Genomic DNA, 42,282 nt, shown 5'->3' on the forward strand with positions numbered 1-42,282 from the left:
ACTGAGCTATTTCCGCAAATGGAGCGGAAAACGAGGCTCGAACTCGCGACCCCCACCTTGGCAAGGTGGTGCTCTACCACTGAGCTATTTCCGCATCTCATCTTTTGTTTTCATTCAGCCTCAGGAGAACTTGTGTCTCGCTGACTGACAAAAACTATTTTACTCAGTCCTGCCCTATTTGTCAACACCTTTTTTGAAAAAAGATAAAAAAATATCGCCTCAGCTTGAGGCGATATCCAGGAAGTCATGCTTTCGGCGGTTTCCTGCGGCGGAAGATGCGGCTGCTCGGCCTTGGATGGTAGAGCTGCCATCCGTAATGGATCGCAAAGCCGCGCAACAGCAGCACAAAGAAGAAGCAGAGCCAGGATGCCGTATCCGCTCCCCAGCGCGGCCAGCTCCAGCACATGAGCCAGGCTCCGGCCAAAGAGGCCACGGCGTAGACGTCCATGCGCAGGACGACGGGCACGCGCTGCGCCATGAGATCGCGCAGCATGCCGCCGCCGACAGCCGTGATGACGCCGAGCATCATCGGGAAAACATAGGGATCGCCCGTGCCGAGCGTCAGTCCGCGCAGCGTTCCCGTGACGGTGAACGACGCAAGGCCGATGGTGTCCGACAGCTCGTAGAGCAGCGTCATCGTGTGGCGCTGCTTGCGGTCAATCGAGAGCGCCGCATAGCCGCCCGAGACGAGGACGGCCATCACCACTGACAGCAGCAGGTCAGTCGGTTCCGTCAGAGCCACAGGCGGCGTGATACCGGCCAGGACGTCGCGGACCATGCCGCCGCCGACAGCCGTCAGCAGGGCCAGCACCGTGACGCCGAAGATGTCCATGCGGCGCGACAGTCCGACCATCGCGCCGGACACAGCAAAGGCCAGCGTCCCAGCCCAGTCAAACAACATCCAAGTCATACGTTTCCCTTTCTCTGCGCATCAAAGCCCTCTCAGCGCATCTCAGCGGCCTCCATGACGATGGCAAGTGCCCAGGCCGCCGCGCGATAGAGGTCTTCTTCCTCGATGTACTCATCCTTCGTGTGGCAGTTCGTCATGCCGACGCCCAGCACGACAGTCGGCACACCGTACGTGTTGAAGTGATTGGCATCCGAGCCGCCGCCCGACTCCTCGAGCTCGACGGGGAAGCCGAGCTTCTCTGCCGCGCGCGCCGCCGCCTTGATGGCAGGCGCATCCTTCGCAATCTCATAGGGGCCATAGTCGGGGCTGACCTCTGCCGTGATCTTGCAGCCCGTGCTCTCCTCACCGAGCCTGAAGTGGTCGATGATGCGCTGCGTGATGCGCTCGAGCTTTTCCTTGTCGCGGCTGCGCGACTCGTAGTAGATATCGCAAGAGTCGGCTACGACATTCGTCGCACTGCCGCCCGCGATGCGGCCGATGTTGCACGTCGTCTCCACGTCGATGCGGCCCTGCGGTGCATCGGCGAGCAGTACGCCGGCCGCCTGTATCGCGTTGATGCCGTTCTCCGGTTCGACACCGGCATGAGCGGCCTTGCCCGCGATATGGATGTGGATCTGGTTCTTGCCCGGCGCCTTGTAACTCATGACGCCCGGATGACCGTGCGTGTCGAGCGTGAAACCCATGTCCGCGTGCAGCAAGCTGCTGTCGAGATGCTGCGAGCCATGCACGCCGTTCTCCTCGGCCACTGTGAATACGACCTGCAGCGGGCCGTGCGGAATCGCGTGCTCGCGCAGCTGGCGCAGCGCCTCCAGGATGGCCGTGACGCCCGCCTTGTCATCTGCGCCGAGGATCGTCGTGCCATCCGAGCGGATAATGCCATCCTCGATGACCGGGTGGATGCCCGCACAGGGCTCCACGCAGTCCATATGCGCCGTCAGCATGACCGTCGGCAAGGCTTCAAGCCCATCTGTAGCCGGGAAGTCCGCGACGAGATTGCCACAGTTGCCGCCGATTACCTCACCGGCCTTGTCCTCGCGCACCGTGCCGCCGAGCTCCTGCAGGCGCTTCGTCAACAGGTCACCAATCTGCCGCTCGTCATGCGTCGAACACGGAATGGCAATGAGCTCCAAAAACTCCGCGAGCACGCGCTTTTTATCAATCATATCTTCATATCCCATCGAAAAAATCTCCTTTATAAAACCTACACGTCCATTATAACAGAAGCATCAGCACAATGGCAGAGGCCAGGCATGGCAGGGCATTGCGCTTCGACACCTCGATCGGGTTGACCTTGGCGAGGCCAGCACAGATGATAGCGGCACCGGCAATCGGCGACATCGAGCGGCCCATCGCACCAGCGATCTGCGCGAGCGAGCCGAGGTCCATGATGGAGAGGCCGAACTGCTCCGCAAACGGCGTGATTGCTCCGTTGAAGGCAAAGGCCGCCGCATCGCCGGAGCCTGAGATGACGGCGATGAAGAACGGGCCGAACGTGCCAGCAGCCGCGGCGGCCGCCTGCGAGCCCTCCATGAGATCCGTCAGTGCGCCCGTCAGACCGATGGCCGTCATGCCCGTCGTGAAGACGCTGGCGCAGACGATGAGGCCGATGACATCCGCATAGGCATTCCCCATGCCCTCAAAGAACTTGCGGCAGATTGCCTGCGCATCCTTCAATGTGACGAGGAAGCCGAGCGCGACGCCGATGAGCATCGAGAGCGGCACGCTGATCTCCGGCAGCAGGCCGACCTGCTTCGAGCCGAGGATCAAGAGGAAGAGCGGCACAAGCGGCACGATGGCAAGCAGCGGGCGCACGTGGAACGCCTCTTCCTTCGCCCCTTCCTCCCCGAGTGCCTCAAGATACGCAAGGCGGCGTTCTTCCGTCGCGCCTTCCCGGCGAAGGACAGCATAGACCGTCATGACAGCGACGCAGGCAATCGAGGCAATGACAGACGCCGGCGTCTCATTGATGATGACCGTCATCATGTCCGTACCCGCAAGGTCGGCTACAAACGGGTTGTGAGCATTGCCCGGGCTGATGGCGCTGCCCCAAGTGCCCGCGAGCACCGTCGCCGCTGCCATCGCCGGATGGACACCAGCTGCGATGAGTGTCGGGATGAGGATACTGCCGACAGCAGCCGAGCAGCCCGACGCCGACGGGATGGCCAGGCTGATCCACCAGGTCAGGAAGAACGAAATCGGCACGAGCAGAGCCCGGCCGCGCTTCAGGACGCCCGAGATGGACTGTACGAGGTGCTGGTCACACGTCGTCAGGCGCATGACGTACGAGAAGCCCATGACGGTGCAGATCGTCGGCACAAGCGAATTGTTGACCATCGCCTTCGTGAACGCCTTCATGACATCCCCCGGCAATCCCCCAATCAGGCACATCAAGAGACCGGCCAGGAACAGCACGAGTCTCGCTTCGTACTTCTTGACGATCAGCACGAACGTCAAGATGACAATAAGACCTCCAGCAAATAACATAGTGAAAACCTCCGTTCAAATTTATTTGACTTTTCAGTTCTTTGCTATGTATATATTCTATATATTTTCTATTTATCTTTCAATAACTATAAATAATTTTATTGTCCATCATGAGTGTACCAGAAAAGGATGCATCCTGTAATCGTGTATCATCTTTGCCATTTCCCCACGGAAAATCACATGCTATAATGAATCAGACAAGCAAACGAAAGGATCATGCCATGAAGAAACAGAAATTACTCTTTGTCTGCCACGGCAACATCTGCCGCTCGACGATGGCGGAATTCGTCATGAAGGACCTCGTGCAGAAAGCGGGGCTTGCGGATGTTTTCACGATCGACTCTGCGGCCTGCCGGCGCGATGAGATTGGCTCCGATACCCATTGGGGCACGAAGCAGAAACTCCGCGAGATGGGCGTTCCCTTCACGCCGCGCCATGCGCGCCAGATCACGAGCGCAGACTACGCGAAGTACGACTGGATCATCGCCATGGACGGCGAGAACATGCGCGACCTCCAGCGCCTGACGCACGGCGACCCTGCGCACAAGACGGCCCTGCTGCTCGACTTCGCCGGCGAGCACCGCGAAGTCGCCGACCCCTGGTACACCGGCAATTTCGACGCGACATACGACGACGTCCTCAAGGGATGTCGGGCCCTGCTGTCTTCCCTTACGAAACCAGCGCGATAAGACAAAAAGGCCTTCCCGAGAGGAACCCCTCTCGGGAAGGCTTTTTGCAAGATGCGATTGGCCCGCTGGCCAGCTGTGCATCAATAATTCTCGGCGTGAATCTCGAAGAAGCTCTGTGGATGAGCGCAGGTCGGGCAGATCTCCGGCGCTTTCGTGCCGATGACGATGTGACCGCAGTTGCGGCACTCCCAGACCTTGACTTCGCTCTTCTCGAAGACCTGAGCCGTCTCGACATTCTTCAAGAGGGCGCGATAGCGCTCCTCATGATGTTTCTCGATCTCTGCGACGAGGCGGAACTTCGCTGCCAGTGCCTTGAAGCCCTCTTTCTCGGCCGTCTCAGCAAAGCCCTTGTACATGTCCGTCCACTCGTAGTTCTCGCCTTCAGCGGCGCTCAGCAGGTTCTCTGCCGTCGTGCCGATGCCGAAGAGCTCCTTGAACCAGAGCTTTGCGTGCTCGCGCTCGTTGCTCGCCGTCTTGAGGAACAGAGCGGCAATCTGCTCATAGCCGTCTTTCTTGGCGCGAGAAGCGAAGTACGTGTATTTATTCGTCGCTTCACTCTCACCTGCCAGTGCTGCTAAAAGATTTTTCTCAGTCTGCGTGCCTGCATACGGATTTTTCTTCTCTGCCATTTCGTTTCCTCCTAATCAATAATTGTTATTTTTTATTTTAATTCATTATAACATAATCGATTTGATAAATCCAGCCACTTTGAGATTTTCTTGATACTCAGTCAAGGCTGATGACATCGCTGACGGCCGGGATGCGGCAGAGACGCTCCGTACCCGGATCGTGATGGTGGAATTCCTTCAAATACTGGCTCTCGATGCGGTAGACATCGATGTCGAGGCAGGCTGCTGCCATAGCCGCGGCCGGCGCGGCGAGCGACGAGCCGCCCGTGATATCGATGGCCGTGCGCCCGACCGAATCCCAGATATCGTGCTGCTTCTTCATGACACGGTAGAGCGACGGGATGTCCTCGCCCTGGATGTAGGTGCAGCATAGGCTGCCGTCATCGAGGCCGAGGTTCTGCTGCAGGAGCTTGACCTGCAGTGCCTGCTCCTTCCGGCAGAAAATATGCACGTTCTGCGGCTCGAACAGCGCGACCGTGAAGGTCGAGAGCTCCCAGAGCGGCCCCATGAGCAGGAAGAGGCCGTAGTAATCGCGCTTCTCCGCTGCATAATGGCCACGGAAGCGCTCCTGTGCCATGGGCATGAGCTCCGCATCGTAGTAATTGTCTGCCCAAAGCTGCTGTTCCGGCGTTTCCTGAGGCATGCCGCGCCATATCTCTTTCTTGTCTGACAAACTCATCATGCCACATCACCCCTGAATCACTTTACTCTATAGGAGTATTCGACCCAGCCCCCGCTCTTCCCTGCTTGTCTGAAAAAAACTCTGCCACCCCGGCAAATTCTCGCAGCTCGCGGCAGAAAGCGGCGTATACATCTGTGTAGATGCTGCCCTTCTCCCAGATGAAGTCGAAATCGTGCTGCATGGAGAAACCCGCGAGCGGGATCTCGCGCAAGAGGCCTGCCTGCAGCTCTTGCTCGACGGCAATCCGGTAGAGAAAGGAGATGCCGGCATCGCGCATCAGCAGGCCGATGATCGTGTGCATGTTGCCGACCTCCGTATAATGCACGAAGTCGCTGACCTTCATGCCGCAGAGCGCGAGGTTGCGCTCGAGGATGTTGCGCGTGCCAGAGCCCGGCTCGCGTATGAGCAGGCGCTCTGCCAGCAGGTCGTGGAAGTGCCTGGGCTCCGGCATGGCGAACGCGTGATGCGCGGCGCAGACGCCGATGTATGTTTCCGTACTATAACGGACGTGCTCGTACTCATCCTGCGGGTAGTAGCCCTCGACGAGTGCGAGCTGTATGCTGCCGTCTGCAAGCATCTGCAGCAGCTGTTTCGTATTGCCGAAGACGAGACGGACATTGCGCTGCGGATGGGCGCGCAGCATCCGCGCAAGCGGCTCCATGATGGCGTACTCGCCGACCGTCATCGTCACGCCGAGCGAGATCTCCTCGATGCCAGACACCTGGTTCCGGAGTTCTGCGAGCAGTTCCTCCTCGTCGTTCTTCATCGCGACGAAGCGCTTGCGCAGGATCTTGCCGGCCGCTGTCAGCGAGAGCTTCTTGTTCTCGTAGCGGAAGAGCGCCATGCCGTAGGCCTCCTCCAGGAAGTGGATGTGCTGCGAGACAGCCGGCTGCGTAATGTTCAGGATGCGGGCCGCCCGCGTGAAATTCATCGTCTGGCAGACGCAGAGAAAGGTGGCAACGCGAAAGTCCAGCATTGTATTCCCCCCTTATCGATAAGATTATCTTATCGATATATTATAATACATCATTTTACATATTCAATCCCTTCTCCTATAATTCGGATTGTCGCAATCACATTGCACGGAAATCTGCAACCACCACGAAGATAAGGAGTTATACTATGCAATCCATTCATCTCTACTGGCGCCGCGCGAGCATCGGGCTCATCGTGACGCTCGTCTGCTCGATTGCCGGCCAGGCTCTCGCCAAACTGCCAGGCTTCTCGCTGATTGGCCACCTCGTGCTCGCCCTCGTGCTCGGCATGTGTCTGCAGTTCGCGCGCTCTCTGACGACCGCCGCTCAGCAGAGCACGCCGTTCATCGCCAATAAATTCCTGCGCGCGGGCATCATCCTCCTGGGCTTCAAGCTCAACCTCGTCATCCTCATGAGCGCCGGCCTCAAGAGCCTCGAGGCTGCCATCGTCATCGTCGCCGTCATGATCCCGCTCAACTATTTCGTCGCCCGCTTCTTCAAAGTCGAGCACACGCTCGCCATCTTGACGGCCTGCGGCTGCAGCATTTGCGGCGCAGCGGCCGTCATGGGTGTCTCGAGCGCCGTCAAGGCCAAGACTGACCAGTCGGTCCTCGCCGTCGCCATCGTCGCCATTCTCGGCACGCTCTTCACGCTCATTGAGGTCGGCCTGCAGCCATTCCTCGTCTTCACGGACGCGCAGTTCGGCGTCATGGCCGGCCTGAGCCTGCACGAGATCGCGCATGCCGTCGCCGCCGGCGGTGCGGCCGGTGCCGTCGGCACGGACAGCGCCATCATCGCCAAGCTCTCACGCGTCCTGCTGCTCGCGCCTGTCGCCATCATCATCGGCATCCTCGAGGCGCGCCGCTTCCGCAAGCAGGACGGCGCGAGCGAGGGCAAGATGACGGTGCCGATCCCGTGGTTCATGGGCGGCTTCATCCTGGCCAGCGCCGTCGGTTCTTACCTGCCTTTTGTCAACGATTTCGTTCCGTCGCTCGTCCAGCTCGCCTATTTGCTGCTCGGTATGGCCATGGCCGCGCTCGGCCTCAACGTCAACTTCGGCGTCATCCTCGAGAAGGGCGTCCGCCCGATGCTCGGTGCCATCCTCTGCTCCTTCGTCATCATGGGGCTCGCCATCAGCATCGTTCACATGTTCTTCTAATAATAAACTAATCTGATGCTGAGCCAAAATTCACACCGTTTTGCTATCATAGAGGCAGGTAAAGAAAGGAGGAACCATCATGAAGAAAATCATCATGGCCATCACCACGGCTCTTGTCGTGGCTGTCTCTGTACCTGTCCTGGCGGCTTCGTCCGAGGACAACACCTGCCCGGTCGAGAGCTGCTGGCAGAACAATGCCTCCTGCGACAACGGAGCGTATTGCCGGAACGGCCGGTCCTATTGCCAGGATGACTCGTACGGTTGCGCACCGGCTCGCGGCTGCGGCGGCTCGCGCTACGCCTACTGCCGCTGAGCGGCAAAAAAAGAGAGATGCCTCATGGCATCTCTTTTTTATTGCACATCTTTCTTGCTGGACTTCTCCGCATTCACCGCCTTGCCGGCGCTGTCTTTCGCATCGGCCTTAGCGGCCTGCTTCTCTTTCTGCTTCTTCTTCCAGGCCTCCTCGCGCGCCTTGTCCTTCGCGGCCTTCTCCTTCTGGTACGTCTTGTAGTCCTTCGCCGAGATCTTCTCGAGATATTCCGGCGGGATGCGGCGGAAGGCAGTGGGGCGCAGGCGATGGAACTCCTTGTAGTCGGCCAGCGCTGCCTCTTTTCTCTCCATCTCATCCTCGATCTGCGCGCTCATGAGATAGCTGTAGGGATTGTCGGCATCGACCTCCTTGGCCGCGGCGCAGTCGGCGAGTGCCGCCTCACGGTTGCCAATCATGCGGTAGATGTCGGCACGGTTCAGGAAATTGTAGACGTTCTTGCTGTCCTGCGCGACGCCGCGGTTGGCGTAGTCGAGAGCGCCTGCATAGTCGCCCTCGACGGCCTTGGCGCGGCCGCACATGACGAGGCTCGCCGCCTCATCATCCAGGTTCTTGGCCGAAAGCACGCGCGCAAATTCCCAGAGCGCCTGCTTGCCCATGGCGTAGTCGCTGTAGGCGTCGCCGTTCTCGCGCATCTTCTTGACGTCTTTTGCATCGGCCGCCCAGACGCTCTGAAGCGCCTCAGAATGTTCCTGACGGCGCGCCGCTTCCGCTGCCTTCATCTTTGTCCGCGCACCAGAAGCGGCTTCCTTGGCATACGCCTCCTCCACGAGCTGCTGCAGGCGGCCGCCGAGATTGCCTGCGGCCACGAAATGGCGCAGCGGCCCGTAGACGCGGTCATCCGTCAGGAAGGTGACACCGCCCTCGCCGTCCGGGCGGAAGTCCCAGCCTGCAAGCGAGTCATAGTCATGGAAGGCCTTGGCCAGGCCGCCCGCGACATAGTAGGCATTCTCGACTGTATTGTCGTAGTCATCGCGCGTCCAGTCCGCCGTGAGGAGTTCCTGCCCGTCAATATAGACAGTCTTGCGATCCTTGACCGTCACATGACCGCAGCCGTAATCCGTCATCATCTGCGCCAGGCGCTTCTCGCGCAGCTCCGTCTCCGGGTGATCGGAGAACGTCTCCTGCCCCTTCGCCTTTTCGTCGAGGTCCTGGTATTCGAGCACATTGCGCGTCTCATACGTCAGGTAATAGGCCATGCGGTACATGGCCGCCGCAGGGCCGCCCGGGTTGAAGCCGGCGCTCGTCATGATGTAGAAGCCGCCTGCATCAGCCTCGTACTCCGTCGGCAGCGTGACGTTCTTGGCGATGGAGTAATTGGCCAGCGCATTGAGCTTGTTCCAGTCCATGAGTCCGGCGTCCATGTTGAGGAAGCTCATGCCGTAGTACTGCGCGACAGCCTTGGCGTAATTCTTGGCGCTGTGCTGCTCGATGCCATGCGTCATCTCGTGGGCGAAGACGGCGGCGAGCTCATCTTCATCGCACTCGAGGCCGCGCACGAGCGCCCTGTTGATGCTGATGTAGTCTGTCGGGAAGCAGGCTGCATTGAAATCGTTGCTGTTGTTGACGCCCCAGACGAACGGCAGCGAGTTGACCTTCAGCACGTAGTCGCCCTTGTCGATGAGCTGCTTCATGACCCGGTTGACAACCTCGACATCGTGGTGGTTGTCGTCCTCCCCGTTCTCACGCAGGTCCTGACGCGCGCTCTGCACCTGCGCGCTGACATCATTGCCGAGCGCGAGGATACTCGCAAGGCTAGACTTGTAGGCCGCAAAGATGCCGAGCGACTGCGCGGCAACGGCCCAGGCATCAACAGCCTCCGCCCGCCCCGCCGGCAGGGCGATTGACGAAAAGCTCAGCGCGCCGCAGACGAGCACGGCCAGCAATTTCTTCTTCCAAGGATACAACGAGAAACACCTCCTTTATTCTACTGTCCCGATTATAGCAGACAGCGGCCCGGATGGAAATACTTTGTTTAGTCAATTATTATTGTCTTCTTGAAAGCCCCTGCCCTGCATTGTATAATTTTAATGGAATTTTATCTAGTATAGTCTCGCTTCATGAAGAACAGCAGAAAAAGGAGGAAGGATCATGGAGACGAAAGACGAAAAGGTGCTCAAGGAGCCCTTCGCCGAAATCGGCACGAAGATGCATCTCTTGCTGCACACGGGCCAGATGTTGATGGAGAACGGCGCGGACAGCGACCGCACGGTGCGCGACATGATGCGCACCGCGGCCTACATGGGCATCCCGAAAGACCGCATCCACCAGCATGTCATGTATACGACGCTGATGCTCAACGTCAACGACGAGCAGCACTCTTACACGGAGTTCCGCAAGTGCACGACGCACGGCATCAACATGACAACGTTGACGGCCATCAGCAAGCTGACCTGGCGCGCACTCGAGAAAAATTACTCGCTGCATGAATTCGAGCGCCATCTCTTGCACATCAAGAACAAGCCGCGCAACTATCCGGTCTGGCTCACGGCCTTCGGCGCCGGCGCGGCCTGCGGCGGCTTCTGCAAACTCTTCGGCGGCAGCTGGCTCGACTTCGTGCTCACGGCCGTCTGCGCCTTCCTCGGCTTCTACGTCAGAAGGCTCTGTGCCAGCTATGCGTTCAACACGTACGCCGTCATCGCCATCACCTCGTTCGCGACGACGATGTTCGCCTGGGCCACGCAATTCCTGACGGGTTCCATGAACTGGTATCCTCTGATCTCCTGCACGCTCTTCCTCGTCCCGGGCATCCCGCTCATCAACGCCGTCGACGACTTCCTCAACAACTTCATCGTCTCGGGCATGACGCGGGCCATCCACACCTTGCTGATCGTCGGTGCGATGACGTTCGGCATCGTCATCGCCATCCGCCTCGGCAATGTCGCCGACTTCACGACGGTCAGCCTGCGGCCCGACAACATCTACTTCTCGCAAGCCATCGCCGCCGCAATCTCCGCGATGGGCTTCTCCATCATCTTCAACATCCCGCGGCGGCTGCTGCCCGTCGTCGCCGTCGGCGGCATCATCACCGTCCTGCTGCGCAACATCATGGTCCTGCAGCTCGGCTTTTCGCAGACGGCTGGTTCCTTCCTCGGCGCGGCTGTCGTCGGCGTCCTCGCGCTCAAGGCCATCCACTGGTTCCACGCGCCGAACATCATCCTGACCATCCCATCCGCCATCCCGATGATCCCTGGCGTGCTACTCTACCGCGTGCTCTTCGCCCTGCTCAACATCCAGGACATCACGGCATCCGCCCTGCTCACCATGATGCGCAACGGCGTCGAGGCCGTCACGATCATCATCGGCATCGCCATCGGCGTCGCCATCCCGAACATCTTCATCCACCGCTACATCGAGAGCAACAAGCAGCGCACGGTCAAGGATCTGCTCGACAAGCACTACATCCAAGAAGATTGAGGAGGCTCTGAAGCTATTCCCGCACGATGCTATCCAACTATTCCTAAAAAGAATCGTTTGGATAGCATTTTTCTATTGAAAAAGTTCAGATATTTCTATATCATAAGATATGTAACACAAAGACATGCGCAGTCAACAGGATATCCACTCAACATGAAACACGACATACAGAAAAGGAGGCATCATCCATGAACAAGATCAACCAGGAAACCCTGGCCGTCAAGCGAGCGGAGCAGCTCTTTGACCGCCGCCGCCGCACAGTCGGCCTGTTCGGCGGACCGCTGTTGGCCCTGCTCGTATTCTTCACGCCAATCGACGGGCTGACGCTCGAAGCGCATAAACTCCTCTCCATCATGGTCCTCGTCGCCATCTGGTGGATCACGGAGCCCGTCTCCATCCCCGTCACCTCCCTCATCGGCCCGACGCTCGCCGTCATGACGGGCGTCGTCCCCGTCAGCATGGCATTCGCCGCCTTTGCCAATCCCATGATCTTCCTGTTCATGGGCGGCTTCATCCTCGCGAAGGCTATGATGACGCACGGCATCGACAAGCGCTTCGCCTACTGGCTGCTCTCGCGGTCCTGGGTCGGCTCCAATCCACGCCGCATCTTCCTGGCCATCGGCCTCGCCGCAGCGCTCTGCTCCGGCTGGATCAGCAACACGGCCACGGCGGCCATGATGTTCCCGATCTGCCTCGGACTGCTCGCCTCCATCAAGGAGATGTTTGCGGCAAGCGGCCGCAACATCGACCTCTACGACTACAAGTACGCGACTGGACTCATGCTCATGACGGCCTACGCCTGCTCGATTGGCGGCGTCCTGACGCCGATCGGCACGCCGCCGAACCTCATTATGCTCGGCTTCCTCGACCAGATGTGCGACATCCACGTCTCTTTCTTCGAGTGGATGACCTGGGGCGTCATCGCGATGATCCTCTACTTCATCATCGCCTACGTCGTGCTCGCGCGCATGTTCCCGGCCGATGTCACGAAGATTGAGGGCGCTGAGCAGTTCATCCATGACAAGCTTCGCGAACTCGGCCACTGGACGCGCGCCCAGAAGAACACGGTCATCTGCTTCGGCGTCTCCGTCATTCTCTGGATCCTGCCGGGCTTTCTCTCAATCGCACTCGGCAGCACCTCGCCGGTGCTCAAGATGTACAACCGCCTCTTCCCTGAGGCTGTCGCCGCCATGCTCGGCGCCCTGCTGCTCTTCCTACTGCCCGTCAACTTCAAGAAGCGCGAGTTCACACTGACGTGGAAGGATGCGCGTGACGGCATCGAGTGGGGCACGCTGATCCTCTTCGGCGGTGGCCTCGCGATGGGCGGCATGATGTACAAGACAGGCCTCTCGAAGTGGGTCGGCGACAGCATCATCGCGATGATGGGCGGCGAGCCGTCTGCCATCGCCATGGTCGCCATCTTCTCCATCATGGCCCTGCTGCTCTCGGAGCTCACGAGCCACACAGCCGCGACAAACATGATCGGCCCGCTGGCCATCACGGCCGCCATCTCGGCCGGCATAAACCCCGTCCCCGTCTCGGTCGCCATCGCGCTCTCGGCATCGCTCGGCTTCATGCTGCCGGTCTCGACGCCGCCGAACGCCATCGTCTACGCCTCGGGCTACATCCCCATCACGAAGATGATCCGCACGGGCGTCTACATCGATGTCATCGGCATCGCCTGCGTGACGATCCCGCTCTGCATCTACTTCGTCTCCTGGATCATCGGCTGACCGGCCAAAATTGCAATAAGAAATGCTGCACCATGGATATGATGCAGCATTTTTTTGCCTCAATTATTGATGCGGTAATCCTCGAACGAGGCGATCATGCCGGAGTCGAGGCCCGCGATGAGCTCGCGCAGCACAGAGGGGGCCGTGTAGTCGAGCGGCAGGAAGCAGTCCTTCGCCTCATTGTAGTGGCGGCGTATCGTGTTCTCGATATCGCGGATGGCGCGCTCGTTCTGCCGGAGACACGATGCATAATGCGAGGCGGAACGGCTGTAGCCGAAGTAGGAGATCACGCCCCAGAGCACGACGAAGATCCAGGCGGCCATCGCCGGCAGGTGGATGCCGACGATCAGGTAGAGCAGAAGCGCCAGCAGGAAGCCGCCGATAATCCAGCGCACCTTGGACGGCTGCTGCCAGTATGCCGACTTGAGCCAGAGGTCGGCGAGCGTCGCGTACTTGTCGTCAAGCTCCTCAAAATACGGCGCAAGGCGCCGCAGCTCCACGAGCGTCTCCTTGCGCGTCGCCGGCACCGGCGCCAGATCCTTGAGCAGCACGAGCTCCGGCATGCCCTCCGAGACGGGGCTGGCCGCCAGCGTCGCGGGCTCGCCGCAGAAGGGGCAGATCCGCGTCCCCGATTCCAGCATACAGCCACATTTCCTGCAGATCATGATTGATCCCTTCTTTCTCACTTAACTCACTGAATCGAATACATTATTGATATTCGCCAGCCCACGAAAAAATCCTGCTGCAAAGCGATGCAGCAGGATTTTTTTATGGAAAGATGGGCAGATGGATTGCCTCGCTCATTTGACCGTGCGCTCCACTGTCTCGAGCTTGCCCTCCTTCTCGAGGCCCTCGACCCATTTTGCATGGTGGTGCTTGGCATAGCTCTCCTTGACCGTGCCGTCGCGCATGCCCTGGAACGAATCCGGGTTGACGCCGATGGCCAGGTAGATGTGGCCGATCGCTGCGGCAAAGCCGAGGCCGGCGCAGATGCTGTGCAGCGGGATCATCCAGGTGCGGATGGCCGGCGAGATGTGACCGGCACCGAGCCAGAGCGTGAGGCCCGAGACGACGAAGCCGAGCCACAGCAGCGCCTGCAGCAGGATGTTCATGCGCTCACCGCCGTTGTAGAAGCCCTGTTTCGGCATGCCCTCCGGCTCCTTGCCAATGAGCTCTGCCGGGAACTTCACGAGGAACTTCACATCGTCCTTGTCGAAGTGCAGGACCTCGCGGATCAGCGTCATGATGCCGGAACGCGCCGTGATGAGCAGGGCGACGATCGGGTTCAGGATGAAGATGACGCCGAGCATGTGGTGCATGGTCTGCAGCGTCTCTGCACCGAAAGCCTCGTAGAGGAACAGGAACTTATTGGTGTAGAGCGGCATCGCCGTCAGGAATAGCAGGAAAAACGTCACGGCGTTGATCCAGTGGAAGTAGATGAACCCCTTCTTATGGCGCTTGATGTAGGTTACGTTCTTGGACATCACTTCTCCCCCTTCCCGTTCTCGTCATCGTCTTTCTTGCCCCTCATGCCCTTGACGGCAGCGAGGCCGAGCACGCCGACGAGCGCGCCGACACCGGCGACCTTGCCGAGCGGGCGCACGACGTCCTTCCAGATGTCGATGGAGACAGGCGTCTTGGCCTGCGGCTTGAAGCCGTAGACTTCCGGCTTCTCCGGCAGCACGTAGATCATGTGGACGCCGCCGACGCCCTGCGGGTTGAACACGTTGGCATCCGGATAGCCGTCTTCCTGGAGCTCCTTGACGCGCTGGCGCGCAATCTCCTCGATCTCCTCGTACGGTGCGAACTGCAGGGCATCGGCCGTGCAGGTCTTGGCGCACGACGGCGTCATGCCCTCTTCGATGCGGTCGAAGCAGAGGTCGCATTTCGTCGACTTGTGCGTCTCCTTGTTGATTTTCGGGACGTCGAACGGGCAGTTGGCCACGCAGTAACCGCAGCCAACGCACTTGTCGGCGTTGATGACGACAGCACCCGAGTCGAGCTTGTCGATGGCTTCTTCCGGGCAGCCCTTCGCACAGGCGGGATCGCCGCAGTGCATGCACTGGACTTTGACGAAATCCCAGTGGAATTTGCCTTTCGCGTCCATGCGCTCCGTCATGCGGATGAGGTTCCACGTCGTCGGTGTCAGTGTGGCATGCGACTGGTACTGACCCTCGAACGGGGTCGACATGTCAGCCGGCAGGTCATGCCACTGCTTGCAGGCGACCATGCAGGCCCTGCAGGCGCTGCAGCGCGCGATGTCGTGCAGCATTGCCATTTCTTGTGCCATTTACTTTTCCTCCCCTTCATCGAAAACCGGCGCAGCGGCCAGCAGTACACTGCCCCGCTTCACGAGCCCCTGCTCCTGAGCCAGGAGGTCGAGGTGGAGCGTCGCCCAGTCATGCCGGTAGATGATCTCAGATGCATCCGGACCGTCCGGCGCTTTCGGGTCCATCTGCTTGCCGCCCTGATACGTCTTGAGGTATGTGTGGCATTCCTCGCAGACATCGAGGCGCATCTCTTCTTCCCCCTCCGGCTCCAGCACCTTCATCTTCTCAAGGTCCTGGTTGCCGCAGTAGGCGCAGCCGACGCGCGCGTACGGCCAGACCGTGTGGCAGCCGTCACAGACGAGGAAGCGCGCGCGGCCCTGCTGCTCCTTGCGCAGGACAGCCAAGACAGGTGGCCTGCCGCAGATCGGACAGTAATTGCGCTTCCAGCCGATCTCTTCCCAGACGGCTGCATCCTTGGCCTCTGCCGGCACGAGCGCATCAACGACGGCCCAGCCGAGGAGGCGCAGGCCTGTCTCATGGAGTCCGCGCGCTTCTGCGAAAGCATGGATGCGCGCATCCGCCTGCTGAAGAAGCAACGCAAAGAAGGCAGCTGCCTCCTCCGGTGTATCGGTAAATGTGCGCATCGAGGCGAGCGACTGGCGCAATCCATCCGGCATCATCAGCTGCTCGCTCGCGAGCAGCTCGGAGATGGCGCGGCCGAATGAGGCTGCCGCTGCCTCGGCCATATGCTCTTGCAGCTCGTTGTGCTGCAAGAGCGGCAGGCCGTCCTTCGTCATCACCTTCCAGGATGCTTTCTCAGGGAACGCGACAGGCGTCAGCGCTTCGCCAAGCAGGCCCTCGAATGCGAGCTGCCAGCCGGCCGTCTGCTCGAGATAGCCATGCTGCGCGAAGTAGTCCTGCCACATCGCCTGGCAATCCTTTCGATTCTTTTCCATCATCAATACCTCATGCCTTCTCTACGTTGACGAGGCAAGCCTTGAACTCCTGTTCCTCGGAGTTCGGGTCGAGCGCGTCATTCGTCAGGTAATTCGTGCTCGGGCCCGTCGAGAGGCCCTTGAATCCGAAGGAGTACGGCATCCAGACCATGTGCGTCTCCTCGCCGTTGACCGTCAACGGCTGCGCGCGCTTCGTGACCATCGCCTTGACGACGACAGAGCTGCGGGCCGAGCTGACCTTGACCTTGTCGCCGGCCTTGACGCCGATCTTCTTGGCGAGCTGTTCGCTGATCTCGATGAAGTTCTCCTTGACGAGCTCATTGAGCCACGGGATGTTGCGCGTGACCGTGCCGGAGCACCAGTGCTCCGCGATGCCCGAACTGCAGAGCACGTACGGGAACTTGTCCTTCGTGCCGATTGGCTGCTTCTCCGGCAGGCGCGGGTACTTGATGCACGGGTTGTGCTGTGCATTCTCGTTCTCGTGCATGGCATTGTGCGTCGGGCTCTCGAACGGCTCGTAGTGCTCGGGGATTGGACCGTCGACCGGCGTCGAGGATGCGTCGCGCGTCGTACCGTCCGGATTCTTATCCTGATACGGTGCAGCGTAGATGCGCGCGATGCCCTCGCCGTTCATGCGGAACGGCTTCTGGCCTGCCGGCGTCGAGGGACCGGCCGTGCGATTGCCGACATCCGGCACATCGTAGCCCGTCCACTTGCCCGCTGCCGCATCCCACCAGACAAGCGGATGCTCTTTGTCTGCGGGGCTGCCGTCTGCGAGGCACGAAGCGCGGTTGTAGAGGATGTGGATGTTGTCCGGCCATGCCCAGCCGAACTTCGGGAAGATGCCGACATTGCCCGGGTCTTCCTGACCGCGGCGCGCCGTCATATTGCCCTCGCGGCCGTAGTAGCCTGCGTAGATCCACATGCCAGAGGCCGTCTCACCGTTGTCCTTGAGCTCGCCGATGCCGTTGACGATCGTTCCCGTCGCGACATCGTAGCCGCTGATCTCCTTCATGATGTCCTCGAGGTAGTGGTCCTCACGGTAGTCCCAGGTCATGAACTTGATCGGATCGTCCTTCTTGTCCGTCGAGTCCGCGTAGAGCTCGCGGATGCGCTTCCAGAGCATGTCGTTGATCTCGTAGTCCGGCTTCGAATCGCCGAGTGTATCCGGGCCCTTCATTCGCCACTGGATCAGGCGCATCGAGTTCGTGATGGAGCCCTCGCGCTCGAGGTAGGAGCAGGCCGGCAGGAAGATGACCTCCGTCTGTATGTCGGCCGGATTGTCGCCCGGACGGTTCCAGAACTCCGCCGTCTCATTGATGAAGATATCCTGCACGATGAGGGAGTCCATCTTGCAGAGGCCGTCGTGGACGAGGCCGGCATTGGCATTCGTCACGTGCGGGTTCTGGCCGCAGAGGTAGAGCGCGTGCATCGTGCCGCGCCATGCATCCTCGAAGATCGCGTAGATGGAATCTGGATGATTGCCGTTGCGGATGGCGCCGTAATTGAAGCCGTAGTCATTCTCGGCCGTCGCGTGCTCGCCGAACCATGCCTTCGTCATGTTGACGTACCACTTGCGGCGGAACGTGCCGAAGGCATCCGTCCACTTCGCGAGCGTGTTCGTCTTGTGCGTCGGCGCGACGAGGTAACCCGGCTGCATGTTGAACTCGATGCCAAAATCCGTCGAGGCTTGAACGTTTGGCTGCCCGCGCATGGCGATGATACCGCCGCCCGGGATGCCGATGTTGCCCTTGAGCAGCTGCATGATCGTGAAGCAGCGGATGTTCTGGACGCCGATCGTATGCTGCGTCATGCCGAGCGCGTACATGATGATGGCCGGGCCCTCGTGGTTGACCCAGATGTCGGCAGCGCGCTGGATGTCATCGGCCGGCATGCCCGTGACATTCGAGACCATCTCGACCGTGTAGCGGCTGTAGAACTCCTTGAGACGCGAGAGGACCGTGTTCGGTGCAAAGAGATCATCGACCTTCTGCGGCTTGCCGTCCGCGCCGAGCGCATAGCCCCAGCTCTTCTTGTCCGTGTACGACTTCTTGGCCTCATCGAAGCCGGAGAACAGGCCGTCGTGGAACGAGAAGTCGTCGCGCAGCAGGCAGGCAGCGTTCGTATTGCGCAGCACGTAATCCTTGTCGAACTTCTCACGCTCGAGCATCTGCGAGATGATGTAGCCCATGAAGGCGATGTCCGTGCCCGGGCGCAGCTGGAAGAACTCGTCCGCGATCTTCGACGTGCGCGTGTAGCGGACGTCGACGTGGACGATCTTGGTGCCGTTCTGCTCACGCGCCTTCATGACATTCTTGAGGCCCATCGGATGGCATTCCGCGAGGTTCGAGCCCTCGATCCAGACGAGCTTCGTGTTCTTGAGGTCGCCCCACGGGTTCGTCATGGCACCGCGGCCAAAGGCAGCGCTCATGGCAGGCGGCGTATTGGCATGGCAGACGCGCGTCTGGTTGTCGATGTAGACGACGCCGAGTGCGCGGGCCATCTTGATGTTCTGGTAGCATTCCTCGTTGTTGATCTGAGAGCCACCGATAAAGGCGAGCCCGTCCGTGCGGCGGACCTCATACGTCTCGCCGTCAATCTCTTCGGTCTGCTTCCAGCCCTTCTCGCGGGCATTCTTCATGGCCTTTGCCGCGCGGTCGATGGCCTCATTCCAGCTGATCTCCTCCCAGTGGTCACTGCCCGGTGCGCGGTACAGCGGCTTCGTCGCGCGCTCCTTCGAGTTTGGGATCGTCGCGTAGCCGAGTCCCTTGCTGCAGAGCGCACCGCGATTGATCGGGCTGTCCGTCGCACCCTCGAGGTTGATGAGCTTGCCGTCCTTCACATAGCCGATGACGCCGCATCCGCAGGCGCAGAAGTGGCAGATTGACGTGAACTCACGTGCTCCCTTGAGCTTGAACGCATGAGCTGCTGCCCTGGCTTCCTTGAGGTCGAAGCCGAGGCTGGAAAGTGCCAGACTGATGCCGCCGATGCCGGTGGCCTTGAGAAAATCGCGTCTGCTCAAATCCATTTTATCTCTCTCCTTTGATACGTGTATTTATGTAAATGATATTTACATCGATGTAAGCAACCGGTCAGCAGATGATGCGCTCCGGATTCGTGTAGACGCAGAAGCTGCCCGGGGCCATGCGCGCGACGAGCGTGATGCCGAGCTTCTTGGCGAGCGCCAGCGAGAGCGTCGTCGGCACGGACTTTGCCGCAACCGTCGAGATGCCCATGCGGCCGAGCTTCATCATCATCTCCGACGAGCAGCGCCCGCTGAAGATGATGATCTTGTCCGTGATGTCAATGTGATGGCGCAGCGTCCATCCGTAGAGCTTGTCGAATACGTTGTGGCGGCCGATGTCCTCGCGGAAGACGAGGATCTTCTCGGCCTGCTGGTCCCAGATGATGCCGCTGTGGACGCCATTCGTCTTCTCGTGCGTGGCCGCAAGCTCTGCGAGCAGCTTGTCGGCACAGGCGAGGATATCGCCGGCCTTGAAGCGCACATCGCGCGGACGTTCGAAAATCTTCTCCGGCTCGCAGTCCAGGATCTCACGGGCGCGGAAATAGCGCGGGTCTGTCGCATTGCCGGCGGCCCATGCCTGTGCCTCCGCCGTCGTCACGACCGTGGCCTGCAGCGTCTCCTCGTCGATATCCATGCGGACGATGTCGTCGTACGTGCGAATCTGGCCCATCTGCGCCAGGATGCCGATGACGAGGTCCGTGTGGTCACCCGGTGAACAGAACGATGTCGTAAAGCGCTTTCCATTGAGGTAGATGTCAAGATAGCACTCCATAGATGTGTACTTGTGATCGTCCACAAAGGAATCCTTCTCGCTCACATAGCGGATGACGGGGTAATCGATGAGTTCTTCCTCTCTTGCCTGCACCATAGCTTCCTCCTATTTTGCATTATTAAAATTTATTAATATGGTTTCGTATCATTCTTTATCATTATCGCACTTCTTAATCCGCTTGTAAACAACTTTTTTCACAGATGCGATGGAAATCCATCCTGACACAAAAACAGCCTGCTCGAATGAGCAGGCTGTCACCTTATTTCAAACACCTATTCGCTTATTCCCCATGAGGAAGGCGATGACCTCTGCCGCCTTCGCCGCATCGTCGAGGGCGTATTCCCTGACCTCCGTCAATCCCTGTTGCGGCTTGGTGAAGCAGGCCGCTGCATCACAAGGCAGCGTGAGCTCGCCGCGCTCGCGGAAGAGCTCGATGCGCGGGGCCGTGCCATGGCGGCGGCTCTCGATGAGCACGAGGTCAACATCTGTGAGCCTTGCGGCTATTGCGGCGAGGTCAGCCCTCGTTTCAGTCCGCTGCTCGATGAAGTAGCCGTTAGGCGAGACGACAGCGACGCCCGCAGCGCCCGCCTCCTTGAAGCGCCAGCTGTCCTTGCCCCGCTCGTCGACATCGTAGCCGTGGCAGTCGCCCTTGACGACGCCGACGCGGATGCCCCGCGCGCGAAGCTCCGGTAGCACGCGCTCGATGAACGTCGTCTTGCCCGTGTTCGAGACGGGCGCCGAGATCGTCACGAGCGGGCGGCTGCGCCGTTCGTTGGCCATGCGCCCGCAGGCCAGATGCCAGTCGGCAACGGTGTTGACATTGAAGAACAACGCCGCGTCCGGGAAATCCACATAAGCGTGCGGGACAGAGTCTATGACGATGCCGAGCTTGCGCTCCCCCCTCGCGAGGGCCTCTGCAAAGCGCGCTGAGAGGTCCCAGCGATAGAGGGCTGCCAGCGGCTGGCGGCGCCCTGCGCGAGGCAGGACGGCCTGATAGCTTCCCTCCTCCGCTGCCTTCAAGAGAGGCCGGAGCTCCGCGAGCTCGAGGAACGGCATATCGCATGAGACGGCCAGTGCATAGCCTGCCTCTATCTTAGACAGGCCGCGCATCAGGCCTTCCATCGGACCCCGGCCCTGCACACCGTCTTCGACGAGCGTCAGGCCATAGCGCTCCGCGATATCCTGCAGGGCAGGCGTCCTTTCCTCCACGCAGAGGCAGCGCTCCGCAAAGGGCAGGGCTGCCGCCCTGCGCGCGAGCCGCTCGAGCAGCCCCTCGCCATCATATGACAGGAAGCGCTTATCGCGCCCCATGCGCGAGCTCTTGCCGCCCGCGATGATCAGCAGTGAAGCATCCGAAAATTCCACGATCGTCTCTCCTCTGTCGCGTCACTTGCGCGCGCATTCATCGGCATCGCCGCGCAGAATCTCGATGCCGTGCAAGAGCTCCGGCAGCACGAAGCTCAGGCATTCCTCGACGGCCTTGCGGCTGCCTGGCAGATTGACGATGAGCGTGCGCTTGTAGATGCCGGCCTGTGCGCGGCTCAGCATCGCGCGGTGCGTCACCTGCATCGAGAGGGCGCGCATCGCTTCAGGGATGCCTGGCGCCAGGCGCTCGCAGACGGCAAGCGTCGCCTCGGGCGTGACGTCGCGGACCGAGAAGCCCGTGCCGCCCGTCGTGACGACGAGCGCGATGCCGCGGTCGCCGAAGGAGCGCATCTTGTGCTCGATGGCGTGCTGCTCGTCAGGCAGGATGACCTTCTCGGCCACCGTGTAGCCAGCTGCCTCGAGCATCTCCTGCACCTTCGCGCCGCTCTCGTCCTCGCGCAGCCCCTTGCTGCCCTTGTCGCTCGCCGTGATAATGGCCGCATCGAGCGGCATCTTCTCCTCGACGATCTCGAGCGAGTCGCCCTCTTCGATCCAGCCGCCGTGCAGCACGCGCGCGAAGACGCCCTCGCGCGGCATGATGCAGTCGCCGACCTGGCTCCTTATCGCGCAGCTCTTGTGGCATTCCTTGCCGATCTGCGTGATCTCGAACCAGACTTCGCCGGCGCGCAGGCGCGTGCCGACCGGCAGATCCTTGAAGCGGAAGCCCTCCGCGACGATGTTCTCGCCGAAGGCGCCGAGCTTGACATCGATGCCGCGCTTGCGGAACTCCTCGATCTCCGCGAGCCCGAGGAAGCTGACCTGACGATGCCATCTGCCCGCGTGCGCATCGCCGACCATGCCCCATTCCGTCTGGAAGAGCGCCTTGTGTACCGGCGTCTTGAGCGTGCCCTTCTTCTCACTGATGCAGAGTGCCTTGATCGTTCCCATGAGTATCCTCCATTCTATCCGGATATGCTTCTATCTCTATCCGCTTGCCATCAGCCGCCGACCTGATACATGGCCCGGCTGTCCTTCTCGTCATACGATGCCGCCTTGAAATAATGTTCCTGCGGCTTGTGGTAGATTGCCTGCTGCAGGGCATGCCTGAGCCCGTCATCGCTCATGCCGCTGCGCAGCAGTCCCCGGAGGTCCGTGCCCGTCCTCGCATTGAGGCAGAGCTTCAGGAAACCCTCTGCCGTCAGCCGCACGCGGTTGCACGAGGAGCAGAATTGATGCTCCATCGCGTCGATGAAGCCGACCTGCCCCGCAAAGCCATCAGCTTGGTAGTAGACGGCAGGGCCGTGAACGCCGCGCTCCGGCAGGACGGGCCGCAGCGGGCCAAACGCAGCCTCGAGGCTGCTCCTGACCTCCGCCATCGGCATTCCCCTGAGCCCCGCCTCATAAGCGCAGCCGATCGGCATGAGCTCGATGAAGCGGAACTTCCAGGGTCGCTCACGCGTGAAGCGCACGACGAGCTCCGGCAATTCCGCCTCATTGACGCCTGCGATTGGCACGCAGTTGAACTTGACATCGCGAAGCCCCGTCGCCGCGATGGCCTCGATGCCATCTTCGACGCGCGCGAAGAATGGGCGCCGCGTGAGCTCCGTAAAGGAAGCCGCCTTGAGCGTGTCGAGGCTGATGTTGACGCCCGTGAGCCCGGCTTGCACGAGGTCTTCAGCCATGTCCGCGAGCAGGACGCCGTTCGTCGTCAGCGCGACGGACTCGATGCCCGGCACAGAGCGGATCTCGCGCACGAGCTCGACGACGTTTCGCCGGATGAGCGGTTCGCCGCCCGTCAGCCGTACCTTGCGCACGCCGAGCGAGGCCAGCGCCCGCACGATGCGGACGATCTCGTCAAAGCGCAGGATGTCCTCGTGCCGGAGTTTCTCGACGCCATCTTCTGGCATGCAGTAGCGGCAGCGCAGGTTGCAGCGGTCCGTCAGCGAGATGCGCACGTATTCGATTTTTCGTTGGTAGCGGTCGTACATACTATCACCTCAAAGAAGAACGCCCTTGACCCGCGTGCCGGCCATGAGAGGCCCCGTGCCGGCCGGGATGTCAATCAGCGCATTGCAGCCAGCCGCCGAGAAGAGCGAGCCCGAGTCGTGCTGCGCCGGGATCTCGAAGATGCCCGCCTCGTAATGCGCGCGGATGAAGCGCCGCCCGTAGCTCGGCTTCGGGAACGCATCGGCGAGGAAGCCCTCGACCGCACGGCCTGCGACAGAGCTGCGGCCCGAGAACGCTTCGAGCACGGGGCGCGTCAGGAGCTCGAACGTCGCGTAGGACGCGAACGGATTGCCCGAGAGCGCGATGCCGAGCATATTGCCGACCGTGTAGGCGATGACAGGAGCGCCCGGCTTGATGCAGACGCGCCAGAAAAGGCGCGTGCCGATGAGGCGGACGACCTCGTGCATGATGTCCTTCTTGCCGACCGAGACGCCACCCGTCGTCAGGAAGAGGTCCGCCTTCGCCTGCCAGTCAGCGATGACAGCAGCCGCCTGTTCGGCGTCATCCGGCAGGATACCAAGCACCTCCGGCTCAAAGCCGAGTTCCCGCAGCCTGCCCGCAAGAGCGTAGAGGTTGCTGTTGTAGATCTTGCCGGGACGCAGCGGCTCACCCGGCAGTACGAGCTCATCGCCCGTGCTCGCGATCGCGACGCGCGGACGGCGGAGGACCTTGACCGTGCCAAATCCCAGGCTCGCGAGCACGCCGAGATGTGCCGCCGTGAGCTCCGTGCCACGCTCGACAGCCCGTGTCCCCTTGCGGACATCCTCGCCCGCAAAGCAGTAGTTCTCGTGATGGTGGAGCTCGTACGGCACAAAAATGCGGCCATCCTCCACCGTGACATCTTCCTGGCGCACGACGCAGTCACAGCCCTTTGGGATGGCCGCGCCCGTCATCAGGCGCACAGCCGAGCCCGCTGGCACTTCTGCCGCGAAGAAATCCCCGGCGCACTCCTCGCCGATGACCGTGAAGGCAGCCGGTGCCTCCTTCGTCGCCCCCTTCGTGCCGGCGGCCGCAAAGGTGTAGCCGTCGAGCGGCGAGCGGTCAAACGGCGGATTATCAAATGTCGCGACGGCATCCTCAGCGAGGACGCGCCCGAGCGCCTCCAAGAGAGGCACCTCCTCGACGGCTTCGATTTTCTTCGTGTGTTCGAGCAGGACCGAGATGGCCTGCTCCAGAGAAATATCCTGCATGAGCAACCTCGCTTTACTTCTGGAAGGGGCAGATGGGATAGCGGCAGACCTCACAGCGCATGCAGAGGCCGCCGATGCCGAAGTGGCGGATCTCCTTGCGCGTCACGCGGTCACCGGCAATCGCGCGCGGCAGGATCATGTCGAAGACCGTCGCCTTGTCGAACATGACGCAGCCAGGCAGGCCCATGACCGTGACCTCGCGTCCCTCGCGCGCAGAGTAGCCGAGCAGGAACATCGCGCCCGGCAGCACAGGTGCTCCGTACGTCACGATGTCGACGCCGGCATCGCGGATGGCCGCCGGCGTGCGGTCGTCGGGGTCGACACTCATGCCGCCCGTGCAGAGGATGATGTCCATGCCGAGGTCCAGGAGCTCCTCAATAGCCGCCTTCGTGTGCTCCGTCACGTCATCCGACAGGCGGTGCTCCGCGATCGTCAGGCCGAATTTCTTGAGCTTTGCCGCGATGACCGGCGTGAAGGTGTCCTCGATGCGGCCGAGGAAGACCTCCGTGCCTGTCGTCACGACGCCGACCTTGAGATCCTTGCGGTACGGCAGCAGGCGAAGGAGCGGCTCCGTACCTGCCGTGCGGCGCACCTCCTCCATCTTCTCGCGCGCAATGAAGAGCGGCGTCACGCGCATGCCCGCAAGCTTCATGCCCTTCTTGACCGGCATGTTCTGCGCGAGCGTCGCGATCGTGACATCCTCGAGCTCATTGACCGCATCAAAGCGGTCTTCATCGACCTGGAATACGCCGTCGCAGTCCGCGATGAGCTCGATCTTGCCCTCCTTCGGCGCCGTCGCCGTCATGTGCTCGTTCTGGCAGAGCTCGCACAGGACATCAGCCGCCTCATTCTCGTGCATCTCCGTCGCATCCTCATCCCAGACGTAGATGTGGTCCTTGCCGAGCGAGAGCAGTACGGGGACGTCCTCTTCCTGGATCACATGGCCCTTGCGGAACCGCGCATTCTTCGTCACGCCGCGAACGATCTGCGTGATATCGTGGCAGAGCACCTGCCCGACTGCATCGACTGTCCTGATTTCCTTCATCGCGCTCATCTCTCCTATCTGCTGCACACGCTCATATTGTGCGAATCATCAAAAATCAATCAAAAAGACCATCCTCCCGCAATTGCAAAAGGATGGTCTTCGCCCCTTGGATTTCGCCCCTTTTCAATCACGGAAGGCCCCGGCGTTTCCCCCGGGACCCTGGCTCGTCCACATAGCCAGCCCATGATGCCCGGCCTTAGCGGATTTCGCTCGGAGTCGTATCGTATCTTTTTTTATTTTAGCAGACTTGCTGCCCTTTTCCTATAATATTTTTCACACCTCATCCTCTTTATCGCCATCATCCGCACGTTCTCTCTTGAGCAGATGCGCCTTAGTGATGCCCTGCTCTCCGAAGCGCTTCTTGATGGAATCGATGGCGGCGTAGAGATTCTCCTTGCGCACCTCCTCGTGAAAGAGTGAGATGGCGCCTGAAGTGTCAAAGCCGGAAACAGAGATGCCGAGCAGGCGGATGCCCTGATGCACGCCGAGCGCCCGGCAGAGCGCGAGCGCCGTCTCGTAGATGTCGCGGTCGTAGCACGTCGCCTCCGCCAAGGTGCGGCTCCTCGTGTAGGTGCGGAAGTCGCCGAGGCGCAGTTTGAGCTGGATGGTCCGCCCCTTGCAGCCCTTGCGGCGCAGGCGGTAGCCGACTTTCTCCGCAAGGTCGAGCAGTACCCGCTCCACTTCCTCGACGGACTCGATATCCGCGGGGAATGTGACTTCCTTGCCGATGGACTTCGCCGCTTCGCGCGGCGCCACAGGCCGCGCGTCGATGCCCGAGGCCAGCGCGAGCAGGTGGTCCGCCATGTGCGCGCCGAGGCTGCGGACGAGCTTCTCGCGCGGCGTCCGCCGGAGCTGGCCAATCGTGCGGATGCCCATTGCCCGAAGCCTTGCAGCCGTCTTCTCGCCGACGCCCCAGATGCGCCCGACCGGAAGGGAATCGAGGACTTCCTGTTTCCGCTCCTCCGTGATGATGACGAGGCCGTCCGGCTTCTCGAGATCCGAGGCCAATTTCGCGAGGAATTTATTCGGCGCGATGCCGACAGAGGCGACGAGGCCCGTCTTTTCGCGGATCTCCGCCTTGAGCTTCTCGGCATAAGCGCGCGGCGACTCCATCAGGAGCTCCATGCCCGTGAGGTCGAGGAACGCCTCGTCGATGGACAGCGGCTCGACAACGGGCGCGTAGCGCGCAAAGATCGCGAAGATCTCCTGCGACACCGCGCGGTAATGCGCGTAGTCGCCTTCGATAAAGATGCCCTGCGGGCAGAGCCGCTTCGCCCGCACGATTGGCATCGCCGAGTGCACGCCGAAACGGCGCGCCTCGTAAGAGCAAGTCGAGACGACACCGCGCCCGGAAAGCCCGCCGACAATCAGCGGCTTCCCGCGGTACTCCTCGTGATCGCGCTGCTCAATTGAAGCAAAGAACGCATCCATATCCACATGCATGACAAGCCGCTTCATCCAATCGCCCCCTTTCCTCTATTCTAGCGCAGGCCGAAAGTCCCGCGCAACCTTCTAAGACAAGACACCTGCTGGCCATTCCCCTGCGATGATCTAAAAAAATACACCCCGCACTGGCAAGCAAGTCTTGCAGCGCGGGGTGTTCTGTTTGGATGTAGCAAATCATTCACTCCAGCACATAATCACAATCCATCGCATCATCGGCATAACTGGAATTTCCCGTGTATACCGTCGGGATGGGCTGTACTCGTTCCGTGCTCTCGGCGGTGCCAGCCAAAGCGATATTGACAGAAACCGGCAATACAAAAAGGATTGCTGCTGCGATGCCGATCAGGATATTCTTCTTCGTCATGATAATCACTCTCCATTTCTCCTATGATGCATGTATCTGTTTTCAGAGCTCTTTTCTTTTGACATCTTTATTATGACATGGAGAAGGCGATTTGAAAAACGGATAAATCCGATAAATCCATCGGTTAAACCGATTGGTTTTTCGACAGAGGTGCGGTACAATTGTATGGCAGCCACAACATAACGTCTGATAGGAGATGATTCCATGACGATTCAGCAAATGCGCTATTTCCTGGTCGTCTGCCGGCTTCAGAACATCACACATGCCGCAGCAGAGCTGCACATCGCCCAGTCGACACTGAGCCAGGCCATGCAGACCATCGAAGATGAGACAGGGCTCAACCTCTTCCTGCGCGCCGGCCGCACGATCCGGATCAGCCAGGACGGGCAGAAGCTCTATCAGAAAGTCACCGCGCTCCTGCGCGAAGTCGATGCATTCGAAGACGGCGTGCGCGAGATGAGCTGCCGTCACGGCAAGATCAGCCTCGCCATCCCGCAGCAGCAGGCCTCCTTCTTGATCCCGCGCCTGCTCCACACCTTCCAGCACGAACACCCGGAGATACAGCTCGACATCATCGAGCCGTACGGGGTGGAAGCAGCCCGCTTCGTGCAGGAGGAAAAAGTCGATCTCGCCGTCGTCAACTACGATGGCTCCACGCTTCCCGACCTCCAGTATCGGCGCATCGACTCCCGTCCTGTCAAATTCATCGTCTGGCCCGGCCATCCACTGGCAGACCGCCCGAGCATCAGCCTGGCAGAAGCCGCCCGGGGACCTCTTGTCCTGCTGTCGGAGGAGTTCTACGTCACACGGCTCCTCATGCGCACCTTCGCCGCGGCGCGCATCGAGCCAAATGTCGCCTACTACTCACCGCACCTCTCTACGCTCTACAGCCTCCTGCGCACCCACACGGCCCCCAGCATCCTCTTTGAGCAGGCCGTCACCGCTCTTTCCGATATCGTCACGATCCCGTTTGACACGCCGCTCTCGCTGACGAGCTGCATCATCACCAAAAAGAGCCGCCAGATCTCAAAAGACCAGCGGCTCGTCATGAAATTCATCCGTCAGCAGCTGCTTGCCCGCCAGGCAATGCCCTGAACACGAATTTATTTTTCAGCAGAGGCATGATTCACAGAATGGACGATGGTGCCCTGCCGCACGCCCGGATGAGGCGTGCGGTATTTTCTTCGTCGTACTCGATCTGCTCCGACCAGCGGCGCACGGCCTCGGGCAGGTCCTGTATCTCGGCGGCCAGCAGATAGATGAAGACGACGTTGAAGCGCGCGTAGCGGCAAAGCGCCTCCATGCCGTACCGCTCGGCCTTGTCGAGCTGGCGGTAGAGGATGTAGGAGACAAGCTTCTCTGCCGCATCCGCTCCCTGCGCAGCGAGAAGTTTCGCATAGCGCGGCAGCAGCTTATGGCAATCCAGGCGCAGGGCTGTGAGCTGCTGTGGCCAGGCGTCATCAATGGGCTCGGTGTCCTCCATTTGCGCGAGCAGGAACGAGAACTGCGCGAGCGTCAGGCGAGCGGGCGGCAGCAGCCATTCGCGCGGTACCGCCTTGCCGAGGAATGCCAGCAGCGCGCCAAAGTCAAAGGACTGGCTCTCGCCCTCCGCCCGCAGGCGCAAGCTGTCAACCGCGAGCAGCAGTTCGACCGCCTTCTCGCAGGCCAGGCCAAAGCCCGCAAGCTCGACACCGCCACTCATGATGAAGAAGCGCGGATGCATCGTGCAGACTTCGCATAGCGCCTCCTCGCCGATCTCGCGGATCAGGCGGCAAAGGCCGTCCGCGCGCAGGAAGGGGCAGTGCTCATCCGCCGTCAGGTGGAAGGCGTGCGTGCCGTCTGCCTGCACGTCGATGTTCGCGCGCAGCGCTTCACCCAAGGGGCCGTCCAGCGATGCATAATACGCCGCCGTCGCCTCGTCGATGTCGATCTCCCAGCCGCGGCAGCAGCTATGCTGGCAGCGGTCGGCCTTGCAGGCGAAATCCTCTGCAAAGTCAGGCCAGACCGTGACGATTTCCTGCGGCTCACTCATAGCGTGTATCGATCACGCGCTTCGTCTTCTTCTCGGAGCGCGGCAGGACACCGATCTCGACGACCTTGACGAGCGGCGTGAAGCCAATGCGGCTCTTGACGCGCTCAGCGATGCGCTTCGCGAGATTGAGGAAGTCGACACTGCCGTTCGTCTCGACGTAGAGGCGCATCGTGTCCTTGCCGTCGAGATGCGAGATGTGCATCTGGTATTCGCTCGAGACCTCGGGGAAGGTCTTGAGGATCTCCTCTATCTGGCTCGGGAAGAGGTTGACGCCCTTGATCTTGACCATGTCATCCGTGCGGCCCTGGATCGTGTCGAGGCGCGGGAACTTGCTGCCGCACGGGCAGTCGCCCGGCAGGATGCGCGAGAGGTCGTGCGTGCGGAAGCGGATGAGCGGCGCGCCCTCTTTGCGCAGCGTCGTGATGACGATCTCGCCCCACTCGCCGTCGGGCAGGTTCTCACCCGTATGCGGGTCGATGATCTCGATGTAGACGAAGTCGTCCCAGTAGTGGATGCCGTCGTGCGCGTCGCAGCTGATGCCGATGCCCGGGCCGTAGACTTCCGTCAGCCCGTAGATGTCGTAGGCGTCGATGCCGAGCTTCTCGCAGATGGACCTCCTCATCTTCTCGCTCCAGCGCTCCGAGCCGATGATGCCCTTGCGCAGGTGAATCTTGTCCTTGATGCCGCGCTTCTCGATCTCCTCGGCCAGCAGCAGTGCATAGGAGCTCGTCGCACAGAGGACCGTGCTCTCCATGTCCATCATCATCTGCAGTTGCTTCTCCGTGTTGCCAGGGCCCATCGGCACGGCCATAGCGCCAAGCTTCTCGCAGCCGGCCTGGAAGCCGATGCCGGCCGTCCAGAGTCCGTAGCCCGGCGTGATCTGCACGCGATCGCGATTCGTCACGCCTGCCATCGCGTAGCAGCGCGCAAACTGCGTGGCCCAGTCCTCGACATCCTTGGCCGTATACGGGATGATGACGGGCTTGCCCGTCGTGCCCGAAGAGGAGTGCATGCGCACGATCTTTTCCTCCGGCACGCTCATGAGCCCGAGCGGATAGGCGTCGCGGAGGTTCTTCTTCTCCGAGAACGGCAGTTTCTTGAAGTCCTCCGGCGAGGATACGCCGTCGATGCCGTGCTCGCGCAGGCGCTTGCCGTAGAAGCTGTCTGCATGGAGGAGCTGGGCGATGCGCTCATTGACGAGCGCGAGCTGTTCATTCGAGATTTCCATAAAAATACCTGCCTTTATCTTCGACAAAATCCACACATCCGTCACGGACGAGCCAACTCAAACGCATATCGCAGGGCTTTCTCGTTGAGCGCAACGAACTTCGGCTTGACCTTCTCGCGGATGGCTTCGAGCACATCTTCTTCCGTCAGGAAGTCGAGCGCTCCACTCTCAAGAGCCGCACCGAGCATGATGACGTTGAGTGTCTTCGGGTTGCCGACCGTCTCGACAGCCTTCTGGCCGTCGAGAACGAGGACATGCGCCGCGTTCTCCCGGAGATAAGCGACCATCTCCGCCCCCGTGTAATCCGTGCCCTTGAGCGCCGCCGTAACGGGCATGATGGGATGCGAGTTGACGACGACCATACCGTCCTTCTTGAGGTACGACAGCATGCGCACGGCCTCCGCCGGCTCGAAGGCCAGCAGGAGGTCTGCCGTGCCGCGCCGTATCATCGGGCTCCTGACGCCCTCGCCGATGCGCAGGTGGCTGAAGACAGCGCCGCCCTTCTGGGCCATGCCGATCGTCTCCGCGCTCATGACGGGCAGTCCCTTCTTCATCGCGGCCGCCGCGATGAGCTTCGAGGCGAGCACCGTGCCCTGTCCGCCGACGCCCGTCAGGATGATATTCTTCTGCATCATTTTGCACCCCCTTCTCGCTTCTCAAACGATGTGACCTCGATAGCATCGAACGGGCAGATGTCCGCGCAGATGCCGCAGCCCGTGCACTGTGAAGCGTCGACCATAATCTTGCCGTCCTCGACGACGATGCCGGGGCAGCCGATCTCGCGGATGCACTTCTTGCACTTGCGGCAGGCCTCCTGCAGGACCTCGGCCTTGCCGAGCGGCTTGACGATCGCGATGCACGGCGACTTGAAGATGATGGCCTTAACGCCTGGCTCAGCTGCCACATCCTTGACGGCTTTGATGGCTGCCTCGAGGTCGAGCGGGTCGACCGTGCGCACCGTCTTGACGCCGATGCCCTGGAGCGTCGCCTCGATGGAAACCTTGTCGACAACCTGGCCCATCATCGTGTGGCCCGTGCCCGGATGCGGCTGATGGCCCGTCATGGCCGTCGTCGAGTTGTCGAGGATGCAGACTGTGAGATCCGCCTGATTGTAGACACCGTTGACGATGCCCGTGATCGACGAGGCGAAGAAGGTCGAATCGCCGACAAAGGCGAAGCACTTCATGCCGGGCGTCACGGCGCCGATGCCCTGCGCGATGTCGATGCCCGCACCCATGCAGAGGCAGGTGTCGACCATGTCGAGCGGCATGGCATTGCCGAGCGTGTAGCAGCCGATATCGCCGCAGAAGACGCTCTTCTGGCCCTTCATCGCGCGCTTGACCGCGTAGAATGAAGCGCGGTGCGGGCAGCCGGCACAGAGGACCGGCGGGCGCACGACGGAGACGGGCGGCTCCGGCAGCGCCGAGGGCTCCGCCTTCGGCCATCCCATAAAGGCGGCGATGTCGTCGTAGACCGTATCACGCGTGTTCTCGCCGGCCCGCTTGATATCGCCCGTTAGCTTGCCGCGAATCTTGACGGGCAGCTGGTACTTGCCGCAGAGGAAGATGAGCTCGCGTTCGATGACGGGGTCGAGCTCCTCGATGCAGAGCACCTCGTCGAGTCCCTGCAGGAACTCCACCGCCAGCTTCTCGGGGAACGGGAAGGGCGTCGCGACCTTGAGCACGCGCGGCATTTCTCTCGCCTCATCTGCCCGCTCTGCGAGCGTCTCCGCGACGTACGAGTAGCTGACGCCCTGCGTCGCGATGCCGCGGCGGCACGAAGCGCCGCCCAGCTCCAGCTGATTGCGCGCATACGACGAGAATACCTCACCAAGCTCTTCATTGCGCTGCTCGATTGCCTGATGCGCTCGGTACGAGAGGCGCGGGAAGATGACCCAGCGCGCCGGATCGCGCTCGAAGCCTTCCGGCTCATGGACGCAGTACTCGCTTTCATCCTTGACCGTGATGGAGGCATAGCCGTGGTCGATGCGCGTCGTCGGGCGCAGGAAGACGGGCGTGTGGTAGCGCTCCGAGAAGTCGAACGCTTCCTGGATCATCTCGTACGCTTCCTGCACGCTCGAGGGATCGAAGCACGGCACCTTGGCAAACGAGGCGAAGTGACGCGTATCCTGCTCCGTCTGTGAAGAAATCGGCCCCGGATCGTCGGCGACGAGCACGACCATGCCACCCTTGACGCCGAGATACTCGAGGCTCATCAAGGGGTCCGAGGCGACGTTAAGGCCGACCTGCTTCATCGTCACAAGTGCGCGGGCACCCGACCAGGCAGCGCCCGCCGCCACTTCCATGCCGGCCTTCTCATTCGTCGACCACTCCACGTGGATCTTGCCATCCGGATTGTGTCGGGCAACCGTCTCGAGGACCTCCGTCGAAGGCGTGCCCGGATAGCCGGCAACGACATTGACGCCAGCTGCGACCGCCCCCATGGCGATGGCCTCATTGCCCATCAGATATTCTACATGCATAGCTTTCCTCTCCCCAATTTGCGATAATACTCCTCTATTATACTATGTGACACAACAAGATGCCACCTGTCGTAGATACATTTTACAACAGGTGGCATCTTGCTATTCTGGTATGCATGTTTTATATCATTGCTCTGCTCACTCATCGGCAGGCTTGAGGTAATTCTCCTCATCGTCCCAGTCATCGGGCATGCCCTTGACGATAAGCACGGGGCAGTGTGCCTGCTGCAGGACGTAGTGGGAGACCGAGCCGACGAGCATGCTCCGGAACGTGCCGAAGCCGCGCGAGCCCATGATGATGAGGTCGCTCTGCTCCTCGTCGGCCACATCGCAGATGACTTCGCTGGGATTGCCGACTTCAACGCGTGTCCTCGCCTTGATCTCCGGCGGGACGACATGCATGAGATCCGCGAGGAACTGGTATGCCGCGATCTTGAGTTCTGCCGGCACGTAGCCGCTGAGGCTGACCTGTTCAAAGGCCGCCACATGCTTGTTGAGATCGACGACCATGAGGACCGTCAGGTGAGCCCCCGTCATGGCCGCGATCTGGATGGCCTCGTTGACAGCCCGGAAGGCCTGTCCCGAGCCGTCCGTCGGCACGAGGATGCGGTCGCAGCGAATGGTCTGCGGCTTCCGGTGCTGGATTTTCTCGATCAGCTCTTCTCTTTCCATCGTGATTCCTCCTTATTCCGCCGGTCCGGCAGCCGCGTTCTCATTGAGGCGCATCTGCTGCAGCTTCTGACGGTGAAGCTCATCCTGCGCCTGGCGCTTCAGCAGCGCGCGCCGCGCCGAGAAGAACTTCGCGCAGAACAGGATCAGTGCGACAGCCATGTAAATCAGGAAGGCACCGAACTCTTTCGAGATGTCGCCGAGCCCGGCGCCGCGCGCAATGATGTCCCGGACGAAGTGAAATTCCCAGGTCAAGGGGAAGAGGTGCGACGCAGCGACGACCCAGTCCGGATAAAACGAGACCGGCCCCGTCGGCCCGCCGAAGATAAAGCCGCCCGGGATGAACAGGATCATGCGCGAGGACGCAATGCCCGGATTCGCCGCCGTCCAGCCGAACAGCGTGCTCAGCGTGCCGACCGTCATGACGTAGAAGATCTGGACGGCGAGGAACAGCAGCAGGCTGCCCGTGAACGTCATATCGCCCAGGATGCGCAGGATGGCCATGCCAAAGACGAAGGAGACGATGAGGCAGGCGCCGTACGGCACGAGGCGCACGAGGATGTCCCACGGCGTGCCCTCGAGCAGGATCTTGTCGAGCTGATGCGAGAGGCGCAGCCGCGGCACCATGCCGATTGTCGCGAACGTGAAGAACATTGAGCCGAAGAAGAACAGGAAGCCCTGCACCTCGACATTGTAGTTGGAACCGTTCGGATTGAAGAGATTGCGGTCTGCCAGCCCGATCGTGCCGTTCAGGCTGTCGTTCGTGCTGCCCGGGTCACCCTGTGCCGCCGCATTGTCGAGGCCGATGAGCTCATTGAGCGCGACCTTGATATCCGAGGTCTGCGCCGTATTTGTATTGTCGTAGAACACGCCAATGTTGCTCGCTGCTCCCGTGTAGCGGTCCTTCTCGAGCCCGCGCGGGAAATAAACGACGGCGACCGCTTGGTCGCGGTAGAAGAGCGTCGTGGGGTCGACCGGCGTGTTGAGCACCGTCGTGACTTCCATGTACTCCGAGGCATCGATGCGGCTCGTGAGCTCATGGCTGTAAGCCGAGTTATCGAGGTCAATGACCGCCACCTTCGCATCATTCGAGATATTGCTGCTGAGCATCGTGCCGAGCACGATGCAGACGACAGCCGCGACCATCAGGCAGACCTTCTCGTACGGCATGCCCTGTCCCGAGAACAGGAAGCGGATCTCATCTCTTAGTGAATTCACGTTCATTCACCCCAATCGTCATGCCTGGCATAACGCCGTCCTGCGGCTCCACGTAAATGCGGACCTGGAAGGCCGTGAGGTCGGCCTGTCCCTTCTCGCGCGACTGCTTGAGGTCGGCAAAGCCCGGGGCCTTCGTCAAGAGGCGGATCGTCCCCGGCACAGACTTGTCGCCCGCGACCGTGCGGCCCGTGATCGTATCGCCCTCAGATAGGCCCTGCGCCTGCTTCTCGCTGATGTAGATGTCGTAGTAGCTGCGGTCGCTCTCCAGGAGCACGACAGGCGTGCCAGCGGCGACCATCTCGCCCTCCTTCGCGAGGACCTTGATGACGCGGCCGTCCTCCGGCGCGCGCAGCGTCAGGCGCTCCTTCTGGACTTCGAGCTGCTTGAGCTGCACGACGAGCGCCTGCTTCTGCTGCGTGAGCGCATCGATGTCGTTGCTCATATTGCCCGCCGCTTCGCGCTGCTGCGCGATGGTCGGCAGGCTTATGGAATCCGTATTGCCCGTATCCTGCGCGCCCGACAGCAGCTTGTCGAGGAGCTGCTGCTGCTGCGTGACATTGGCCTCCGCGACATTCAGGGCCATCTCCGCATCGTCGAGCTGCGACTTCGCGATAGCGCCGGCATCGAGCAGTGCCGACTTGCGGTTGTAGTCGATCTGGCTGTTCTTGAGCGTGGCCTGCGCCGCCGAGACGGCTGCACGCTGCTGGTCGATCTGGCGGAAGCTCTGCTGTTCATCCGAGTCCGCCTTCATGTAGTTGACCGACTGCGTGCCGCCCGTCGAGCGGATCTGTGCGTCGAGCTGTGCAATCTGCGCCTTCGTCCGCTCAATCGAGAGATCCGTATCCGTCGGGTCGAGCTCCATGATAACATCGCCGGCCTTGACCGTGTCACCCTCCTTGACCGCCTCCTTGAGCAGGCGGCCGCTCACGCTGTCGAACGACATCTTGACCTGTTCTGCCGTCAGGATGCCCTCTTTCTTCTCCATGCCAATCGCCACTGCATCATTGCCCTTGTAGAGCAGCAGCAGTCCCGCCACGATGAGCACCGCGATAAAGATAGCCCCTGTTCGCAGGGCCTTTTGTCTCGTATTCATGTGTCAAATCCTCACTTTCCTCTTCTCTCTCATGCATGCACCCGGCCCGACATCTTCTTGAGCAGGTGGATGAGCTCATTCTGCTCTGCCTCACTCAGGCGTTCCATGAGCTTCGTGACGCGCAGGTAATGCGGCGGCAGGATCTCATTCATGAATGCCCGCCCTTTCTCTGTCAGACAGACGATCTTGGCCCTGGCATCGTCGGGTGACGGCTTTGTCACAATCATGCCATCGCGCTCCATGCGCATGAGCATGTTGCTGATCGTCGCCTTCGTCACCCCGATCTTCGCGGCGATTTCCGACGGCGCGATGCCCTGCGGATTCTGGTGCAGGACGATGAGCAGGCAGAACTTCCCCTCCGACAGATGGTACTCCTTCTGCAGGACGTCGAGGATGCTCGCCTGGACTTCATCACTGGCCTGCTTGATCTCGAGCATGGCGATGACGGCCGCCGGATTGATTTCCGGCACAGTTTTCTTATGTGCCTCGAGTTCCTCCCAGCTCGGTATGAGTTCTCGCTTCATGATTCTCCTCCATTTAGTTAGCTTGCTAACTAATAGTATAGAGCTTATGCACACAAATGTCAAAAAGAGCTGCTGCGCGAGCAGCAACTCTTTCCTTCCCCGTTTCATGATTTCTTTTTCCAGCGGTCCAGCAGTGCAGCGATGATGTCCTCGTAGAAGTCCGACTGGTCCTGCGGATAAGCCATGTGCATCTCGACGAACAGCGTGCAGCTGCGCTGGCCAAAGCTGTGGATGGCCTCGATGCCCGTGCGCAGGCGCTGGCCGAGGTCGCGCACCTCCTCCTGCGAGGTATACTGGCTGAACACCAAGAACTGATTCCTGTCAAAGCGGCCGGATGCGCCGACAGGGCCCACGATGCGCCGGATCTCGTCTGCGATGCAGCCGAGCAATTCGTTGCAAGCCGCCTCGCCGTAACGGCGCAAGAGCCTGTCAATGGCGCGGATGCGGATGAAGACCGCGACGAAATTGCGATGGCCGAACCGGTACTCATCGAGGTACTGCGCGAGCAGGAACAGCAGTCCCTTGACATTGGCGAGTCTCGTCACGCGGTCGACAAAGAGGGCCTCGTGCGACTGCTGCTGCACATGAGCCAGTGCCTCCGCAGAGACGAAGTAACCCATGAGGCCCGCGATATTCCCCTGCACATCGTAGACCGGCCACTTCGTTGCGAGGATATTGCGCTGCACGCCGCGCGCCAAGCACTGCCCCGGCACGTCGCGGATCGTGAGGCCCTTCTCGAGCACATCGTGCTCATCGCGCTCAAACGGCTCGGGATGGACGTGCCAGTTCATGTCCTCATCCGTTCTTTCCAGGAGCTCCCGCACGGAATCGAAGTCGTAGAAGTCCAGGAACTTCTGGTTGACGCCGCGGAAGCGACGCTGGTTGTCCTTCCAGAAGGCCGGCAGCGGGAAGCCCGTGATGAAGTTCTTCCAGAGCAGCTCCATGCTGTCTTCCGCGCCGTCTGACGGCAGGACGTACTGCGCGCGGCACTTCTCTTCGTAATGCGACATGTCCTGCGCATCCGACACGCGCACGACACAGAAGTAGATGTCCTGCTCGCTGCTGGCGATGCGCGCGATGCGGTGCGTCTTCCAGATCAGCGTGCCGTCCGGCCCCTTCGTGCGGAATGCCTCGACGATGCTGCCGAGCTTCGACGCAGCCACGCGCTCCGGGATGGTCTTGAAGTCGAAGAAGTCGGCAAAGCGCTTGCGATCGGCATGGTAGATGGACTGCTCCGCGTACTCGGCCAGTGCTTGCCCGAGCGGCAGCTTGTGGAGCCCAGACCGCAACTGCGGCTGTGTCAGCTCGATGATCTCGTGCTTCGTCAAGTTGATCGTCGCCACCTTGTCGTAAAGGTAGAATAGGTTGCGCAGGAAATACGCCGGCCGGAACAGATCGCCCTCGTGCGCGATCTTGTGCAGGCGGCAGTCCACGGCGAGCAGGCAGCGGCCGCTGTAGGAGATGACGCGGTGGCAGTCCATCATGACGAAGTCGCCGTTCAAGGGATACGCGAGCTCCTCGTCCTCGCCATTGAGCATGACGCGGTGCAGACCGCGGCGCAGGTAGCGCATGGAAGGCTGCGTGTAGGTATTCAGCGCCTCTTCCCACTGCCGGTACCGCTCCGCATCCCCCTGCCAGAAGAGCTCGTGGCTCTTCTGGTTGGCAAACAGGATGTGGTAGGCATGGTCGCGGTACTCGATGAGCAGCAACGCATGCCCCGTGAGGAAGTTGACATCCATGATGGCATCATAATAGGCCTTCCAGCAGCCCAGTTCGACCGTGATGCCCTTCTCGAGGCAGTTGTGTATCGTCTCGTCGTAGGGGCGCGGCCGTCCGAGATAGTAGCCCTGGATTTTCTCGCAGCCGATCTCGCGCAGGAACTCGAACTGCTCCTGCGTCTCGACGCCCTCCGCGAGCGTCCGGTTGCCTATGCGCTTGTCCATCGAGATGATCGAGATGATGATGTCGCGCGCCCGCTGCGTGTCGCTCTTGAGGAACGCCATATCCATCTTCAGGAGGTCGAAGCGCTGATCCTTGAGGAACTTGAGGCTCGAGTACCCGCTGCCGAAGTCATCCATCCAGATCTCGTAGCCAGCCGCGCGGAAGCGGTCGAGCACCTCGCCGATCTTCTTGTTGCGGTCGGTCAGGATGTTCTCGACAATCTCGAGGTGCAGGAGGTCGCGCGGCACATTGTACTTGCGCACGGCGCGCTCGACAATCGCGAAGATGTCGCAGTTGATGAAGTCGAGACGCGAGAGGTTCAGCGAGACCGGCACCGACGGCATTCCTGCCTTCCTGACGCGTGCCTGATTGCGGCAGACCTCTTCGATGAGGAAGGCATCGAGCTTGTGGATGAGGTTGTGCTGCTCAAGGATGCTGATGAAGAAGGGTGGCGTCAAGAAGCCCCAGTTCGGGTCATCCCAGCGCGCAAGGCCCTCCATCGCGCAGAGCTGCCCCGAGATCGTGCGCACGATGGGCTGGTAGTGCACCCTCACCCAGTGCTTCTCGATGGCCTCATCGAGGTGCTCGATGACGTATGACGGCGGCATGTCGATCTGCCTGCGCTTTTTCCTCATTTAATCTTCACCAACTCATACGAGCGCGTGCCCATGCCGATCTTCTCGCCGTGCTCGAGTGTCTCTTTCCAATGGATGTTCGGGTTGTTGTCGAGGAAGTGGTCGTGGTGATGATGCCAGTCCGGTTTCGCGAGATTGTCCGAGAGCTGGCTGTTCGGCAGCGGCGTCGCCTTGAGGCAAGCGTCAGCGCAGGCCTGGTCGAGTGCGACGGGGTCAAACGAGGCGAACATGCCCTGGTCCGGCAGGATCGGCGCATCGTTCTCGCCATGGCAGTCGCAGTTCGGCGAGATGTCGCGCACGATGTTGATGTGGAAGCACGGGCGGTCCTGTACGACGGCCTGTGCGTACTCCGCCATCTTGCGGTCGAGCAGATCACCAGCATCCCACTGCTCGTTGCGGATGGCATCGTACGAGCAAGCGCCAATGCAGCGGCCGCAGCCCTTGCAGAGGTCTTCATGGATCACAGCCTTGTTGTTCTCGTAGGTGATGGCATCCGAGCCGCACTCCTTTGCGCACTTGCGGCAGCCGCGGCAGAGTTCTTCGTTGACGACGCACTTGCCCGACGAATGCTGCTCCATCTTGCCAGCGCGGCTACCGCAGCCCATGCCGATGTTCTTGATGGCGCCGCCGAAGCCCGTCGCCTCATGGCCCTTGAAATGCGAGAGGCTGATGAAGACGTCGGCATCCATGATGGCGCGGCCGATCTTGGCCTTCTCGATGTACTCGCCATTCTTGACCGGCACCTCGACATCATCCGTGCCGCGCAGGCCGTCGCCGATGATGATCTGGCAGCCCGTCGTCACCGTGTTGAAGCCGTTGAAGTTCGCGCAGTCCATGTGCTCGAGCGCGTGTTTGCGGCTGCCCGGATAGAGTGTGTTGCAGTCCGTCAGGAAGGGCATGCCGCCCTGCTCCTTGACGAGGTCCGCGACGACCTTCGCGTACTGCGGGCGAAGATACGCCATGTTGCCGAGCTCACCGAAGTGCATCTTGATCGCGACGAACTTGCCGTCCATGTCAATCTTCTTGATGCCAGCAGCGAGGCAGAGTGCCCGGAGCTTCTGCATGATATTGCGGCCGACCGGCACGCGGAAATCCGTGAAATAAACTTTTGCCTTGTCCATGATTACCCTCCTGAAAGACCTGGTAGACACAAAATACACATAAAAAGGAGGCTCTGCGCCTCTCGTTTTTACTGCTTGATACGATGAAATTAATTTCGACAGCCTGCACCGATTTTCCTGTTTGGACAAAAATAAATAACCATCAGCAGCTTTCTCGTCACCGCTGATGGTTATCTGTGAGATAGTAACCTTCCGATCGTGTTGTTCATGTCATGCATGGGATACACTGCGTTCCACTTGGACTCGTTAACTAGCCCATTGGACTCTCCTCCATCCTGAGTAAGTAAATCGGCTGTCTGGAAAGGGTGAACCTGACCTTTCCTTGGCTTATCTTTATTGTACAGGATGACGGGCTAAAAGTCAAGATAGTTTTCAGAGAATTTTATGTATTCTGTGTTACGAATACTGTATCGAGATCGCGCAGCGTCGCGAACTGTAGGTAGGCCACAGCTTCTAGAGGCGTCATGCGGCGGTCCGTTGTGCTCTTCGAGACAACTGTGATGAAGGTTCCCTGCGCATCGTAGACAGATGTCTCGAGGACGACGCGGACGGTATCGGCCTCATCGCGGCTCCGCTTGACCGATACATGCTGGCGCACGGCGTAGCGGCATTGCGCGGCGCGCGCCTCAGCGATCAGTACATCCATATCTGCGCCACGCTGGCCATCACTCTGCACGGTACAGGGCGCATAACGGGCCTGCCAGGCCCCCTGCAGGATGCGGATGTCGGCCGCATCATCTCCCGCAACAAGCGGGTCAAGGTCGAGCTGCGGCACTGCGACAAAGATCCCACCGCGAGCGCCCAGCGAACGGCTCTCGAGCATGTCGCCATCGCCCACCTCATCCTCGCTGAAGTAGAGGCGCAAGGCTCTGTCGAGATAGACAACCATCGCGTGCTCGAAGCGCGCCGAGCTGCGATCCTGCTTCCACGCCACGCGCTCTCCGAACTGCACGTAGCGCGTGCCGAGCGACTGCAATGCCGCCGCCACAGGATCGCCATCCATGACGATGCGCGTGAGCTGCATGCGCTTCTCGTAATACCTTGCAAAAGCCGTATTGCCGACAGCCGGTGAGCCGAACGTGATGACGCGCAGCTGCTCGGGCCGCACGCCCATATCACTGAGCCGTGCGGCCGTCAGGATGGCAGCTGCACCGCCGAGACTGTGCCCCGTCAGGTAGAGCACCTCTGTTGGATGCGCACGGAGCTCCTGCGCGAGGTGCTCGCCCATCGTCTCACACGCTCCACTGCCCGCAAGATCGACAGGCTCATGGAAGAGCGCCGTCATCGTGTAATCGTCAAAGCCCTTGTGAACGAGCGGATACGATGTCGCATGACGGTCCTGCTGCGCAACATCGCGGAATTCCTCGACGCTTGAGCCACCAAACGGTACCGAGCGCGTGCGCAGGTCCACCTTGGCATCTTTGGCGTTCTCCGTGCCGGGGAAGGCGAGCAGCACAGCGCGATGGCCATCAGGCATTTCCTTTGTCACGAGATGATAGCGCCCCTGTGCCAAAGACGTCGCTGTCGTCTGACTCTGGAACTTCCAGCCCGTCTCTGCGAGCCACTCGCGCGCGAGCAGGCTGAGTTCGTCGGAGTACGAGGCCATCGCCACAAGCGAAGAGAGAAGCTCGAGTTCCTGCTCGCCCGTAGCCGCCATGGCCCGCGCCGGGCAGAGCAAGCCTAGTACCAGCACAAGAGGAAGCAGCAGCGCCGCCAGAGCGTGTCGCATCATGATTTCCCTCCAAACAGAAGATGTCGAGATACAGAAAAAGCCCAGATAAAATCTGAGCTTGTACTTTCAAATGGTGCGGTCGATGGGACTTGAACCCATACGTCTTGTGAACACTACCCCCTCAAAGTAGCGCGTCTGCCAATTCCGCCACGACCGCGAGAT

37 protein-coding genes, 2 tRNA genes and 1 riboswitch are annotated in these 42,282 nt (G+C 60.7%); of the genes, 6 read left to right on the plus strand and 33 right to left on the minus strand.

The genetic code is table 11. The features are described 5' to 3' along the window. Positions 1-19: 19 nt before the first annotated feature. The 4 genes from T518_RS08745 to dcuC form a co-directional block, all read right to left on the minus strand. A tRNA-Gly gene (locus tag T518_RS08745) sits at positions 20-94 on the minus strand. 150 nt (positions 95-244) lie between these two features. After that, positions 245-910 (minus strand): trimeric intracellular cation channel family protein, encoded by a 666-nt coding sequence (locus T518_RS08750; RefSeq protein WP_036378313.1) that lies wholly within the window; start codon positions 908-910, stop codon positions 245-247. 32 nt (positions 911-942) lie between these two features. Continuing rightward, the gene (locus tag T518_RS08755) at positions 943-2,073 is read right to left on the minus strand and encodes a M20/M25/M40 family metallo-hydrolase (protein ID WP_036378351.1); all 1,131 of its coding nucleotides are present in this window, start codon (positions 2,071-2,073) and stop codon (positions 943-945) included. 49 nt (positions 2,074-2,122) lie between these two features. After that, on the minus strand, positions 2,123-3,394 hold the full coding sequence (gene dcuC, locus T518_RS08760) for a C4-dicarboxylate transporter DcuC (RefSeq protein WP_036378314.1): 1,272 nt from the start codon (positions 3,392-3,394) through the stop codon (positions 2,123-2,125). A gap of 221 nt (positions 3,395-3,615) precedes the next feature. Here dcuC and T518_RS08765 point away from each other — a divergent pair, with 221 nt between their 5' ends. After that, positions 3,616-4,083, plus strand: coding sequence for a low molecular weight protein-tyrosine-phosphatase (locus T518_RS08765; protein WP_036378315.1), 468 nt, complete (start codon positions 3,616-3,618; stop codon positions 4,081-4,083). 80 nt (positions 4,084-4,163) lie between these two features. Here T518_RS08765 and rbr read toward each other — a convergent pair whose 3' ends face one another. From rbr to T518_RS08780, 3 genes are all read right to left on the minus strand, one after another. After that, complete coding sequence (gene rbr / locus T518_RS08770) at positions 4,164-4,712, minus strand: rubrerythrin (RefSeq protein WP_036378317.1); 549 nt, start codon at positions 4,710-4,712, stop codon at positions 4,164-4,166. Between the two features lie 97 nt (positions 4,713-4,809). Continuing rightward, positions 4,810-5,394 carry a hypothetical protein gene (locus T518_RS08775; protein WP_036378319.1) on the minus strand — a complete coding sequence of 195 codons (585 nt, stop codon included), beginning with the start codon at positions 5,392-5,394 and terminating at the stop codon, positions 4,810-4,812. A 22-nt stretch (positions 5,395-5,416) separates the two neighbouring features. Beyond that, positions 5,417-6,370 carry a LysR family transcriptional regulator gene (locus T518_RS08780; RefSeq protein ID WP_036378321.1) on the minus strand — a complete coding sequence of 318 codons (954 nt, stop codon included), beginning with the start codon at positions 6,368-6,370 and terminating at the stop codon, positions 5,417-5,419. Between the two features lie 146 nt (positions 6,371-6,516). Between T518_RS08780 and T518_RS08785 the strand changes: the two genes are divergently transcribed. Both T518_RS08785 and T518_RS08790 read left to right on the plus strand, forming a co-directional pair. After that, entirely contained in the window at positions 6,517-7,527 is a 1,011-nt protein-coding gene (locus tag T518_RS08785; protein ID WP_036378323.1) for a YeiH family protein, read from the plus strand. Between the two features lie 79 nt (positions 7,528-7,606). After that, complete coding sequence (locus tag T518_RS08790) at positions 7,607-7,840, plus strand: hypothetical protein (RefSeq protein WP_036378324.1); 234 nt, start codon at positions 7,607-7,609, stop codon at positions 7,838-7,840. A gap of 38 nt (positions 7,841-7,878) precedes the next feature. On the opposite strand, the gene T518_RS08795 is transcribed toward T518_RS08790, so the two are convergent. After that, the gene (locus T518_RS08795) at positions 7,879-9,762 is read right to left on the minus strand and encodes a M48 family metallopeptidase (RefSeq protein WP_036378326.1); all 1,884 of its coding nucleotides are present in this window, start codon (positions 9,760-9,762) and stop codon (positions 7,879-7,881) included. A 184-nt stretch (positions 9,763-9,946) separates the two neighbouring features. Here T518_RS08795 and T518_RS08800 point away from each other — a divergent pair, with 184 nt between their 5' ends. After that, positions 9,947-11,272, plus strand: coding sequence for a threonine/serine exporter family protein (locus T518_RS08800; RefSeq protein WP_036378327.1), 1,326 nt, complete (start codon positions 9,947-9,949; stop codon positions 11,270-11,272). Between the two features lie 188 nt (positions 11,273-11,460). After that, a complete protein-coding gene (locus T518_RS08805) occupies positions 11,461-13,005 on the plus strand; it encodes an SLC13 family permease (protein WP_036378328.1) in 1,545 nt (514 codons plus the stop codon). A 59-nt stretch (positions 13,006-13,064) separates the two neighbouring features. Here the strand turns inward: T518_RS08805 and T518_RS08810 are convergent, their stop codons facing one another. The 13 genes from T518_RS08810 to T518_RS08870 all read right to left on the minus strand — a co-directional run bounded on the left by T518_RS08810 (position 13,065) and on the right by T518_RS08870 (position 27,445). After that, positions 13,065-13,646 (minus strand): hypothetical protein, encoded by a 582-nt coding sequence (locus tag T518_RS08810; protein ID WP_036378329.1) that lies wholly within the window; start codon positions 13,644-13,646, stop codon positions 13,065-13,067. A gap of 159 nt (positions 13,647-13,805) precedes the next feature. Then, on the minus strand, positions 13,806-14,489 hold the full coding sequence (locus T518_RS08815; protein WP_036378330.1) for a formate dehydrogenase subunit gamma: 684 nt from the start codon (positions 14,487-14,489) through the stop codon (positions 13,806-13,808). Next, the gene (locus T518_RS08820; protein ID WP_036378331.1) at positions 14,489-15,295 is read right to left on the minus strand and encodes a 4Fe-4S dicluster domain-containing protein; all 807 of its coding nucleotides are present in this window, start codon (positions 15,293-15,295) and stop codon (positions 14,489-14,491) included. Before T518_RS08820 ends, T518_RS08815 begins: the two co-directional genes overlap by 1 nt. Next, positions 15,296-16,231, minus strand: coding sequence for a formate dehydrogenase accessory protein FdhE (locus T518_RS08825; protein ID WP_162177224.1), 936 nt, complete (start codon positions 16,229-16,231; stop codon positions 15,296-15,298). A gap of 10 nt (positions 16,232-16,241) precedes the next feature. After that, positions 16,242-19,259 carry a formate dehydrogenase-N subunit alpha gene (gene fdnG, locus T518_RS08830; RefSeq protein ID WP_036378332.1) on the minus strand — a complete coding sequence of 1,006 codons (3,018 nt, stop codon included), beginning with the start codon at positions 19,257-19,259 and terminating at the stop codon, positions 16,242-16,244. A gap of 64 nt (positions 19,260-19,323) precedes the next feature. After that, complete coding sequence (locus T518_RS08835) at positions 19,324-20,124, minus strand: formate dehydrogenase accessory sulfurtransferase FdhD (RefSeq protein ID WP_036378333.1); 801 nt, start codon at positions 20,122-20,124, stop codon at positions 19,324-19,326. Positions 20,125-20,292: 168 nt separating this feature from the next. Then, positions 20,293-21,393 (minus strand): molybdopterin-guanine dinucleotide biosynthesis protein B, encoded by a 1,101-nt coding sequence (gene mobB / locus T518_RS08840; protein WP_036378334.1) that lies wholly within the window; start codon positions 21,391-21,393, stop codon positions 20,293-20,295. A gap of 21 nt (positions 21,394-21,414) precedes the next feature. Next, positions 21,415-22,341, minus strand: a complete 927-nt coding sequence (locus T518_RS08845; protein WP_036378335.1) for an MOSC domain-containing protein — start codon at positions 22,339-22,341, stop codon at positions 21,415-21,417. Positions 22,342-22,391: 50 nt separating this feature from the next. After that, positions 22,392-23,381: a GTP 3',8-cyclase MoaA gene (gene moaA, locus T518_RS08850; protein ID WP_036378336.1), complete on the minus strand. Its 990-nt coding sequence runs from the start codon at positions 23,379-23,381 to the stop codon at positions 22,392-22,394. Positions 23,382-23,390: 9 nt separating this feature from the next. Next, complete coding sequence (locus T518_RS08855) at positions 23,391-24,590, minus strand: molybdopterin molybdotransferase MoeA (RefSeq protein ID WP_036378354.1); 1,200 nt, start codon at positions 24,588-24,590, stop codon at positions 23,391-23,393. Positions 24,591-24,603: 13 nt separating this feature from the next. Next, the gene (locus T518_RS08860; protein WP_036378337.1) at positions 24,604-25,635 is read right to left on the minus strand and encodes a molybdopterin-binding protein; all 1,032 of its coding nucleotides are present in this window, start codon (positions 25,633-25,635) and stop codon (positions 24,604-24,606) included. 100 nt (positions 25,636-25,735) lie between these two features. Then, positions 25,736-25,863, minus strand: a riboswitch (molybdenum cofactor riboswitch). 45 nt (positions 25,864-25,908) lie between these two features. Further along, positions 25,909-27,093, minus strand: coding sequence for a DNA polymerase IV (locus T518_RS08865; protein WP_036378338.1), 1,185 nt, complete (start codon positions 27,091-27,093; stop codon positions 25,909-25,911). 166 nt (positions 27,094-27,259) lie between these two features. Continuing rightward, positions 27,260-27,445, minus strand: coding sequence for a hypothetical protein (locus tag T518_RS08870; protein WP_155948119.1), 186 nt, complete (start codon positions 27,443-27,445; stop codon positions 27,260-27,262). Positions 27,446-27,649: 204 nt separating this feature from the next. Between T518_RS08870 and T518_RS08875 the strand changes: the two genes are divergently transcribed. Continuing rightward, on the plus strand, positions 27,650-28,540 hold the full coding sequence (locus T518_RS08875; RefSeq protein ID WP_036378340.1) for a LysR family transcriptional regulator: 891 nt from the start codon (positions 27,650-27,652) through the stop codon (positions 28,538-28,540). Between the two features lie 31 nt (positions 28,541-28,571). On the opposite strand, the gene fliB is transcribed toward T518_RS08875, so the two are convergent. From fliB to T518_RS08935, 12 genes are all read right to left on the minus strand, one after another. Next, positions 28,572-29,477, minus strand: coding sequence for a flagellin lysine-N-methylase (fliB, locus tag T518_RS08880; RefSeq protein ID WP_036378341.1), 906 nt, complete (start codon positions 29,475-29,477; stop codon positions 28,572-28,574). Beyond that, a complete protein-coding gene (locus T518_RS08885; RefSeq protein WP_036378342.1) occupies positions 29,470-30,705 on the minus strand; it encodes a phenylacetate--CoA ligase family protein in 1,236 nt (411 codons plus the stop codon). The genes fliB and T518_RS08885 overlap by 8 nt, the downstream gene beginning before the upstream one ends. Before the next feature lie 41 nt (positions 30,706-30,746). Next, positions 30,747-31,340 carry an indolepyruvate oxidoreductase subunit beta gene (locus tag T518_RS08890; RefSeq protein ID WP_211248199.1) on the minus strand — a complete coding sequence of 198 codons (594 nt, stop codon included), beginning with the start codon at positions 31,338-31,340 and terminating at the stop codon, positions 30,747-30,749. Continuing rightward, positions 31,337-33,187 (minus strand): indolepyruvate ferredoxin oxidoreductase subunit alpha, encoded by a 1,851-nt coding sequence (gene iorA / locus T518_RS08895; protein ID WP_036378343.1) that lies wholly within the window; start codon positions 33,185-33,187, stop codon positions 31,337-31,339. Before iorA ends, T518_RS08890 begins: the two co-directional genes overlap by 4 nt. Before the next feature lie 138 nt (positions 33,188-33,325). Further along, complete coding sequence (locus T518_RS08900; RefSeq protein WP_036378346.1) at positions 33,326-33,859, minus strand: universal stress protein; 534 nt, start codon at positions 33,857-33,859, stop codon at positions 33,326-33,328. Between the two features lie 12 nt (positions 33,860-33,871). Further along, the gene (locus tag T518_RS08905; protein ID WP_072003592.1) at positions 33,872-35,080 is read right to left on the minus strand and encodes an ABC transporter permease; all 1,209 of its coding nucleotides are present in this window, start codon (positions 35,078-35,080) and stop codon (positions 33,872-33,874) included. After that, on the minus strand, positions 35,055-36,167 hold the full coding sequence (locus T518_RS08910; protein ID WP_036378347.1) for an HlyD family secretion protein: 1,113 nt from the start codon (positions 36,165-36,167) through the stop codon (positions 35,055-35,057). Before T518_RS08910 ends, T518_RS08905 begins: the two co-directional genes overlap by 26 nt. 29 nt (positions 36,168-36,196) lie before the next feature. Beyond that, positions 36,197-36,691, minus strand: a complete 495-nt coding sequence (locus tag T518_RS08915) for a MarR family winged helix-turn-helix transcriptional regulator (protein WP_036378348.1) — start codon at positions 36,689-36,691, stop codon at positions 36,197-36,199. A gap of 104 nt (positions 36,692-36,795) precedes the next feature. Then, a complete protein-coding gene (locus tag T518_RS11445; RefSeq protein WP_051652272.1) occupies positions 36,796-39,267 on the minus strand; it encodes a bifunctional diguanylate cyclase/phosphodiesterase in 2,472 nt (823 codons plus the stop codon). After that, entirely contained in the window at positions 39,264-40,388 is a 1,125-nt protein-coding gene (locus tag T518_RS08925) for a DUF362 domain-containing protein (RefSeq protein WP_211248200.1), read from the minus strand. Before T518_RS08925 ends, T518_RS11445 begins: the two co-directional genes overlap by 4 nt. A gap of 382 nt (positions 40,389-40,770) precedes the next feature. Further along, on the minus strand, positions 40,771-42,120 hold the full coding sequence (locus tag T518_RS08930) for a lipase family protein (protein ID WP_036378349.1): 1,350 nt from the start codon (positions 42,118-42,120) through the stop codon (positions 40,771-40,773). Positions 42,121-42,191: 71 nt separating this feature from the next. Continuing rightward, a tRNA-Leu gene (locus T518_RS08935) sits at positions 42,192-42,277 on the minus strand. Between the last annotated feature and the right edge of the window lie 5 nt (positions 42,278-42,282).

The organism is Mitsuokella jalaludinii DSM 13811 (genome assembly GCF_000702905.1).
Classification (GTDB): domain Bacteria; phylum Bacillota; class Negativicutes; order Selenomonadales; family Selenomonadaceae; genus Mitsuokella; species Mitsuokella jalaludinii.

Coding starts and splice junctions, on each gene's coding strand:
- T518_RS08750 (WP_036378313.1), bottom strand. CDS start 910: ATGACTTGGATGTTGTTTGACTGGGCTGGGACGCTGGCCTTTGCTGTG.
- T518_RS08755 (WP_036378351.1), bottom strand. CDS start 2,073: ATGATTGATAAAAAGCGCGTGCTCGCGGAGTTTTTGGAGCTCATTGCC.
- dcuC (WP_036378314.1), bottom strand. CDS start 3,394: ATGTTATTTGCTGGAGGTCTTATTGTCATCTTGACGTTCGTGCTGATC.
- T518_RS08765 (WP_036378315.1), top strand. CDS start 3,616: ATGAAGAAACAGAAATTACTCTTTGTCTGCCACGGCAACATCTGCCGC.
- rbr (WP_036378317.1), bottom strand. CDS start 4,712: ATGGCAGAGAAGAAAAATCCGTATGCAGGCACGCAGACTGAGAAAAAT.
- T518_RS08775 (WP_036378319.1), bottom strand. CDS start 5,394: ATGATGAGTTTGTCAGACAAGAAAGAGATATGGCGCGGCATGCCTCAG.
- T518_RS08780 (WP_036378321.1), bottom strand. CDS start 6,370: ATGCTGGACTTTCGCGTTGCCACCTTTCTCTGCGTCTGCCAGACGATG.
- T518_RS08785 (WP_036378323.1), top strand. CDS start 6,517: ATGCAATCCATTCATCTCTACTGGCGCCGCGCGAGCATCGGGCTCATC.
- T518_RS08790 (WP_036378324.1), top strand. CDS start 7,607: ATGAAGAAAATCATCATGGCCATCACCACGGCTCTTGTCGTGGCTGTC.
- T518_RS08800 (WP_036378327.1), top strand. CDS start 9,947: ATGGAGACGAAAGACGAAAAGGTGCTCAAGGAGCCCTTCGCCGAAATC.
- T518_RS08805 (WP_036378328.1), top strand. CDS start 11,461: ATGAACAAGATCAACCAGGAAACCCTGGCCGTCAAGCGAGCGGAGCAG.
- T518_RS08810 (WP_036378329.1), bottom strand. CDS start 13,646: ATGCTGGAATCGGGGACGCGGATCTGCCCCTTCTGCGGCGAGCCCGCG.
- T518_RS08815 (WP_036378330.1), bottom strand. CDS start 14,489: ATGTCCAAGAACGTAACCTACATCAAGCGCCATAAGAAGGGGTTCATC.
- T518_RS08820 (WP_036378331.1), bottom strand. CDS start 15,295: ATGGCACAAGAAATGGCAATGCTGCACGACATCGCGCGCTGCAGCGCC.
- T518_RS08825 (WP_162177224.1), bottom strand. CDS start 16,231: ATGGAAAAGAATCGAAAGGATTGCCAGGCGATGTGGCAGGACTACTTC.
- fdnG (WP_036378332.1), bottom strand. CDS start 19,259: ATGGATTTGAGCAGACGCGATTTTCTCAAGGCCACCGGCATCGGCGGC.
- T518_RS08835 (WP_036378333.1), bottom strand. CDS start 20,124: ATGGTGCAGGCAAGAGAGGAAGAACTCATCGATTACCCCGTCATCCGC.
- T518_RS08845 (WP_036378335.1), bottom strand. CDS start 22,341: ATGGGAACGATCAAGGCACTCTGCATCAGTGAGAAGAAGGGCACGCTC.
- moaA (WP_036378336.1), bottom strand. CDS start 23,381: ATGTACGACCGCTACCAACGAAAAATCGAATACGTGCGCATCTCGCTG.
- T518_RS08855 (WP_036378354.1), bottom strand. CDS start 24,590: ATGCAGGATATTTCTCTGGAGCAGGCCATCTCGGTCCTGCTCGAACAC.
- T518_RS08860 (WP_036378337.1), bottom strand. CDS start 25,635: ATGAAGGAAATCAGGACAGTCGATGCAGTCGGGCAGGTGCTCTGCCAC.
- T518_RS08865 (WP_036378338.1), bottom strand. CDS start 27,093: ATGAAGCGGCTTGTCATGCATGTGGATATGGATGCGTTCTTTGCTTCA.
- T518_RS08870 (WP_155948119.1), bottom strand. CDS start 27,445: ATGACGAAGAAGAATATCCTGATCGGCATCGCAGCAGCAATCCTTTTT.
- T518_RS08875 (WP_036378340.1), top strand. CDS start 27,650: ATGACGATTCAGCAAATGCGCTATTTCCTGGTCGTCTGCCGGCTTCAG.
- fliB (WP_036378341.1), bottom strand. CDS start 29,477: ATGAGTGAGCCGCAGGAAATCGTCACGGTCTGGCCTGACTTTGCAGAG.
- T518_RS08885 (WP_036378342.1), bottom strand. CDS start 30,705: ATGGAAATCTCGAATGAACAGCTCGCGCTCGTCAATGAGCGCATCGCC.
- T518_RS08890 (WP_211248199.1), bottom strand. CDS start 31,340: ATGATGCAGAAGAATATCATCCTGACGGGCGTCGGCGGACAGGGCACG.
- iorA (WP_036378343.1), bottom strand. CDS start 33,187: ATGCATGTAGAATATCTGATGGGCAATGAGGCCATCGCCATGGGGGCG.
- T518_RS08900 (WP_036378346.1), bottom strand. CDS start 33,859: ATGGAAAGAGAAGAGCTGATCGAGAAAATCCAGCACCGGAAGCCGCAG.
- T518_RS08905 (WP_072003592.1), bottom strand. CDS start 35,080: ATGAACGTGAATTCACTAAGAGATGAGATCCGCTTCCTGTTCTCGGGA.
- T518_RS08910 (WP_036378347.1), bottom strand. CDS start 36,167: ATGAATACGAGACAAAAGGCCCTGCGAACAGGGGCTATCTTTATCGCG.
- T518_RS08915 (WP_036378348.1), bottom strand. CDS start 36,691: ATGAAGCGAGAACTCATACCGAGCTGGGAGGAACTCGAGGCACATAAG.
- T518_RS11445 (WP_051652272.1), bottom strand. CDS start 39,267: ATGAGGAAAAAGCGCAGGCAGATCGACATGCCGCCGTCATACGTCATC.
- T518_RS08925 (WP_211248200.1), bottom strand. CDS start 40,388: ATGGACAAGGCAAAAGTTTATTTCACGGATTTCCGCGTGCCGGTCGGC.
- T518_RS08930 (WP_036378349.1), bottom strand. CDS start 42,120: ATGATGCGACACGCTCTGGCGGCGCTGCTGCTTCCTCTTGTGCTGGTA.